Origin of the sequence: Terasakiella pusilla DSM 6293, from assembly GCF_000688235.1 — a bacterium.
GTDB classification, from domain to species: Bacteria; Pseudomonadota; Alphaproteobacteria; order Rhodospirillales; family Terasakiellaceae; genus Terasakiella; species Terasakiella pusilla.
Genome location: NZ_JHYO01000025.1, coordinates 1 through 56,397, shown reverse-complemented (window position 1 = coordinate 56,397; position 56,397 = coordinate 1). Strand labels below are relative to the sequence as shown.

The window sequence follows — 56,397 nt, the reverse complement described above, 5'->3', positions numbered from 1 at the left end:
CTGACCGGAAAGTCAACATAGAAGGTACTGCCTTGACCTTCCACACTTTCGAAGCTGACTTTGCCGCCCATTGCCTCCGCCAGATGGGCGACAAGGGCAAGGCCAACACCCGTGCCTTCGGTGTGGGTATGGTGCTTTTCACTCCTAAAAAAGGGCTCAAAGATTTTATTCTGTTCAGACTCGGGGATGCCAAAGCCGTTATCGCAGACATAAAGCCGCACATGATTATCCCCGCGATTTTTGCAGCCGAAAGTCACTTCGCCACCGGGGTGGTTATACTTGATGGCATTATGCAGCAGGTTGAGCAGAATTTGTTGCAATCGACGTGCATCGACGGTGATGAAACGCTGGCTCGCAGGGGTGCCGCGCAGGGTGATGTTGTGGCGTGCGGCAAGGGGTTGAGTCATTTCGTAGCACTGTTGGAACACGGTTGCGGGTTGCAGACGTTCTTTTTGCAACGAGATCCGGCCGCTTTCCACATGGGCCATATCAAGGACGTCATTGACCAAGGACAGCAAGAGTTCACCGGCAAGGCGGATTTGTTCTACCCAGCCTTTCTCTTTTTTACTGAGCGTACTGTCTTTATTGATGGCGAGTAGCTGATTGAACCCTAAAATGCCGTTCAAGGGGGTGCGTAATTCGTGGCTCATAGAGGACAGGAAGGTGCTTTTCGCCACATTGGCTTCTTCTGCCGCTTCCAGGGCGAGGGCAAGGTCGTCCGTTCGTTCCTTCACCAGATCGTCCATATGTCGGTTTAATTCCATGACCTCGCGGTGGGCCTTTTGCAGGTCAAAAGAACGTTTGATGGCAAAAAGGGCAAAGCCGATGAGAATTAGCGCAATGCCAATGACCGCGACACCGTAGCGTTTGAAAATGGTGCTGAGAACATCTTTGTGCCCGTGGATGACAAGGTGGGAGACCTGTTTGTCCTGACTGTCATTGATGGGAACGACAAGGCCGGTTTCTGGCGCGCTTTCGAATCCGAGATAGGGTAAAGAAAACTTTTTGGAAAGTGTGTCCCAATGGGTTTGATCGGCACGGGTAAAGGTCATCAGAACATGTTTTTCAATGTCCATCCGTTCGGTTTTTCCCGCTGAAAAAGAGGTTTCATAGGTAAACGCGCTGGCCCCAACCAGAAAAAGCTGCCCATCGATCTTGATCCAATGCCCGGACCCATGGGTGTCTTTAGGGCTTTTTTTGCGGGCGATGTCGGCAACGCTGAGAACTTCTTCGTTTGCTGCGAGGTTGGCGGGGATGGGAGGGCTGTCTTTTGCGCTGGCGTCAAATCGCATCCATGTTTTATTGTCGGGGGTCAATACCAGTGTGGTGCAGTAGTCATAGGTTTTTAGAAGATAGCTGCCGATGTTGAGGTCGGCAAAGGTCTGGTCCTTTTCAATGAGTACCTTCTGAATCGCTTGGTCCCAAAGGGTAAATTCATGGGCGACAACGCTGACATCCTCGATCTGGTTTTGAAGAATGGCGTTGAGAAAATGGCTTCTTTCTTCCTCAAGCTGGTTATCCTGTACCTTTACGATTTCCAGCACAAAATATCCGATAATGAGCAGTGCGATTAACGGTGTAGAGATTAAAAGAGCCGTATTTTTAAGCGTATGGTTAACCATGTTTCTCGTCACCTTTCTTTTTTAAGGCTCTTTTCTTATTTTTACACAAGAAGTGGCGGTTTAAACACCGCGTTCATTCCCCCAGATTAGAACGTGGAGTTGAGGCAAGACTTTTGCCTCATACCATTCATCTTGCGCGACTTTTTCTGCCAGCCATTTTAATCGGTCCAATACGCCTTCGATGTCGGCAGCATCTTCTGCGTTGGGTCGATGGTTACCTGGTTGAAGATAAACCGGAACGTCCGGTAACGCAAGCGCAGCTTGGCGTGCGTAATCATAATCAGTCTCATCGAAGACCACGACCTTGAGGGAGGTTTGAGTATTCTCACCCGCAAAATTACGACACTCTTTTAACTTCTGCCAGTCGGTTTTCATCAGCGAGGAAGGCCCTTTTGGGCTGAGTGTCAGATAGTCAATCTTGGCAAACCATGGGCGGGCTAAACTACCCTGAGTTTCCATAGCGAAGCGATAGCCTTTGGCGTGACCGAGGTCGAGCAATTCTTCCAGGTCCGGCATGGCGGGGTTGCCGCCGGACAGGGTCACGACCAGGGGCGTGTTGTTACTGAGCCTTTCAACTTCCGTCATAATCTCGGCAGCGGTGGCTTTGTACCATTGGTCCGCGTGGATGGTATCGACGGCGTACAGGGTGTCGCACCAGTCACAACGGTAGTCACATCCGGCGGTGCGCACAAAGATAGTGGGTAGACCAATCAGGGCACCTTCTCCCTGAATGGTCGGGCCAAAAATCTCGCTCAGTTGGATTTTTTTACTCATGGACGGTATTCTGCCCATGTTTTTGGGGTTTCGCTGATCCGCACGGCGACCACTTCAGACCACCGAGCATGCGCCCACTCATAGAGGTGCTGGGCCATTTTTTCAGCCGTTGTGTTATTTTCCCCCAATACGTCATTGAGGTGGCGGTGATCTAGCTCATCGTCGATATAGTTTTTTAAATCGGACAATTCGCGGTAATCACGCACGAACCCCACACTGTTGAGCGTGGTTGATTGCAGGACGACCTCGGCAATATAGTTGTGTCCGTGTAGACGCGAACAGGGATGATCTTCTGCGAGGCCATGGAGTTGGTGAGACGCAGAAAAGTGAAATTGTTTGGAGATGGTAAACATAGGTTTAGGCCTGTTTGTTTTTGTAGTCTTCGCGTGCCTTGATCCAGAAGTCGGGATCATCATAAACGGTCGGGTCTTCTTCCCCGGCCAGATAAAACGCCTCGCGCCGCTCAACGCAGGTGCCGCAGCGCCCGCAGTGGTTTTCCCCGCCTTTGTAGCAGGACCATGTTTCCGCATAGGGCACGTTGAGGGCAGTGCCTACGCGCACGATCTCGTCTTTGGGGATGTGCACGAACGGAGCGTAGAGTTCCACCTTGGCATACCCATCTAGGGCGTGGGCCTGCATGGTGTTGAACGCGTTGATAAAGTCGGGACGGCAATCGGGATAGATAAAGTGATCCCCGCCATGAACGGCCGTTGCTACACAGTCACAGTTTTGGGCTGCGGCTGCGCCAAAGGCGATGGTCAGCATGATGGCATTGCGGTTGGGCACCACGGTAGACTTCATGGTGTCTTCGGCATAGTGACCATCGGGGACGTCCACATCATCCGTCAGGGCCGAGCCGGTGAGCAGGGCGCCGATGGTGGTGATGTCGACAACTTTGTGCGGCACTTTCAAGCGATCTGCGCACAATTGTGCAAAGCCGGTCTCCTTTTTGTGGCGTTGGCCGTAATCAAAGGAAATCAGACCCTTCAGGTCGTGTTCATGTGCCATTTTGTAGGCAAGCGTGACGGAATCAAGACCGCCAGAGCATATAACTATAGCTTTCATCATTTATCCTTGTTTTTTCCGGGTAGGCTGCGACCGGGCAGCGATAAAGGTCCGCTGGCGCTTAATGTGCGCGCGGCTTATGTCACGTCCTTGTCGGAAAAGCAAGGATTTTCGGGGGGAATTGCGTGGGTGACCGGGCAAAGAAGACGGGTTATTTCTTCTTTTTCTTCTTCTTATCTTTGTTTTTCTTCTCTTTTTCGAACGACTCACTAAAATCGATCAAAAGGTCAACATCGCTGATGAGCCAGAGGTTAAACAGGGTTTTGTTCTGCTTCGCCCACTCCGGTGCGCTGGCCTCGACAGCAATTTCTACTGCGGTAATATAATGAGGGTCCAGCTTGCGGGTATCTTCGTTTGCCTGTTGGGCAAGTTTTTTCAGGCTTTCCTTGGCGTCACCCGGGACCCATGTTGCCAGCCATTCTTTGCCTTCTGCGCGCTTGCGTTCCATATAGCTGGCTTGTGCGGATGCATGTTTGGCGCGCTTCTCTTTTACCGTTGGTTTTGACGTCTTGTTTGTATCAGTCATGATTGTAAACCTCCCCTTCGTTTCATAAGGGTAACAATTTGTGACCTCTGCGTCAAAAAAAAGGGGTGGAGATTTTGGGAAAAATCCCTATTGTCTCGGAAATTTTAATGGGCTTTTGATCATGGCAGATTTACAAACTGAGATTTACAAGCGAAGAACGTTTGCAATCATCTCCCACCCTGATGCGGGTAAAACCACTCTGACGGAAAAACTTCTGTTGTTCGGGGGTGCGATTCAGCTTGCCGGTGCGGTAAAGGCAAAGGGCGATCGTCGTCGCGCCCGTTCTGACTGGATGAAGGTGGAACAGGAACGCGGGATCTCGGTTGCATCCTCGGTCATGACCTTCGATTATCTGGGCAAGACCTTCAACCTGCTGGATACGCCGGGCCACGAAGATTTCTCTGAAGATACGTACCGTACACTGACCGCGGTTGATTCTGCCGTCATGGTCCTTGATGCGGCAAAAGGTATCGAGAACCAGACCCGAAAACTGTTTGAAGTCTGTCGCCTGCGCGATGTGCCGATCACGACCTTTGTCAACAAGCTTGACCGGGAAGGACGCGATCCGTTTGAAATTATTGACGAAGTTGAACAAGAACTCGCGTTGGATGTTGTGCCTGCCAGCTGGCCCATCGGTATGGGGCGCAACTTCCTTGGGTGTTATGACCTGTTTAATGACACGCTGATCCTTGTTGCAAAAGGCAAGAATGATCAATTGAGCGAAGGCATTGAATGTAAAGGTCTGGATGATCCGAAGCTGGATGAAATCCTGCCGGAAGATGCGGTTGCGAAATTGCGGGAAGATGTGGAAATGGTCCGCGGCCTGTGTCCGGAATTTGATCTGGAAAGCTATCTTGCGGGGCATATGACACCGGTTTACTTTGGGTCTGCCGTCAATAACTTTGGTGTACGCGAATTGTTGCAGGGGCTTGCCAAAATGGCGCCAAGCCCACGTGCCCAAGCAACGACCGAGCGTGAGGTGGAACCGACAGAGAAGAAAGTGACTGGTTTCGTCTTTAAAATTCAGGCCAACATGGACCCGAAACACCGTGACCGTATCGCGTTTGTGCGGCTTTGTTCCGGTCATTTTAAGCGTGGCATGAAGATGAAACATGTCCGCACGGATAAAATGATTAACGTTCATAACCCGACGCTGTTTTTAGCGCAGGATCGTGAACTCGCAGAAGAAGCCTTTGCAGGTGATATCATCGGATTGCCCAATCATGGCAACTTGCGGATCGGGGATGCGTTGACTGAAGGTGAGATGCTTCGCTTTACCGGCATTCCAAGTTTCGCACCGGAAATTTTGCAAAAAGCCCGCCCCGATGACCCCATGAAGGCGAAACATCTGGGACGTGCCTTGCAACAGATTGCAGAAGAAGGTGCCGCACGGGTCTTTAAGCCGCTGATCGGGTCTGACTGGATCGTCGGTGTTGTGGGTGTGCTGCAGTTTGAAGTTTTGGCGGATCGTATCCGTACGGAATATAACATTCCGGTCCATTTTGAGCCGACATCACTGTACACCGCGCGTTGGGTAACCTGTAGCGATTCGTTGAAACTGAAAAAGTTTTTGGATGAAAACCGGGGCGCGACCGGGGATGACCATGATCAGGAGCCGGTCTTCCTTGCGCGTAATGCATGGCATTTGGATAAGGCGATGGAAGATTACCCGGATTTGGAGTTTCATAAGACGAAAGAACAGGTGACTTAAAGTTACGCTCTGATAAACTATTTCAATGTCCTTAAGTATTTGAATACTTGATGTGAACGCAATCGTTGCGTCTTGAGTTGAAAAGGCGTAGCTTAGGTTTAATGGAACGTTGAATGGGATGACTTTAGTGTCTGTTTTTTCAGGTAGTAGCAATTCTATCGGGGGGAAGCTCCGACTGGCATTGATGCCGCCCTTTGTTCTTGCCGCTGTCTTTATGGCGGGCTTGTTTTCTTTTTTGACCTATACGGATCTGGAAGACGAGCTGGAGAATAAACAGAAAACACTGGCTGACATTTACGCAACGGCCCTGTCTGATGCGGTCTGGAATTTGGACCAATCGGGGGCCGAGGCGATTTTGGCAGCTCTAAGCCTCGACCCTGACGTCTCCGGCGCGGTGGTGAAGGAGCAATTTTCCGGTATCTTGGCAACGGTAGGCAATACTCTGCCGGAAGATGTGGAAACACCATTGCTGGTCCGCCGTGCGATCCGCAGCGATGCGGATGTGGGCGGGGAAACCATTGGTGAAGTCGCGATCCTGTTTCACAAAGAACGTTTGGAAGTTCTGCTTCAAGACTCGGTTATTCAGATTTCCGGTCTTTTGTTGCTGTTGATGCTGGTTTTGAGTGTCTCTGTAACAGGGGCGATCCGGCGTTTTGTCTCTGATCCGTTGGAGACCCTGTTGCGCGGTATCCAAAAGACCGAGGAAAAACATAGCCGCGAACCCATCGACTGGCAAACCGATGACGAGTTCGGCATTGTGATTGATGCCTACAATGGCATGATCAAGCGCCTGAGTGATGAAGAAGAGGCCTTGATCCAAGCCAAGAACGCGGCGGAAAAAGCCAACAAAGCCAAATCCTCTTTCCTTGCCACCATGTCCCATGAATTGCGAACACCGCTGAACGGGATCACCGGTATGGCTCAGTTGATGGAAGATACCGGACTGGATGATCGTCAGCGCAACTACCTGCACAGCTTGCGTAGTTCTGGCGATGTGTTGCTGTCTTTGGTCAACGATATCCTTGATTTCTCCAAGATCGAAGCGGGCGCGTTGGAGATCGACCATCACGCCTTCTGTCTCTATAACGCGGTGAAAACGGTTGAAGAATTGATCCGCCCGCAAGCGCGCGGCAAAGGGATCAAGACCATCTTGAAGATCGAAGTGAAACCGGAAGACTATTTCTGGGGGGACGGATCCAAGATTACACAGGTTCTAACCAACCTTGCCGGCAATGCGGTTAAGTTTACCGATCTGGGCGAAGTGACCATTTGTGTCGACGTTTTGGAAAAATCAACCGATGATGCCTTGCTGCGTTTTTCTGTCCATGACACGGGCATCGGCATCCCGAAAGAACAGTTGGAAAACCTCTTTACCGCCTTTACGCAGGTCGATACCTCTATTTCACGGCGCTTCGGCGGGACGGGGCTTGGCCTCGCGATTTCGTCCGGTTTGGTGGAAAGCATGGGCGGTGATCGCATCTTTGTCGATAGTGAGGTCGGTGTCGGCACGCACTTCTACTTTGAACTGCGTCTGCCAAAAGCGGAAGTCCCTGCCCATATCTGCGCGCCAAGCCGTCAAGGGGCTGTGGTCGGGCGTGAGCTGAGCATTTTGGTGGTGGAAGATAACAAGATCAACCGCACGGTTGCCAAAGGTCTGCTGGAAAAAATGGGACATATTGTCTCATTGGCAAACGATGGGCAGGAAGGTGTGGATGCAATGATTGAATCGGATTTCGATCTGGTTTTGATGGATATTCACATGCCGCGCCTGAACGGTCTGGAAGCCACGACCAAAATCCGCAATCTGGACGACAAGAATAAAGCCAACGTGCCGATCCTTGCGCTGACAGCGGATGTCATGCAGGACAGTATTGAAAAATATTCCAGCTATGGGATGCAGGGCTATGTGGCAAAACCGGTACGCCGTGAAGCGCTGATGGATGCACTTGCACCCTACACCATGAACAGTCATATCGGCGCATATATTTAAGCGATAAGTTTAGGTGAAAAGGGGCTGTGCTGTCACGGCCTACCCGAAGGTATTTAGCACACGTCTTTCTGTTTCATCAATGGAGGCGAGGGCTTTAGCCACTGCTTTATAATTGATTTCGGCCTGCTTTAAGTTAACGATTTCTTCTGACAGGTTCACACCTTCATTAACTTCCTGAGCTTTAAAAGCGATACTGCCGCCTAGGTTATTTGAAACAAAAGAGCCTTGAGTCTTTTTAAAGCCTTCAGTTTCAACATTCACAATATTATGCGCAGTATTGGCTGTATAAGCGCTTATGGCTGGTAAGGCCGACGCTAGAGTGTTTAATGCTGAAATCATAACAAACCTCACTTCGCTTTCGCCAGTATATACCACATTTGAGCGAAATTTCAATTTTTACCCAATAAGCGGCAAACAATTAATCTCTAAACGGTGGCGGGATGTGACGTTTTTTCTTGTCCTTGAGTTTGTCTTTAAACCGTTCTTTTTGGTTAAAAAACTTGGAGGGCGGCGGTGGTTTACCATATTGGCTGGTGGTTTCGTACGGGCGCGGTGGCTGCGGGCAGATATCATAGAGCTGTTTGGCAAGGGCTATAAACTGGCGACGGTCCTGTTTGTCGCGAAAACCATAGGGCCCGTATTGATAAAGTGTTATCCCGGTTTCGCCGTCGCTGTCGGCTGTCGGGCGGCGCAGGACAAGCCTGTCGCGTTCCTGATTTTGCCAATAGTGGGCTTCGACTTGACGGTCAACGATATCAATCGTTTTGTCCCGGGACATGGGATGGCTTAACGATAAAGATGCCGAAATACGACAGCGATTAGCATCGATTTTGATCCAGTTGTAGGTAAAGCGGGTCGGTTCATCCGCATCAGGGGCTTGTTCAATAAAGCTCTGGCGGGCAAGCAGCGCGCCCATGGACTTGAGCGTTCTTTCAATTGTATCGTAGGGATCATCGTCTGTTCGGGGCGCGCGCTCATTTAACACCATGGCCTCATCCAGGTCTTGTTCCGGTGTGTGCACCTGTTCTGGCGGGGCAGGGAGCGTCTGGCTGGTCGACAGGCGGGTGCGTTCTTCCAGTTTTTCCAGACGGGCTTTCAGTTCGCGAATGGCGCGGTTTTCTTCTTCCGTGGCGATCTCTTTTTCTTCGCCCAATAAATCGGAGAAAACATAGCCGATGATCTTGCTGCCTTTTTCCACCGCATACCACGGTCGATCTGTCACCTTGGCGGCAACATGGATGGGTTCGCCTTTTTCCAGCATATCGACCCTTGGGGCACGCACAGTGGGCCGCGCACGTACATTTGCGTTTTTAACGGCAAACATATTTTCTTCTACCGGCGTTAAGGGATAGGCCTCTGTTTCAATGGCTGGGGCTTCTTTTTCAATGACGGGGCGGGTAGGGTAGGTGCCGTCTGTGGCTTTGACCAGCACGCGGGTGTCGTCGCCGATCATGACGGGCACTTGATCGCGATTATAGGTGCGGCGGGCTTTGTAGCGCATCTCATCTTGCAGGTAGGCGTTGACCTCTGCCAGTTGGACCTGTCCGTCGGCATCTTGATCGGCCTGTCCATAAAGGGCGCGCAGCAGATATTCTGTAAACAGGCCGTGCTGGTTCTCTTCATCCCAACTGGCAAGCTGATCTTTGGACGCGGCGGTCAGGACACTGAGGTTGCCTTGTGTGGGAATGTTTGCTGTGGGGGGCACAATCTGCGCGCCGGAGGCTCGTTTGATCAAGGTGCCAGCGTGACTTTGTCCGCTAAAACAGGCATCCAAAAAGACGGTGACCGATTTGGCCTCGACCTGAGAGAGGTTTTTGTACAGCGTGTCGATGGGATAGCCATTGATGTCGGCGGTTTCAATGTCCGCATCGACGGGTAGCAGATAGCTTTTGTCATCATAACGCCCCGGCACGCCATGACCGGAATAGAAAACATAAAGGTTGGACACATTAGGCTTTACGTATTGAAACGCCTTGCCGCGATGGTTGCCGCTGCGGCCAAAGGCGGATTGCATTTTGGCTTGGGTGGCGTTTTCCAGATAGATGATATTTTCTTCGCGGATGTTGAGCACGGTCCGGGCGAGTTTTTTCATCGCTTTGGCATCATTTAAGGCAAAGCTGACGTCAGGGATATCCTGATCCTCATAGATTTTGTTGCCGATGATGATGGCAACATCGTCGTTGGATGGCATCTGGCTCTGGGCAGGGTTTGTGCTGACTGCCCAGAACAGTGATGCGGAGAGGAGAAGGGAAATAGCCTTCATGATGGCTCCAAACCTGTGTGTCTTCTTTAGTTAAAATATAGGTTTAGTCTACCCATTGGCAACGTTTACCTTTTTTATTGCAGACGATGACGTCGCCTTTGTAAACGCCAGCTTGTTTCCATTTGCGTTTTTTATGGGGGCGTTCTTTAACGATGATGATTTTTTCACGCGGGCGTGCTTCACGGTAAATGATGCGTTCGCGTTCCACCACACGGCGGCGCGGGCGCTCATAATAGTCATCATCTTCGTAGCGCGTGGTGCTGGACCCGACCTCATGACCAAGGACAGCACCGATCATGGTGCCCGCGGCTGTGGCAACGATACGCCCGTTGCCTTTACCAATGGTGGACCCGATCACGCCCCCGCCAATGGCCCCGATAATTGTTCCAATGGTGCCATCATCGACAGCTTTTGCGCTGTTGGGCGTTGTAGTTGCCATCAGCAAAGCAGCGGTAAAACTTAATGCGATTGTCATGCGTTTCATCGAAGTCATCCTTTTTCAGTTATCGACTTTCAAAGGCTATGCAGACCCTAGAGGATGTTTTTTTGCACTTCCCAAAAAAGGGGGGCAGAAAAAAGCGGCTCTCGTCCCTCCATAGTGTCAGGCAAATGCAAGAACACGGTCGAAAGGGTTGAACGATGTTACTTAAAAAAGTGATAATTTTTCTGGCAGTCGCCTGCCTGTCCACACAGGCACTGGCAGCGCCAAAAACACGGATCCTTTATATGGAAGTCGATCAGGGGCAAGATATGCTGAGTCGCCATGATCCGGCTTTTCGGCGGATTTTTGATCATACGGGCAATTTTCTTCATCATGAAAAGGTCCGTTTATTTGAAGATCAGAGCGATGGTGCAGGGTCGCTTTCTTTTGCAGACGCAATGGATATCGCGCGCCTGAGTAAGCGTGAAAAACTGGATGCCATCGTGCTTGTTTCTCTAAAACATAAAAAACACGCCAAAAAAGGGGAGCTGAATGATCAATTGATCGTCCTTGCCAAGATCATTGACGCCAAGACATTGGACGTGGTGGAGACCGTGCGTGTTAAAAGTCCGCGCGCTGTTTTGTCTGGCAAACGGTGCGGGCCTTCCTGTCAGGAGATGATTGTTAGACGCCATGTGCGCGAAATTCTCCCGGAATTTAAGGATCAATTGGCTGAGAAGCTGGTGGATTACCGCCCCCGTTATGCAAAATCCGTCAAGCCCGCTGGGCAAGTGACCCTGACGCTTAAAGGCTTTAAACCGCGCGAGGTGTATTATCTGGAAGATCGCCTTCAGGCCTCAGCCGGGACGCGGGACTTAAGCACGCTGACATCTAGTGCGGATAAGCCCGCTTATTGGCTGGAACGGCGCAAAGATGCTGGCGACTTGCAGGATGAACTTGCAGAGGTGCTGGCGGGATTAAATTTGCAAGCCCGGATCATTCAGACGGAAAATCAGGTCGTGCTGGTCAAGATTGATCAGGATATGGCGGCGTTGGATTAAGGGGACCGGTCATGAGCGATACGACACAAACAAACGCGATGGCGGAGATTGCATTGGCACTTGCCATGGGCTTTTTCTCCATCATGGTGCTGACCATGGTGTCTATGGGCAGCGGTATGGTGAGTTCGGCACAAGCGACCAAAAGTGCGATTGAGGAAAACCCGATCCAGATCGCCAAAACCGCCCCGAAAGACAGCCAGACAACAGAGGAAACAGGCAAACAGATCCAAGTGAAATCAGAAGAATTGATCGTTTTTTATAACGGGCAATATCTCGACCATAGTTTAAAGGCAGTTTCCCCAACAACCTTGCAGGGTCGTGACAAAGTGGTCCTGGCTGTTTCTCCAGATCTTTCCATGTCACAGACGATGACGGCACGCAATGAGCTGTCGGTCGGGGATATAACCGTGGTGATGCTGGATCAAAACTGGCTCATCCGATTGCAGGAGATGGGACGATGAAACGTGTTTTTCCCTTACTCTGGCTGACAGGTTTGTTTTTAGCCGCGGCTTTTGTGGCAACGGCGCAGGCGAAAAGCCGATTTGAGATCAAACAAATGGTGATGAGCGAGGCGCAGCAGTCTACTGTCCCGGTGTCACTTGCGTTGGCCGTGGCAAAAGTTGAATCGGACTTTAACGAAAAGGCGCTGAGTTCTGCTGGCGCGCGCGGCGTAATGCAGATCATGCCGGCAACCGCCCAGCTGGAATTTGGCGTTCATCCTGACGAGCTTTGGACGGCGGAAGAAAATATCCGGCTTGGCATCCGTTTTCTGGAAAAGCTGTACGCGCAGTATGATGAAAACTGGGAACTGGCCTTGTCCCATTATAATGGCGGGACGCTTAAGAATAAGCGGGCGCATACCTTCAATCAGGGCTATGTGCGTAAGGTGCAAAAATGGCAGCAGGTCTATTTTGAACAAGCCAGCCTGTGGGATGCCATTGAAGAGGAAAAGGAGACGCCTAACCTTAAAGAATGGACGCTACGAGACACCGGCGAGGGCAGTGCAAACCTGATCGAAGAGGTTGTTTATCTGGAGAATGAGGAAGGCGTAGATTGGTCGCGCCCCGAGATCATCGTTGTGGAACGCGCGCCGGACTTTCGGCGCTGGCATCGCCCACCACCCCCACGGGGAAGACCGTTTGGTCATCGTGGCGGGCACCCACGTCATTTGCGTTGATTAGACAGATGCTTGTCTATATCCTTTTTGATGAAGGGGAGGATAAAGACGTGGAGACTGCACACTCATCCATTTTGCGCGCAGGCGGCAAAGATCAGCTGCTCGCCGATTTTGGGGCGATGCGTGAAGCGATCACGCCTGAGGGGGAACCCAAATATCTTGAACGCCCGACCCTTGAGACCTTAGCCAAATTTATCTGTGCCCAAACCACAGGCGCGCATAAAGACCTTGCCTTGTTTGAGCTGGCCCATCTGGTCTTTGCCGTCGCCGCCCTCAAAGGGCAGGGGGAACGAACCACCTTTTTTCTAAGTCCTGAACGACCTAGTCGGGGACGTCTGCGTGCGTTCTTTACGGACTGTAAAACCGATCCGACGGTGGGGATTGGGGTGGATGGCGTCCAGTTGCGCTATGACGGGCAGGTGTTTCTCATCCGGTTTGGCCGGATGCCTTTTCTCATCGCGCTTTATGAGTTCCTCTGTTCTATGGAGGGATTTGCGCATTATGTAGTCATTACTGATATATTTGATCAGGCAGTCTCAGACGGGCTTTCCCTCAAAAGCCTGAAGGCCTGCGCGAATGGTTTGTCATCGCTGATGCGCAAATACCGGATTGCCAATCTGTCCACAGCACAGGCCGATGGTAAGTTTGTGCAGGTCTATAAATTTTTGCAGGATCAAAGCGGCGGGGCGCAGATAATTTTAACGGATCAGTCGGTTTTTGACTTCTGGTGCCTCCATAACACGGGCAAGGATTACAGAGGATACAGAACCGTGTTTGATTTGTTTTGCGACTTCGCCCATGCGTTTGAGGCAGCACGCGTCCATGAAAATGCCCACCATGCCGCCCGCCTTGGCCTGTCGGTTGAAGACGGCGAGGTCGATCTGGCGGGCGAGGATGTGGATGCGTCCGTGGAGGATGACTGGGTTAGCCCGTTTGACATCTTTGATCAGGATGAATTTGCCCCCGTGCGGTTTTTCAAAAAATCCAGTGAACGTGGCCCGATTGAAAGCTTGATGGCTTATGGCCCGGATGCCTTGCGTCTGCCCATCGCCTTTGTGCGCCATGAAATTTTTGGTCAAGTGCAGGCAGGTATCACAAATGACCTGCAGGTGGGGCGGGGGGCTGCCTCCGTCCAAACCCGTGTGAACTGTGAAGATGTGCCAAGCTATCCGCAACGGTTGGCGGAATGTCTGCGTATTCGGGATCATATCAAAGCCCTGCAAGGGGCAAGCTTGCATGTTTTACTGATGGATAGCGAGTGCGCAGAAGGTGAGAGTGAGGCACGCGATCAGGCCCAAAAGGCGTTTGGTAAAATGAACCGTAAAGGCTTTGACGGGGATGCCATTGATCAAAAAATGATCTTTGAACAAGCGGCAGATGCGCTGGTTAAGATGGAGGCGCAGTTGGATCACTATATCAAAAAGCTGGAAAACCAAAACCTGCCCCCTTTGTTTGAAGCGGACAAGGTGGCTTTTCAACAGCAGTTTAAACATCTCTATGCAGAGGTACTGACATGACAGAAATTGTCATCTCACCGGACTTAAAAGACGCCGCACAGACCGAGTTTGGCGCGCTTGACCAACAGCGTGACTTGATGCAGGCCCGTGGGGGCGCGGGTTTGGCACTCAGTCGGGTTTATGGTTATGTGGAGGGCGGCACGGATGAGGTGGTTGCCCACGCGCTACAGTCCGATTTGGCGGTGCGCAGGGTCTATCAAAACCTGTTGCGCAGGCAAGCCCTGTTCCACATCCCCCAAGCGATCGCCGCCAGCAGTGAAGAGTATCCGATGCGTCATTGTACGGGATGCCGCGTGCGCTTGCAGGCTTCACGCGCGCAAGAAGATCAGGTTTATTTAATCATTGAACTTGCGGATCAACGCAGTGACAGCCCAACCCGCCTTAATCTGTTTGGCGTGGACGAGGTTTTTGCATCCGTTGATTTGCCAGCTCAGCGAAACGGTGTTATTCAGACCCTCCTTGATAAAGACAGCTCACAAGCCAGATTATTGGCTGACCCGAAGACGGAGATTATTCTCAGGTGAAGCGTATCGCCATTCTCATTGCCACAACGGGTGGACCTGTATTGGTGGACCGTATCACACCGGAGCCTGCACCGCAGTCCATGGTGTGTTTGCGCCGTCAATCCGATGTGTTGCCCATCAGTGCGGACTACGATGATTTTGTGCGCGCAGGCTCCGGCGTGATCATGCGCGAATTTGGGCCGTATGAGGAAGGCGCGTTCCGGCTGGATGTCAGTGGGCCGATTGGCACGGGGCAAAGTTGGCAATTAGGCGTTTTTGCTGCACATGCGATTTTTAAATCGGAGACAGCGGTTTTGTCAGATCTGGAAACGGCTGATCTGATCGTGTGGCTGACCGGCACGGTGGATTATGACCTGAATGTCGCAGATGTGGACCATATGGCGCAGAAGGTGGAAAGCTCCGCCTTTGTGCTGGCTGATTATATCGCGAAAGGCACACCGATCCTGTTTGGCGCGGGCCTTGAAAATGCACAATTCTTGGCAGACCACCGCCCGCCGGAAGGAATAACGGTTTGCCCCCTAAACACCACGCATGATTTATTGGAGATCTTGGGGCTGGTAGCCAATGTGCCGGAAACGGTGGCAGAGGAGAGCGAAAGGTCCTCTAAAAGCTTTATCCTCATGGCAGTGCTGACGCTTGCTGCTTTAGTCGCGCTCTATCTTTTTCTGGTTAAGGATCATGCGGAAGAAGAGGTGCTGCAGGTGCAAACCCCGCTGGAGATTAACCTGACCTCTGATCGCGGGAAAAACCCCATCTTCTTTTTCGGCGATTACCTGAATTTGATGGTGGAAGTCAGCGAAGCGGCTTGGGTGCAGTGTTTTTATGCGCAGGCCGATGGCAAGACGTTCCGCATCTATCCCAACGATCAGGTCAAAGAGGTGACGCGTTTTGAGCCCAATCGCCTGCATATCTTAAGCGGGGGTGAAAATTCTTCCTTCGCCATCAAGCTCGGCCCCCCAGAGGGACGCGAGGAAGTGGCCTGTTATGCGTCTTTGCAAAATATCGACATTGATCCCGCCCGTCCGCCCAAGGACAGTGTGGTTGATGTTTTGCACTTTGATCTCAAGCCTTAAAAAAATATTTCTCCAAAGCCGATAAAAAAAGCCTCTGTCCTCTCCATAGTTGGTCTAACAGGATTAACTTGATGGAGTGAGGAGCATGTTTCCTTTTTCTAAGCAGACGAAAAAACGCCTTTTAAGCGGTGTCGGGATGGGGCTGGTCGGCTTGACGCTGAGCGCCTGCGTCACCCAACCGCCGTCTTTTGGCGAAGGTATCGATTTTCGTGAAAGCCGCTATAACGAAATTTCTGCGATGAAGGACTATCGCGACTGTCGTGACCATGCCCTTGAACTGGACCGTGAAGCCCAGTCTCAACACGACCCGGCAAAATATCTCGCCAGTGCCCGCATGATTGAAAAATGTGAGGCTAAGCTGGGACCAGATGTTGCCGATATTGCAGTCGATGAACGTATGCGCGCTTATGCCCTGACCATTCAAAACCACTTTAAAGGCGGGGATGTGGAACGTGCGCGGGAAAACCTCGATAAATTCACCAGCAATTTTGATGGACGCGATCTGTATTTCGCCGATGGCTCCTCCTTCATCCAGACGATGGAAGTTTTGTTGGGCAAACGCGGTGCCGGATCCATCGGGCGCTATAGCGATGCCAACGTTAATAAAGACCTGAAAAGTGATCTGCGTCGCGTGCGCTATTGGGCCAGAAACTAAAGCGCAAGGAGGATACCATGTCTGATTTTCCACTTATGATCCAATCGGCTGACCCCAAAAAACTGGCCCGTCTTTTAACATGCGTGTTTGTGGGTGGTATTGTGCTTGTGGGCACCATGTCATTGGCCCAAGGCGCGCCCAAATGGACGCCGCAAAGTTCTGAACGGTTGGTGAAGTTGCCGCCCAGCTATCTGCAAAAATCCATCGATCATGATTTTGCACGCTCCGAACTCGGCACCGCCATTCAGGAGAAGGAGGAAAACCTGTCCCTGAAAGGCAATACCCTAGGTGATTTGCAAAACGCGATTGAAACAGCGGATGGGGAGGTGCGCAGCGATTTACGCCATCAGTTTTTGTCAGAAAAACGCAACTACCTCGCCATGATGTCGGAACGCAACGAGCTGCGTCGCAAGCATCTGCTGACCAAACGCCGCTTGTTTGACGATATGCTTGACCGCTTGTCAGCCGAAGAAGGCGCGATGACGCCGGAAAAGGAAGAACTGCTGGCTTTGCAGGATGCCGCGGCTGAACGGTTTGAAAGCTCCCTTGCCAAAGTGGATCAACGCCTGTTTGAAGCCCCGGAACTGGAAGAAAGCAAATATTCCCAACAGTACGCCCAGAACAAAACGGCGATTGAACAACTGGTGGCCCGCATCGACGGTCATAAAATGAATGAAATGCCCGTCTCGGAAAATGGTGTGATTTTAACGCGCGAAGAACATGTCCGGCGCATGGTTGCCGATGTGCAGACCGAACTTGCCGTACTGGATCAGGAAGAAACCATCCTTGGCTATATGGCAAAGTTGGTGGCACTGGATGCCATGGCTTTGGCGGAAGAGGGACTGGATGAAGAGTTGCTTGACAGTGATGTGGCGCAAAACTCCCTGACCCCAGCGAAAAATGTTTCGTTCTTTCTGAACAATTGAAATTTGAAGGAGTAAGACCGATGAAAGCGACTTATTTGATTGCGGGTGGACTGGCCCTGATGGCCCTTGCGACTGCCGCCAATGCCGGTACCCTTGAAAATCTGGAACGTGAACGTTCCATGACCATCAACACGTTTTTAGATGCTGACCTGTCGGTAGATGAACGTCAAGCCAAGCTGGACAGCCAACGCCGTCGCTTGATCGACCTAGAACGCATTGTCATGCGCGATAAATCCTTGCGCGGCGAAAATACCAAGACGGTGCGTATTGCCTTTCAAAATTACGATGTGACCTTTTTGGGTCATGCCTCGGCTGAAAAGGGGCATACCATGGTGGATCATTGGCTGCGTCAATTTGGCGTCTCCACAGATGATCTGATGTCCACCCGTGTCGGGAGACGATAAAATGAAAAACGCCCTTCATCTGGCCGACAGCGGGTCACGCGCCTTAAGTTATTTGTTGGGCGCCCTTTGTCTTACATTGGCAGCCGCCGTTTTTGCAACGTCCCTTGCCCCTGCTGCGATTGCTGAATGGACACTAGAAGTGTTCGGTCTATCTTTTATCGGTCTGTTTTCTGCCCTTGTCTTTATCAGTCTTTTTGCGTGGGTTCGCCTAGGCCAACGCCCGCAGCAGACGGATTTCTGGTTAGAAGTCGGATTGCATGGGGCAAACGGTGTCTCGACACTGGCGCTCACCTTCACCTTGTTGGGGATCAGCTTGGGCATCGGCACGTTGGCAGAACAAGATCTGACGCCGGATACCGTGCAAGCCATCATAGGGGATTTGACCAAACATTTTTCGCTGGCGTTTTTAACGACCGTGGTGGGCTTGCCGACAGCCGCGGTGTTGCGGGCCTTGCTTTCCATTTCTGTTGAAGCGCGTAAAATCGGAGGACGGTTATGAGATATCTTGTCTTTAATGTGGCGGTGTTTTTAGCGCTGGCTTATCTGATCGTGGGGAAAGATCAAACGGAACCGCGCCTGTCCACCCTTCCGGCGACACAAGAGATTGCGCCCCTGCAGGCTGTTGAAAAAGAAACCCCGCCGCCCACACCGCGCCCCATTGCGAAGGTCACCCCGAAACCGATGGCGCCTGACCCTCAGGTCCAAAAAGTTGAGCCTGTGGTGGAGAAGGTGCAAGCCCCACCGCCACTGCCCAAAGCGATTGAGGTTGTAAAGGTGGAACCCAAAGCCGCACCGTCTCGCGCAACGGGCAAAGTGCAAGAACGAGACGAGGTGGTCGCTGAGCCTGTTGCCCCTGTCCCGAGCCAAGAAACCGTGCTTGTCGATGCCAAAGAACGCTCCAAGCAGTTGCGCGAAATGGTCGCGGATATGGAACGGATGTTCGCGGAAAAAATGACCCGATAGGGGATATCAGATGAAACCTGTGCCCTCACATACTCTGTCTTGTGCTGTTGCCGTCTTGTTTGCCTGCTGGATCATCTGGTTGTGGGTCACCCCTGAACAGGTGGAAGAAAGGGTGCAAGAGGATCAAGCTACCGAGCAGGTGCAGGTAAAACCCGCTGATGCCGCGCCCTCGGTGCCAACGCCAGAGCAGGTTTCTTTTGTTCTCCCCGCCCCACCTGCTGTTCAAGTGGTGGCCCCAGCTCCTCAACCTCAACCAACCCCAGAGCCGGAGGTGGTGAAAGCGGCGCCTGTACAACAGCCCGCGGCGCAGTCTGTTGCCCCCAAAGTCGCGGCTAGGGTTGAACCTGTGAAGCTGGAAAAAACGCTGCCGCCTCAACCGACCCCGACCAATGTAAAACCGCAGCCGACCAAGGAAAAGCCGATTGAGGTTCCCCCTGCATTGGAAGTGACGGTGGCCCAAACCGCAGGGGGGCGGGCCTTGTTGCGGGTGTTGGAACATGGCAAAGGTCCGTTGATCGAGATCGCATGGCCCAAAGAGGAACGGGCGCGCGAGGCGTTACATCAAATCTTTAAGGCCTGTTTTGGGATGGAGAATGCGGTGATGGATGCCAAAGGGGATTTATATCGCACATCCGAGGCACGCGGTCAGCGCTGGGAAATTAATCTGGATCGCTACAGTGGCTTTCTGCGCGAGGCAAGCGGGAGCCTGCCGCGTTCAGAACAAGGGATTAGACAGGTGGTGAAACGTCATCATGGCGGTTTGGGGGCGGCAGGCTTGGTCCGCATCTTCCCGCGCAAGGTGGATGCGTCTTTGCTGGGGGGATTACAGGCGATGGTCGGACCGCAGTATATGCAGGCGAGGTCCATTCAGGCGCGCTATGTGCAGGTAAATGGTCAGGTGCTGGTGCGTGATATTTTCGTCGATGGGGTGGCGCGCGAAGGGGTAATTGCGCTCTCACCAACGAGACGATGTCGCGGGAGGGCGTGATGAGAGTGGCTTTGTTCATGAGTGTGATTGTCCTGTTGCTGACCGGTTGCGTGACAGCCCCATCCTATAAAAAAGCGGGGGCGACAACCGAGCCGATGCAGGCGGGGGACGTAAACTATAAACTTTCCGGCCTTTATCACCGTGATCCCCCCGATTGCGTCAGTGTGTTTGAAAGTGATGCCCCGGATCAGCCTGTAATGGGCAAGGCGCTGTCAGTTGCGCTGGCGCGTCATCTGGGGGAGAAAGTAGATCGCGTCATTTTCCCGCGTGTGCGCGCCCGTATTGCCCAGCAGCAAGGCTATGATTTAAATGATGCGACAGATCGGGCACGCTATGCCAGCCATACCCGTTGCCGTTTTTATGCCCGTGCAGTTTTATATGATTTAGGCGATGATTATGTCGGGGTATTTGCCAAAAAACAGGTAGGGGTGATGGTCCAGATGATGCGCATTCAGGATGAGGAACCTGTCTGGCAGGCTGCCCATACGGTTTGGCGCGCGGATGGCGGGGTGCCAACTTCGCCGCTGGCGCTGGTTGGCGGTGTTGCCCAAGCCGCGATGTTTAGCGCGGATGAGGAAATTATCCCGTCCTTGATTGATGATGCGATGCGCCGGATGATGCGCACCTTACCCCTTGCGTCTTAGCCAGTCTTCCATGCCAAGGGCAGCGCGTTTCCCCGTGGCAAAACAGGCGGTTAGCAGGTAGCCGCCGGTCGGGGCGTCCCAGTTGAGCATCTCCCCAGCAAGGAAAAGGCCGGGGTGATCTTTTAACATCAGTCCTTCATCCAGACCGTCAAAGTCCACCCCACCGGCGCAGCTGATGGCTTCGTCAATGGGGCGCATTCCGTTTAATGGGAGGGGCAGGTCTTTGATGGATCGGGCCAGTTTGGATAGATCGGTGAAACTGTCTTTATCCAGTACTTCTCGTAAAAGCGCGATTTTGACAGGCGGCAAGTTGGTGGCGCGCTTGAGATGGGTTGAAAGCGACTTTGACCCTTTCGGGCGTGTTAAGGCTTGGTGTAACTGCTCTGCGCTCCGATCAGGGCTGAGATCAACATAAAGGGTCGCGGTGTTGTGTGCTTCCAGCTCAAGCCGTAAGGCGCGGCTATGGGTATAGATAGCGGAGCCTTCAACACCAGACTGGGTGATGACAAAGTCGCCTTTTGTCTGGTTTTCCCCCACCCGTAAGGACACGGATTTGATGGGGCTGCCTGCAAACTTCTCGAGAAAATGCGGGCTCCAGTCTCTCAGGAAGCCACAGTTTGACGGCTTAAACGGCGTGATCTGAATGTCTTTGGTCGCAAACGGTGCCCGCCACGCGCCATCAGATCCCAGTTTCGGCCAACTGATGGCGCCCATCGCAAAAAGGACCGCATCAAAACTATCGCTGCGTGGGCCATTTTGGGTGTCAAAACTTAAGGCCTCGCCATCCCATCCGGTCCAGCGGTGACGGACATGGGTGGTGAGCCCATGGGCTTTTAGGTGGCGCAACCAGCTTCTTAGCAGCGGTGCGGCTTTAAAATCGGTGGGGAAAATGCGACCAGAGCTGCCGACGAAGGTTTCAACGCCTAAAGCGGTTGCCCAATTACGGATATCTGCTGGCGTAAAACCATTGACGGCTTTGGTGATTTCGTTATTGTCATCGTGATATCTGCTCAGGAAATGTTCCAGCGGCTCATTGTGGGTCAAATTCATACCGCTTTTGCCAGCCATAAGAAATTTGCGACCCAGTGACGGCATGGATTCGAAAAGATGAAGATCGAAACCTTTGCCGACAAGATGATGCGCTGCCATTAACCCGGCAGGACCGCCGCCTATAATTGCAATTTTTTGCTTCATTGATCGCACAAACTAAAAGAGAGGATGGCTCGGGGGGACCATCCTCTCTATAGGGTCAAATTCCGTCGATGTCTAGGGGTCGAACCGACGGAATGGGAGGCTTCTCTTAAGGGCAATAGAGAAGTTGCTATTATATTTACATGGCGGTTCTGGATTATCTGTGAGCTGGTTCACAAAGATGATATTTTTATTAAAAAGATTTAAAGAAGGCGATTAACATGGTGTTTCACGACAAAAAAGCATTGCTGGCAAACAGTGATTTGTTAGGGAGTCTGGACGATGACATGCTGGATAAGCTGTTGTCCATGATCGTCACGCGCAAGCTTGATAAAAATGAAACCCTGTTTGTCAAAGGCGATCCGGGGGATAGTTTTTTTGGGGTGCAGCAAGGAAATATCAAGATTGTCACCACCTCCCCGAACGGGAAGGAAGTGACGCTCAATATCATCGAGGAAGGCCAGTTTTTTGGGGAAATTGCCATGCTGGACGGTTTGGACCGCACGGCTGACGCAATTGCCATGTCAAAAACAGAACTGCTGGTGATTCAGCGGCGGGACTTTATCCCATTTCTGGAAAAGCATCCTAAGTTGTGTATTCAGGTGATGCAATTGTTGTGTCATCGCGTGCGCCTCACCAGTGAAATGGTCGAGGATGCCGCCTTTTTGCCATTGGACGGGCGATTGGCAAAACGTCTGCTTAATCTGGCGGATCTGTATGGGGAAGATCAGCCGGGCGGTGGTGTCTTGATCGGATTAAACCTGCCACAACAGGAACTTGCCCGTATGATGGGCACATCGCGCGAAAGCGTGAATAAGCAGCTGCAGGTCTGGCGAAATAACGGCTGGATTGAATTGGCGCGCGGAAAAGTCACGATTAAAGATCATGATGCCCTGCAAGGGGTGTTGGATGATGCAGAACTGGAATAAAATTTTAGGTTATTCTTGCGTCGCCTGTTGTATTCTTTAGAGTGATTTTATCAGTGACTGAAAGTTGAAATGATAAAAAATGTTGGCGGCACAAAAAACAAAAAATGAAAAAGCGCGTTTAGCAGCTTTATGTGAATTGAATGTCTTAGATACCCCGAAAGAAGACCGGTTTGATCGGATCACCCGGATTGCACAACAATATTTTAAGGTGGATATTGTTCTGGTCAGTCTGATTGACGTCAATCGCCAGTGGTTTAAATCCTCACAAGGGTTGGATGTTGCGCAAACACCAAGGGATGTTTCTTTTTGTGGGCATGCTATTCAGTCCACTGATCTTTTTATCATCCCTGATGCCCATAAAGATGAGCGTTTTGCGGATAATCCGTTTGTCACCGGTGCCCCCTATGTGCGCTCTTATGCCGGATATCCCGTCAAAGCACCGGGTGGGGAAGTGGTCGGGACTTTATGTTTGATCCATCGAGAACCCCGGGTGTTGTCGGATGTGGAAATGCAGACATTATTTGATTTGGGCAAGTGCGTAGAAGTCGAATTGAAACGTACGCACTTGCTTAAATTGGAAGCGGACGCACGCCATCTGGCAGAAATGGCACGCGAGGCCAGTGCGGCAAAATCGGAATTTCTGTCCAACATGTCGCATGAACTGCGCACCCCCCTCAATAGCATTTTAGGCTTTGCCCAGTTGTTATTGATGAGCCAACGCAATCCACTGGATGACCGTCAAAGCAAGCATGTTGCCCAAATTGCAGAAGGTGGGCAGTATTTGTTGAACTTGATCGACGGCTTATTGGATTTGGAGAAGGTGGAAACCGGAAAAATCCATTTTAATGTCGTGAACGTTATGGTGCAGGATGTGCTGGATGATTGCGTGTCCCTGATCGAGACGAACGCCGAGAAGTCCAACATTCAGGTCTTTGCGCCGGGTCAGGAAACTGATTTGATGATTCAGACCGATCCGATCCGTTTAAAACAGATGCTGTTAAACCTGTTGTCGAACGCCGTGAAATATAACCGCGAAGGCGGGGAGGTTCACCTTGAGTTGGAACGGGGGGAACAAGACGGTTATTTGCGGTTTAAAATCAGCGATACCGGACAAGGGATTGAAATCGATAAGCAACAGAATGTCTTTGTCCCCTTCAACCGCTTGGGGGCAGAGCGCAGTTCTGTGGAAGGCAGCGGGATCGGCCTTGCTTTGACCAAACGGATTGCAGAGGCCTTGGGTGGGCAGGTTGGTTTTACCAGCGTGCAGGGTACGGGCAGTAGTTTCTGGATTGATTTACCCGTGGATAATCTGGATGGATTGGCGCAGGCGGCTGTCTGTGTGGCAGGCGGGCAACCCGCAAAGACATCTAGGAGCGAACGCAACCGCCAAATCTTATATGTGGAAGATAACTCTCAAAATGTCTTCCTCATGCAGGGGATTTTGGAGGAGGTTGAGGGGATAGAGCTGAAAGTCGCCTCCAGTGCGGAGCAGGGGATGTTGATGATTGATCAGATGAAGCCCGATTTGCTGTTAATGGATATCAACTTGCCGGGCATGAACGGTTTTGATGCCCTTAAGCAGTTAAAGGATAATCCGAAGACGAAAGACGTGCCGGTGATCGCCATTAGTGCGCACGCTATGGATTTATCTATACAAAAAAGTCTCGAAGCCGGCTTTTCTGATTATGTGTCAAAACCCATAGACGTTCGCAATTTGTTAAGTGTGATTACCAAGCACATCCCGTCCCAACACTAGGTTAAGGGGCGGTGGCTTGGCTTCGGGCCATTTCTGTCAGGGCGTGTTTTTCAAGTTCGGTGGTGATGTAGGTGTAAGCTTCATCCACACTATCGGTAAATATGAAGAGATCGAGGTCTTCTGGACTGATGGTGCCGTATTTGACCATGGCGTCCAAGTTCATCACCTCGTTCCAGAAGTCTTTGCCAAAAAGAACCATCGGCAGTTTTTTGCTGACCTTGCCCGTCTGGATCAGAGTCAGGCTTTCAAAAAATTCGTCCATAGTGCCAAACCCGCCGGGAAAGGTCACAATCGCTTTTGCCAGATACATGAACCAGAACTTCCGCATGAAGAAGTAACGAAATTCAAAGGAAAGCTGACGAGTGATGTAGGGGTTCTGGCTTTGCTCAAAGGGAAGGGTGATGTTGAACCCCATGTTCAGCCCCTTGGCTTCTGAGGCACCTCTGTTACCTGCTTCCATAATACCGGGACCGCCGCCCGTACACATGACAAAGCGTTTTTCATGACCTTCAAGGTTTTTAGACCATTCTGTCAGGCGACGCGCAAGGCAACGGGCATCTTCGTAATAGCGCGACATTTCAAGGTCGATTTCGGCGCGGCGTACATCACCATTGTCTTTTCGGGCTTCCTGCAATTTCGCCTCGGCGACGTCCTTGGGGAGCAGGCGTGCGGACCCCAGAAAAACGATTGTATCTTCTACGTTGTGTTTTTCGAAACGGGCATCGGGTTCCAGATATTCGGACAGGATGCGCAACGGGCGGCCTTCTCTTTCTTCGATGAAGTGGGAGTTGAGATAGGCCTGAACCGGGGGATAAGGAGAGTCTACCATTTTTACCTCTTTGAATGATTTTAACTAATATATTGTATTTATTGATAAAATTACAAGGTTGAAACATATGACAGAATGATTAAATATAGGTGTGAATTGATAGGTAGAATAAATTTATGGTTTTACGTCTGGGGATTTTGATCGTTTGTTTTTGTGCAGCTGTGGCGGCACAAGCTAAAGACGTAGTGACGTGGCATGTCAGCCATTTTCCACCGGTCAATATTATGTCTGGGCCATTTGAGAATGAAGGCTTTGCGGATAAAACCCGTAGCTTTTTTCAACGGAACTTGATGGAGTATTCCCATCAGGACGTGACCCAGGGCTATGCGCAGAGTATGGAAAGCGCAAAGGCGGGAACCGCTTTTTGCCGTGCTGATATGTTAAAGACGCCGGAGAGAGAGAAAGTTTTTTATTTTTCCCAACCGGTCTATTTCACAAGTGGGCGGCGGCTGTTGGTATCAAATGACATTTTCTTGCAGACCCGTGGCTTCGCCAACAAAAACGGGGATGTGCGCTTTTCCGATCTGTTGGGACAGCCTTGGGCCAAATACAGTTACGTAAAAGGGCGCGTTTATTTCCCGACGGAGCAAGAGGCGCTGAAGATCTATCGTGACAAGCATCCAGAACTTGCCAGTGAAAATAGCTACGAGGCCTTTAATTTGCTGAAGCGCGAAGAGGCGAATATGATGATCCTCTACCCTTTTGAATATGGCTATTACTTGCGTTTGGATGATTTGGCGCCGAGCCATCGGTCGTTGCAGTTGGCGGAGATGGAGCCGTTCTCCTACGCGTATTTTGCCTGTTCTAAAACGCCGAAGGGCAAGCGGGTGATAGAGGCCGTCAATAGTATCGTAAAGAAGGAAGAGGACATTTATTCCTGGCTTTATTACTATAAGGAATGGGTGTCCCATGAAGAATGGCAGCGGATTAAACGGTTCTTCTATAAAGTGACAACGAATTATAACGAGAATTAAGACCCGGCTGACGGATCCCACTTCTGGGCGGCGGCATCATCCGCCTCGCGGGCGTCAACCCAACTCCCTTCGCCTTTCTCATCCTCTTCTAGTTTCCAGAAAGGGGCTTTGGTTTTAAGGTAATCCATCAAAAATTCGCACGCTTCAAAGGCGGCTTTGCGATGCGCGGAAGCCGTGACAACCAGCACAATATTTTCCCCCGGCTCCATGCGTCCATAGCGGTGGATGATCAGCACATCTTCCAAAGGCCAGCGGTTGCGCGCGATCTCTTCAATCTCTTGCAGCTTTTTTTCTGTCATGCCCGGATAATGTTCAAGGGTCATGGCACTGACGCGGGTTGCATCGTCCTTGGTATGTTGAAAATCACGCACAAGTCCGACAAAGGAACAGATGCCGCCAATGGCCGTGTTCCCGTTGGATAGGGCATTGATCTCAGCCCCCACATCAAAGTTTTCTGCTTGCACGCGGATCATGTCTTATCCTCCGGTCACGGGCGGGAAGATGGCAAATTCATCGCCCTGTTTTACAGGGTCATCCATGTTGGCGTAATCTTGATTAACGGCGATGCGGATGACTTTATCTTCCCCCAACGCAGCAGCGTAGGCACCGCCTTTTTCGCGTAGCAGATCAAGGACATCGGCAACGGTTACGACGTCGTCCGGCAGGGTAATCTCTTCTTCTGCGCAGCCGATTGTGGTGCGTAACCACGCGAAATACAAAATCTTCATTATTGGCTAACCTCGCTGTAAGGGATGAACGTGACCAGATCACCGGGTTTAATCTCACGCGGGCTATCCGATATTTCCACCAGCCCGTCGGTTTTAACCATGGAGGTGAGAATGCCGGATCCCGTGGTATGGAACAGGTCGACCACTGGCCCTTGATCGGTGTCTTTCAGATAAGCGCGCTGCCACTCATAGCGCCCGCCCTTGTGGGACATTTCAAAAGCCGCGGGCACTTGATAGGATCGTGTCGAGATGTCTGTCCGACCAGAAAACCCCAGCAGCATGGGACGCGCGATGGTCATAAAGGTCACAAGGGTTGCCACGGGATTGCCGGGCAGGCCGATAAAGGGCTTGTTCTTGATCTCCCCCAACGCAATCGGGCGACCGGGCTTGATGGCAATGCGCCAGAAGTTCACTTTCCCTAACGCGTTGACCGCTGATTTAACATGATCTTCTTCCCCCAAGGAGACGCCGCCGGAGGTAAAGAGCATATCATGGCTGTCTGCTGCCTGATCCAAGGCCGTTGTGATGGTCGCAAGGTTATCGGGCAGGATGCCAAGGTCCGTGACCTCACAGCCGAGATTTTCCAGCATGGAAAGGACGGTGTAGCGGTTGATGTCATAGACGCAGCCGATGGGGAGAGGCTGGCCTGCATCGCGGATTTCATCACCCGTTGAAAAGACGGCAACTTTCAGAGGGCGATAGATACACAGATCTGTCAAGCCAACGGAGGCGCAAATCCCGATATCAGCAGCGCGTAATTTATGACCTTTTTTCAAGATCACATCGCCGTCTTTGATATCTTCTCCCTTATGACGAAAGTTGGCCCCCTTCTTGTGGGCTGCGCCTTGGGGAAAGGTGACGAAACCATCTGCTTCCACTGCATTTTCCTGCATCACAATAGTGTCAATGCCGTCTGGGATGGGGGCGCCTGTAAAAATACGCAAGGCTTCCCCACGTTGGGCTGCGCGTTCTAGCGGATGACCTGCGGCGATGCGGGCGGTGACGGGTAAGCGGGTTTCACCATCCGTTGCGAGGTCATCGAAAAAGATCGCATAGCCATCCATGGCAGAATTATTGTGCGGCGGGACATCTTGGCGCGCGATGACACCTTCGCCTAATATTTTGCCGCAGCAGTGGCGCAAAGGCAGAGTTGTGGTGCCGACCCGTGGGGTGATGGTGTCGCGGATTTTGGCGCGGGCTTCCTCCAACGGGATCATTTTACCCGGCGTGGCAAAGCAACTGTCAAACACACCTGTCATGATTTTGTCTCCAGTTTCAGGTGAGACAATATAAAGCGCGCAATGGCGTCAATGTCATTGAGGTCGATCAAGTGCTTGGGTGCACAATCGATTTTCTCGTCACTGGCAACCGCCAGGATGGTGTCATCATCGGGCCAAAGCGGCGCGCGTCCGTATGATGGGCGATGGATCTCGATCTTAGGGTGGTTATGGAACTTAAACCCTTCTACAAGGATCAGGTCCACAGGCGTCATATGCCGGAGCAGGTCTTCGATCTCAGGCTCTTTTGAATCGCGCAGTTCATGTAACAACGCCCAGCGGTGGGAAGACGCCAACATGACTTCTTCGGCACCGGCTTCGCGCTGGCGATAGGAATCTTTGCCCGGTTTATCCACATCAAACTGATGGTGGGTGTGCTTGATGGTAGAAATGCTCAGACCATGCGCGCGAAGCGCTGGAATGAGCTGTTCCAGAAGGGTTGTTTTACCGCTGCCGCTTTTACCGACAATACCAAAAATATTTCTCATGATGGATAGTTTAATCCACCATATGTTTTAGTCCAGTGCGTAAATAGTCATAGCCCGTCAACAGGGTCAAAAGCGCCGCAAGCCACAGGCCGACATAGCCAACCGTGATGGTTTCCGCGACCCAAAGATACGGGCCAGCGTTGCCGACGATCAAAAAGCCCAAGGCCAGCATCTGAATGGTGGTTTTCCATTTGGCAAGCAGGGTCACAGGTACGCTGATTTTGGTTTCGGCCAAAAATTCGCGCAAACCGGAGACAAGCAGTTCACGGACCAGAATGATCCCGGCTGCCAACACGTGGACACCTTCAATAGGACCAAAGCCGATCAGCATGACAATCAGGGTCGAGATCAACAACTTGTCCGCAATCGGGTCCATGAATTTGCCAAGGGCGGACTGCAGGTTCATGCGCCGTGCGAGCCAGCCGTCAAAGAAGTCGGTAATACAGGCATAGACGTACAGCGAAAAGGCCATCCAGTTGCCCGCTGGTTCGCCGACCATATAAAGTCCAACAAGGACAGGAATGATGAGAATCCGCGAGACGGTCAGGATATTAGGTACATTCCAAAGCATGGGAAGGTCTTATTGCTCCTGCTCGGTTAGGGCCAGTAGAGTGGCGAAAATCAGGAACATTGCCCCTGTCGCATGATTGATTTTTTGTTGCAGCGCCGCGCCAAAATTGCGTGTGCCGACAAAGTGGCCTGCCGTCCCATAAATCCACGCGGATAATATTTCTGTGCAGAGGAACGTCACACCGATAATGGTGAACTGTTGCAGATAATCCCCTTCGGTGGAGATAAACTGCGGCAGAACTGCTGTCATGATCAAGATGGCTTTCGGGTTGGCGGCTGCCAAGACCAGTTCTTTTTTCACTAAGGGGCGCAGTCCGGTATAGGCGGGCTTTTCACCTGCATTGGACAATAGCGAGTCATCGCCTTTGTTGAAAAAGAGTTTAATACCAAGATAGGCGAGGTAGGCAACACCGCACCATTTAATGATCTGAAAAGCCGTTGCCGAGGTTGCCAGCAAAATACCCAAGCCGCCTGCAGTCACGATGATCATGACGGTAAAGACCATGACACGACCGATACTTGCTTTTGCAGCGACCATGGGGCCAAAACGCATCCCGTAGACCACGCTCATAAAGTTGTTGGGGCCGAAGGTCAGGGATAGCAAGATTGATGCAGGGACGAAGAATAACCAGTCCATAAAAGTTAGCATGGGCTTACTCGATTGCTTGAATGACGCTCTCGACGTCTAAATCATTTAGACTGTCTTTGCGTACTATCGTTACATTCGGCCCTCTTTGTCCACATAATTCTGGGTCAGAGGCTTTGGAATACAACACCACGCTGCGACATCCGGCCAGTGAAATGATGTGCATGGGGCCGGTGTCATTGCCAATGGCCACATGGGCTTTTTTGGCAAGGGCAGCAATCTCTAAAAAGTCTGTCTGGCTGGACAGGTCATAAACGTCGGGACAGCGATCCAAAATCTCGTCCAGCACTTCACCTTCTTTGGCGGTGCCAAGCATGACAGGCTGGATATTGCGTTCCAGCAGGGCGTGGGCGAGTTCGGCATATTTTTGCGCAGGCCAGCGTTTATCCGGGCGGTGCGGTGCGCCACCGGGGACCAATAAGGCAAAATGAGTGTCGAGATCAAAGCGCGATAGGTCGGCATCGGCCCAGCTTAAGTCGGGCAGGGGTGTCTTGAAGATGCCCGCCATTTCCAGCTGTTCAGCTTGACGATCAATGGTGTGCATAAAATCGCGTTTCAGGTTGGCATGGGGGTGTGAGCAGCCACGCGCAATGCCCGACCATTTGACATTGCTGCCCATGAGCTTGAAATAGCCGGACGAGCGATCAGAGGTTTGCAGATCGTAAACGCGATCAAAGTTGCCGCTTTTGAGCTGTTGGCGCAGTTTCAGGGTCCGGCGCACTTGCCACGCTTTCGGGCGGATATCCTGCCAGACGGCGTCAAAATAGCCGCAGGCTTTCCCAAGGGGGGCATAAGGTTTCGTTGTCAGCAACGTGATGTGGGCAGTGGGGTGATGATCCCGAATGGCTTTCATCGGACCCAAAGCTTGCACAAAATCGCCAAGCGCACTGAGCTTGATGACAAGAATACGTTCTTGCTTGTCTTGAGAATTGGACATTATGACCCGAGTGTTAGGACTTCATTATAGACTTCGAGGGTTTTTGCGCACATGGCTTCTTTGGAGAAATCCTTGCGGATATGCTCTTTGGCGCGTGCCGCCATTTTTTCGCGCTTTTCACCACTGAGGGCCAAGCCCTTGGCAATGGCTTGTGCCATGGAGTCCGCATCACCGGGGATGCAGAGCCACCCGGTTTCGTCTTCGATGACAGTTTCGCGCGCACCGCCATGGTTGGTGGCGACGACAGGGCGGCCCATGGCTTGGGCTTCACAGACCACGCGACCAAAAGCTTCTGGATCGGTGGAGGCGGAAACGACAAGATCGGTCAGCATGTAGGCGGTTGGCATGTCGGTACATTCATCAACAATGGTGATCACGCCTTCAAGACCGTTTTCACGGATCTTGCGTTCCAGCAGTTTGCGATACTCCACACGGCCCTGATCCGACCCGATCAGCAGGCAGCAGATATCTTTGCGCCCCAGTTTGGCAATGGCGTCAATAAAGACCAATTGACCTTTCCAGCGGGTCAAGCGACCGGGCAAGGCGATGACGGGCACGCCGTCGGGGATATTCCATTGTGTTGAGAGCTTCACCAGACGTTCTGCGGTCACTTTTTCCGGATCGAAGCGGAACATGTCCACGCCCCGATGGATCAAGCGAATGAGCTCACGGCGCACGCCATAAATTTTACGCATATGTCCGGCAATAAAGCTGGAGATGGCGATCACGCGGTCACCTTTGGTCATCACGGAATTGTACCAGCGTTTAAACGGGTTGCCGTGGCTGTAAGTGCCGTGGAAGGTTGTGATGAACGGTGTATTGGTGCGTTTGGATGCCCAATAGGCACTCCATGCCGGGGCACGCGAGCGTGCATGGACAAGGTCTATACTTTCCTTGCGGATAAGCTCAGCCAGACGCGTTGCGTTTTTGCGCATCACAAAAAAATTTTTAGACTCAACCGGCAGGGTGATATGTTCTGCCCCGACGCGGGTCAGTTCATGGACCATGGGGCCACCAGAAGAGGCCACAAGCGCACGACCGCCTGCGTTGACAATGGCTTCCGCCATTTCGATGGTGCCACGTTCCACACCACCCGTGACCATCGCAGGCAAGACCTGCAAGACGGTTGCGCGGCGACTAACGGGATCTGGGGTTTGCTGTGTCCTAGAATTGATGGTATCACTCATGCGTTCAAATCTTATTTTATAATTAGTTATTTTATGGTTTTAACTGATGACAACAGAAATTCCTACTGGAAAAAACGCCCCCTCTTTTTTGACGCAGCAAAACGGGGATAAAATCGCCTACCATTATACAGAAGGTCGCACGCCCGGCGTGATCTTCCTGCATGGGCTCATGTCCGATATGGATGGGGGAAAAGCACTGGCCGTCGAAGAGTTTTGTAAAAAACGCGGCAATGCTTTTTTGCGCTTTGACTGTCAGGGCCATGGTTTGTCCGATGGCGCGTTCAAAGATGGGACGATTGAACGCTGGTCGAATGATACGGTGGATATGCTGGATCAGGTTGCCAAGGGGCCGCAAATCCTGATCGGGTCGAGTATGGGCGGCTGGAACATGATCTTGTCTGCCCTAAAACGCCCCGATCGCATCGCAGGTTTGATCGGGATCGCGGCAGCACCGGATTTTACCGAAGACTTGATGATGGAAGATTTGACAGCGGACCAGCATAAATTGGTGCAGGAACAGGGCTATGTGGAAATCCCATGTGATTATGGGGATGAGCCTTATGTCATTTCTAAAGTTTTGTTGGAGAACGGGCGGGAAAATCTTGTCTTGCGAAAACCGATCCCTCTCGATGTCCCCGTGCGTTTGTTGCATGGTAAAAAAGACGACGATGTGCCGTGGCAGACGGCGCTGCGTCTCGAGCAGATGCTGACTTCCGACGATGTGGAAATCACCTTTATTAAAAACGGCGATCACCGCCTCAGTGAAGAGCATGATCTCGATCGTTTGACCCGCACGCTGGATGCGCTGTTGAAACAGATTGAAAACTAACCTTCATCCCTTATTTGTATAAGTCTGGTCAGGTCGGGGTGTCACGTCGCAGCTGTTGAATGTAGATCAAGGTGCCGAGCCATTGGTTTTCATAGCATTCGCGGATGGCATCCTCGTACCCGATGGCGTTGACGAGGCGCTGGGCAAACTCGGCTTGATAGTTGACGTTGCGATAGGTGCGTCTGTGGTGCTGTGTCATGGCCTTATCCTCCTTGGCTCTTAGAAGGATATCAAATTGGTATTACCAATTTCTTAAGTGATCTGGATAAGAAAATGCAACGTATGAGAAAATACTACTTGATAAACATATAAAGATTTCTTTATATTGCGATCAACGTTATGAGAGGCATGCTGGCAAATCTGTCGGTAGGCTTGAATTTTGAACATGCTGTCAGACGCAGCAAAAAAAGTGGAGAAACTCATTATGGGTGAATTTACAGACTATCAGGTTGCCGACATCAGTCTCGCTGAGTGGGGCCGTAAGGAACTGAACCTCGCAGAAGCTGAAATGCCGGGCCTGATGGCGCTGCGCGAAGAGTTTGGTGCTTCCCAGCCGCTGAAAGGCGCAAAAATCGCAGGTTCCCTGCACATGACCATTCAGACAGCTGTTCTGATCGAAACATTGATCGCGCTGGGTGCAGAAGTGCGTTGGGTGTCTTGTAACATCTTCTCGACACAGGATCATGCAGCGGCTGCAATCGCGGCGGCTGGTATCCCTGTTTTCGCACACAAAGGCGAAACACTGGAAGAATACTGGGACTTCACACACCGCCTGTTCGCATGGCACGATGGGTCTGCACCGAACATGATCTTGGATGACGGTGGCGATGCGACTTTGTTGCTGCACCTTGGCCAAGATGCAGAAAAAGACCTGTCCGTTTTGGACAACCCAAGCTCTGAAGAAGAAGAAGTTCTGTTTGCAGCGATCAAAAAACACATCGCGATTGACCCGCAGTGGTACACAAAAGCGGCTGCTGACATCATGGGCGTGACAGAAGAAACAACAACAGGCGTTCACCGTCTGATCGAAATGGCGCGTAAAGAAACTCTGTTGTTCCCGGCGATCAACGTGAACGATTCTGTCACCAAATCCAAATTCGACAACAAATACGGTTGTCGTGAGTCTCTGGTTGACGGCATCCGTCGTGCAACGGACGTGATGATGGCAGGTAAAGTTGCTGTTGTATGTGGCTACGGTGACGTGGGTAAAGGGTCTGCTGAATCTCTGCGTTCTTGCGGTTGTCGTGTACTGGTGACAGAGATCGATCCGATCTGTGCCCTGCAAGCGGCGATGGAAGGTTTTGAAGTTGTGACGGTTGAAGATGCCCTGCCGGAAGGCGACATCTATGTCACCACAACAGGTAACTTCGATATCATCCGTAAAGAACATATGGAAGGCATGAAGGACGGCGCGATTGTTTGTAACATCGGTCACTTCGATAACGAAATCCAGATCGCTGCCCTGAAAAACTTCAAATGGACCAACATCAAGCCGCAGGTTGACCAAATCGAATTCCCGGATGGTCACAAGATCATCATGTTGGCTGAAGGTCGTCTGGTTAACTTGGGTTGTGCAACAGGTCACCCATCTTTCGTGATGTCTGCCTCTTTCACCAACCAGGTTTTGGCGCAGATCGAACTGTACAAGAACAATGCTGATGGCAAATACAAAAAAGACGTTTATGTCTTGCCGAAGCACTTGGACGAGAAAGTTGCTGCCCTGCACCTTGAAAAGCTGGGCGTTAAACTGACGAAACTGTCACAAGCACAAGCTGATTACATCGGCGTGCCGGTGAACGGTCCGTTCAAGCCGGATGCATACCGTTACTAAGATTCGGTTTGTCCGTTGAATAGAAAAGCCCCGCAGGTGACTGCGGGGCTTTTTTCGTTTTTACGGGGGCGCGTTAGTCTTTGCCAACCACGCCGCGTTCCACTTGGTCGCGCTCAATCGATTCAAACAGGGCTTTAAAGTTGCCTTCGCCAAAGCCTTCATCTTTTTTGCGTTGAATAAATTCAAAGAAGACCGGCCCCATCAGGGTGTTGGAGAAAATTTGTAAAAGTAATCTCGGGTCACCTTCTTGGGTGGAGCCATCCAACAGGATGCCGCGTGTTTTGAGTTCTTCCACAGGTTCCCCGTGACCGGGTAAGCGTTCTTCCAACATGTCGTAATAGGTTTCGGGTGGCGCAGTCATAAAGGGCACGCCGCGTGCTTTTAATTTATCCCAGCAGGCGATCAAATCGTCACACAACAGGGCGATATGCTGGATGCCTTCCCCGTTAAAAGCCATGAGATATTCTTCAATCTGACCACTGCCGCCAGCGGCTTCTTCATTCAGCGGGATGCGGATTTTACCGTCCGGGGCGGTCATGGCCTTGGACTTGAGGCCGGTATATTCACCTTTGATGTCGAAGTAGCGAATTTCTTTAAAGTTAAACAGCTTCTCATAATAGTTCGCCCAAAAATCCATGCGACCGCGATAGACGTTGTGCGTTAAATGATCGATGACATAGAAGCTACATCCTTCGGGGTTTCTGTCCACACCGTCGATAAATTCAAAATCAATATCGTAGATGGAGCTGCCGTCTTCGTAGCGATCGATCAGGTAAACAGGTGCCCCGCCGATGCCTTTAATGGCGGGCAGTTTGAGTTCCATCGGCCCTGCGGGGATATCGAGGGGCTGGGCGCCAAGTTCGAGCGCGCGATTATAGGCTTTGTGGGAATCTTTCACCCGAAAGGCGAGGCCGCACGGGGCGGGGCCATGTTCTTCGGCAAAATAGGCCGCGAGGCTGTGTGGTTCTTTGTTCAGGATAAAGTTGATCCCGCCTTGACGGTACAGGTCCACATTCTTGGATCGGTGGGTAGCGACTTTGGTAAAGCCCATCATTTCAAAGACGGGTTCAATCACGTTGCTTTCTGGGCTTGCAAATTCCACGAACTCGAAGCCATCCAATCCCATTGGATTGTCGAATAAATCAGTCATTTTGTGTACTCCACATAGAGAATCAGTATTTGTTTGAGGCAAAACGGATCACTGTGGGGGCGCGTTCGACACCCCTCTGTGGCTTTTGGATAGACGTTGTGCAATGGTTAGATACACGCCTTTAAATCCCTAAATGACAACTTCCTGTCTTTTTACTTTAGAGAAATTCTAGCCCTCTGCAAGTAAATAGTTTCAAAAGAAATTAAATTAGCACTTTCTCTTTCAATGATTTGCTCTAAATAGAAATTATTGTATCCTCCTTTCAATTTCGCGTAGACTCGTGGTGTTTTCTCTTTTTCTTATTGGTTTTTAATGGATTCTTTGGGCGCATTTCTGTTGGGGCCGGCTGCCGTGGCCGGATTGGCTGTGCCGTTTGGTGTCTTGCAGTGGCGGAAAAATAAATCCCTGCTGGCAGAACGCGAGCAATTGGGCCAGCAGATCATTCAGTTGCAGGAAGTCTTGGTCGGTATGCCGGACGGTTTGTATCGCTGGAATGTGGTCAATGGCGTGGAAAACTGTTCTGCGCGCATGGCGGTGATGCTGGATCTGGCCAAAGGGACGCAATCCAGATATGGCGATATTCTCAACTGCTTTGATGATGATGCAGCCCGTACCCTTGACGGGTCGGTTAGTCAATTGCACCGCGAAGGCCTCAGTTTTGATTTGATCCTGCCGTTGCAAGGCGGTGACGACCGCGTGGTGCAGGCCGTTGGTCAACGGGTTTTAAGCGAAGATGGCACGCCTTTGGTGGACCTGCTGTGGATGCGCCTTGCCAATGAAGCGGTCGTGGCAAATGGCCCGATGGCAAAGTCTCTGCATACCATGACGAATGAGCGCAACCGTCTGATCTCGGTACTGGATGCATTACCCTTGCCGATCTGGATGCGTGATGCGGGTGGACATATCATCTATAAAAACGCCGCCGCCCCGGATGGTGACCATACTCAATTGATCGCGCAACGGGCTATGGAAGCAGGCCGACAGGTGCGTGAACGGATGAGTCTGCCTGTGGGGCAGGACGCGCGGTTGTTTGAAGTGTCGGAAATTCCGTTGCCGGGGGGCGAGGGCTTTATTGGTCTGGCGGATGATGTCAGTAGCATGGATGCTGTTGTTAAAACAGCACAGCGTGGTGAAAGTCTGTTGCGCGCTGCCCTCGAAAATTTGGTCACGGCGATTGCGATCTTTAACGGCGATACCCGACTGGGCTTTTACAATACGGCTTATGCTCGTTTGTGGGGGTTGGACAAAAGCTGGCTGGATACCGGCCCGTCTTATGGAGAAATTCTGGATCGTTTGCGTGAAACCCGTAAACTGCCGGAATATGCCAACTTTAAGGCCTTTCGTCAGGAACAGTTGGCCCAGTTTGTGGAGCTGGAAAGACCAAGGGAAAACAGCCTGCATCTGCCGGATAACTCCACTTTACGTGAAATTGTCAGTCCTCATCCCGTCAGCGGTCTGGTCATGACCTTTGAGGATGTGAGCGATACGCTTGCCCTTGAAAGTTCCAACAAAGCCTTGGCAGCGGTGCAGCGCGAGACCTTGGATAACCTGTTTGAAGGGGTGGTGGTGTTTGGACCGGACGGACGCGTGCGTCTGTTTAACCCGGCCTTTGCCAATATCTGGCACTTGTCACCGGAGATGTTGGCGACAGGCCCGCACATCACGGCGGTGGTGGAAGAATGCCGCGATTTCTATGAAGGGGTCGAAAACTGGCCGAACTTTAAGGAACAGTTGGTCGCCCGCATTATGATGCGTGAACCGGGCTCGCAACGTCTGGTGCGCAGTGATGATAGTATTCTGGAATATGCCTCTGTTCCGTTGCCGGACGGAGGATCGCTGATTTCGTATCTGGATGTGACGGATAGCGCGGTTGTGGAACAAGCCTTGCGCGAACGATCAGATGCCCAGCATGAAGCGGATCGCTTGAAGTCGGAGTTTATCGCAAATGTCTCTTACGAAATCCGCACGCCGCTGACCACGCTGGTGGGCTTTGCAGACCTGTTGTGCGAACAGTATTTCGGGGAGCTCAACAAGCGCCAGATGGAATATGCCCAAGGCATCCATAAAAGTGCGCAACAGCTCAGTACCCTGGTTGCCGACATTCTGGACCTTGCCACGATCGAAGCCGGACAGGTCACGTTGGAGCTGGATAATATCGACGTGCAGGCCATGATGGTCAGTGTCCTTGCTTTGGTGAAGGAAGGCGCGAAACGCCGCCGCCTACATCTGGAATTTAATTGCCCGCAGGACATCGGTTGGATCACGGCGGATGAAAAACGCTTGAAACAAGTGATTTTTAATTTGTTGACCAATGCCATCCGGTATACACCCGCAGGCGGTGAAGTGACCTTGAGTGTCACTAAGGAAAATGAGCAATTGGTCATGAGTGTGGGGGATACCGGTGCGGGGATTGATCGGGCGGATCAGGATCGTATTTTCGGCAGTTTTGAACGGGGCGATACCCACGGCACGGGGGATGCTGGTGCCGGATTGGGTTTGACCCTTGTAAAACGATTTATCGAATTGCACGCAGGCACCGTGACGCTGGATTCAATACCGCAAAAAGGCACGGTTGTGACGTGCCGCATCCCATTAAAGGGCTAGGATTATGAGTGAAGATCAAATGGCAGAGATTGCCGAAAAATTGGCTGAGATCAGAAATATCATTATTGATCGGGAAGGCGAGGACGTTCAGGACCAGTTTGTGGTCGGGCCTTACATCCTGACTGTTAATATCGAAGGCAGCGGCTATAGCGAAGATGAAGAGGTTTTTACTCTCATTCAGGTCGAAAAAGGCCCGATGGGGATGGAAAGCCTGTTGGCCTGCGCGGTTGAAAGCGAAGATGGCGACAGCTATATCCTGTGTGGCGAAGAAGATAACCTGCTGGATCAGTTAACGCTGGCTTGCGATAAAGTGTATCGCCACTGGCACTGGCTGGATTTGCCGAACATGCTGCCGGGTTCTGAATTTGAAGAAGAAGAAGACGATTTTGACTATGACGAAGACTAACGTTTCTGACGATTATAAGTTTTATGCGGGATTTCTGCGTTTTGTGGCGGCAAAGACGGACAAAGCCGATGTCGGTGTTCATGCGATGATGGCAGAACTGTCCCAAGCGGCAAATCAGCTGGATGAATCGAGCCATTTTACGCTTCTCGCCAGCCGGGCGCAGGTGGCGTCGCGCGGTTTTGCAGGCGTTGCGCAGTTTTTGCAGCACCGTATCTTGCCGGAAGCCCAAGCCCATGGGGACCAAAAAGTTGTGAGCCAATTGGAATGGGCGATTGCAGCGTCTTTACAAATCGGGCGGGCGATCATTTTACATCTGGATGATGTGGAGCCGGATCAGATGGCAACCGCTTTTATCGATATTAAAATGCCGGCCTTGGACCGAATTGCGGGTGTGCAGGAAGATTCAGGCAAAGCAACATTGCATTAGAATACTGAATAGGCCATAGTATCAGAAGGTTATTCAGAAACAGGGAAGCAGATGTCAGATATCCTTTGTGAAGATACGCTCAACGAACTTGTCGAACAGGTTGGTGGGGAGCTGGTGGCAACGTTGCTGGTCGATCTGGCAGAAGATGCGGGCACGCGCGTTCAACGTATGCAGGATTTGCTACGGGATAACGAAATGGATGAACTGCGCAAAGAAGCTCATACCCTGAAATCTTCAACAGGGACGTTGGGGTTGAAAGTTGTTTCTGAGCAGGCGGCTTTGATTGAACGTAAGCTGGTGACGGGCGAAGGTCCGGGTGTGGAGCCTGTTGTACCGGAACTGCCGGGACTGTTGGAAGAAGGCTTGCAAGCCGCCACGAGTTGGATTGCTGATAAACAGTAATCAGCGCTGCACGTTGGAATGTGAAAAGGGAGGCTGATAGCCCCCCTTTTTTTACCTCTATTTCATCAGTAATGATGAGAAGTTAGAACATTTCAGCCAGTGCTTTCTCGAAGCGGTTGAACATTTCTTCCAGTTCCGGCTGCTCAATTATCAGCGGCGGGCAGAAGGCAATGCAATCACCTGGCATGGCGCGCAGGATCACGCCGTGCTGTTCGCCTTTTTTCACCAAGGTTGGGGCCATGGCGAGGGAAGGGTCAAACGGTGTTTTGTTGGCTTTGTCGGCTGTCAGTTCAATCGCGCCGATCAAACCTGTGCCGCGCACTTCGCCGACCAACGGATGGTCCGCATAGCTGTTTAGACGTTCCAGGAAGTAGGGGCTAACCGCATTCACGTGGGACAGGATATCCATCTCTTCGTACATATCCAGCACCTCCAACGCAACCGCGCACGGCACCGGATGCCCGCCATAGGTCAGGCCGTGACCAAAGACGCCAAGTTGGGCGCTATGTTCTTTAATGGTTTGATAGATATGGTCAGAAACCATCATGGCTGAGATCGGCAGATACCCGGAGGACAACTGTTTCGCCATGGTCATCATATCCGGTTTGATGTCCAGATGCTGGGAGCCGAACATTTTACCTGTACGACCAAAGCCGCAGATCACTTCGTCTGCAACCAGCAGAATGTCGTATTTGGTCAGGACAGCCTGAATTTTCGGGAAATAGTCTTTCGGTGGTAAGATCACACCGCCTGCACCCTGAATAGGTTCTGCAAACATCGCCGCGATGGTGTCCGGCCCTTCCTCAAGAATCATGGCTTCCAGTTCGTTCGCCATGCGGGTTGAAAATTCTTCTTCGCTTTCGCCCTCATGGCCGTAGCGGTAATAATGCGGACAGCCAGCACGCAGGATGCGTTCGCTTGCCGGCAGGTCAAAGCCGTTTTGGGCATAGGCCAGACCTGTCAGGCTACCGGCAGCAATCGTCACGCCATGATAGGCTTTATCACGGGCGATGATTTTCTTTTTCTGTGGTTTGCCGCGCGCGTTGTTATAGTACCAGATGGTTTTGATGGCCGTGTCATTGGCTTCGGAACCGGAGTTACAGAACAGCGCACGATCCAGACCGTCCGGTGTAATTTCGACAAGTCGGTGCGCCAGTTTTGCTGTGACGTCCGGCACTTTGCTGGAGAAGCTATGGTAAAAAGGCAGGGTTTCCATCTGCTTTTTTGCGGCTTCCACAAGGCGGGGCTGGTTGAAGCCGAGGGAGGCGCACCATAGACCCGCGAGTCCTTCAATATAGTCCTTACCATCTTCATCGAAGACGCGCACGCCTTCCCCACGGGTAATGACCAGCGGGCCATGTTCTTCGTGGGCTTTTAAGTTGGTGTAGGGATGGAGGTGATGGGTGGTATCGAGCGCCGATATGGAGTTTGGTTTGAAGGACATATTGTTGTTTCCTCATATTAAGGCATTATTGTTTGTGGGCAAACGGTACGGTGCCTGCCAATGGATTGCAATCAAAATTGTTACCAGTTTAAAATCGGCAAATCAATCAACTGAACGGGTCCGGCAAAGAAAGCACGATTTTGGATAGTTAGCGGTAGACTAATGGTCGCAGGTCCACCGTTCTGTGGTTGTTTTGGCAGAATTCCCAGAACGACTTTTGCCATGCTTGCATCCGGTCCGCGCACAACACCGGCGCGCTGAAGGCTGTTGACAGTTTCAAAAAAACCTTGGATGCGCGCGCTAAAGGCACCAACGGGTTGCAGGTCGCCATCTAGCGCCATGGTCCCGTTGCCTTGCAGCAATAACGGACCGTATTGGATGTGCATGCGCTGGGCTTCCATGATGCCACCGGCGTCGCGCCATTTTATCAGTGATGAGGGGCTTATGCCATCATGGGCAAAATTTTCGTTCAGGTGTCCCCGTAGGATAATGTCGTCCAAACGTTGGCCTAATCCCCTCAGGCCGACCGGCAGAGTCGCCCGTTCCCCCGTCAGGTCAAAGGCGTAATTTCCATCGGATTGACGCGCTGATGTAAAACTGAGTTTCTGGATATCGACGCCTTGAGGCAAGGTCTTGTGGGCGAGGGCGAGTTTTTGGATCGACAGGTTGATCTCGTCTGGCAGCCCTTTGCTCATCCAATCAAGGGACAGGAGGGCGGTTTCGGCTGTGCCGCTATAGCTTTGATTGTTGATGCTAAAGGTTTGGCGTGCGCTCAGATCAATGTTTAAGGTGCGGATCGTCCAAGGGAGTGGGGTAATGGAAAACGTCAGTTCTGACGGGGACCAGACCCACGGGTGTTGAGCAAACTCGTTTTTGGGCGGGGCGAAAACGACATCTTGTAGAGTTGCCTTGACGCTGAAAGGAAAGCCGCTGATTCGCGCTGACTTTTCCGCGTAGTGGGCGAGATAGCCGTTGGCTTGGCGCGCGGCGAACCAGTCTTGCAAACCGCTGCGCAATTGCATCGACGTCAAAAACCACGCCCCGACATAGAGAAGGGAGAGAACCATCAGCACTAAAAATGTCGTCAGGGAATAGCGACCGACTTTGACCAAAGTAGGTTCCTGATAGGTGAGGGCGGGGTGTTTTTTTGTCGGGTGGGGTACGCGCGCCATGTCCGCAGTTTCTCTTTCTTGAGGGAATTTTGCCCCAGTTATAACGGAGATTTCCCGCTTCGCCAACGAACATTGGTTGACGAAACGAATCAGATGTTCCAAATCTTCACCATGAATGAGAGACGTCACGAACAGCAAAGCGGCCTAGAAGTCCCGACCAGTGCCCCGAAAGGGTCATTGACCCGTGGTGTCGAGGTCATCAAAGGATATCTAAAGACACTGGAAAGCAAACCCGGTGTCTATCGGATGCTGAATGATAAGGGTGATGTGCTTTATGTCGGTAAAGCAAAGTATCTCAATAAACGGGTGGCAAACTATACCCAGCCGCAACGCCTGACGATCCGTATTCAGCGCATGGTGTCGGAAACCCACACCATGGAATTTATCACCACTCACACCGAAGCCGAAGCTCTGCTGCTTGAATCAAACCTGATCAAGAAGCTGAAGCCGCGCTACAATATTTTGCTGCGCGATGATAAATCCTTCCCGATGATTTTGGTCACGGGGGATCATGACTATCCTCAAGTCTTGAAACACCGAGGCGCGAAGAATCGTAAAGGCAAATATTTCGGCCCCTTTGCTTCGGCTTGGGCGGTGAATGAAACGCTGAATACCTTGCAACGCGCCTTTTTGCTGCGGCCTTGTTCGGATAGTATTTTTTCAGCCCGCACGCGCCCCTGTCTGCAATATCAGATCAAACGATGCAGCGCGCCTTGTGTCGGTCGGATCTCCCATCAGGCCTATGGCCGCTTGGTGAAGGAGGCAGAACGTTTCCTGCGCGGCGATAGCAAAGGGTTGCAGGCGGAACTCGCCGAGAAAATGGCAGCCGCCAGCGACAATTTGGAATTTGAGGAAGCGGCGGTCTATCGCGACCGGATTAATGCCATGTCGCGTATCCAGCAAAAGCAGGACATTAATATCGATGGGCTGGAAGAAGCTGACGTGATCGCCGGTTTTCAGGAAGGCGGGCAGACCTGCGTGCAGGTCTTCTTCTTTCGCGCTGGGGCCAACTTTGGCAACCGTGCCTACTATCCCAGTCATGCAGCAACGCAGGAACTGCCGGAGGTCATCGAGGCCTTTATGGGCCAGTTTTATGCGGATAAACATCCGCCGAAACATATTCTGGTCAGTCATGATTTGCCGGGTCAGGCGATTTTGCAAGAAGCCCTGAGTGTAAAAGCCGAGCGCAAGGTGGAGATCTCAGTGCCTAAGCGCGGTGAAAAAACAAAAGTGATCACCCATGCCCTGAATAATGCGCGTGAAGCCTTGGGCCGTCGCATGGCGGAAAGTGCCTCGCAGCGTAAATTGTTAAAAGAGCTGGCGCGCGTCCTGAAGATGGAGGCCATGCCGGAGCGAGTGGAAGTTTATGATAACTCTCATACGCAGGGGACAAACTCTGTGGGCGCGATGATCGCGGCGGGACCGGAAGGGTTTATCAAAAACGCCTATCGCAAATTCAATATCAAGACCGCGCAAAGTGATGATGATTACGCCATGATGCGCGAAGTTCTGACCCGTCGTTTCACCCGCGCCATGAAGGAAGACCCGGACAAGGAAAAAGGCCAATGGCCCGACCTGATCATTGTCGATGGGGGTATGGGGCAGTTGAATATCGCCATTGAGGTTTTTGCGGAGCTGGGGATCGATGATGTGACCCTTGCCGGTATCTCCAAAGGGCCGGATCGCAATGCCGGGTTTGATAAAATCGTCATGCCGGGGCAAGAGCCGTTCCAGTTAGGACATACCGACCCCGTCAACCATTTTATCCAGCGTTTGCGCGATGAAGCCCACCGTTTTGCCATCGGCACGCACCGGGCAAAACGGGGCAAGGCGGTGAAACAGTCTATTCTGGATACGATTGACGGGATTGGCGCAAAGCGTAAAAAAGCCCTGCTACATCACTTCGGGTCCGCAAAGGCTGTTGCGCAGGCGGGGCTGATTGACCTTGAAGGGGTGGAAGGCATCAGTAAATCGATTGCGAAGAAGATTTACGATCACTTTCACGATTAATCAGAGCTGTTGTTATTTTGTTCCACGTAATCTTTGAGCAGGCTTAAGGAATCTTTGCTAAGCAGATTGTCCGGTGTATCGTGCCTAATGCGCCGAACGTGCTTAAAGTCCAGGTCCGATTTCCACGACCAGTAGAGCCAGAGTTCACGATCTTCGACACTTAGGGGAGGGGCGATGTCTTCAGGGCTGAGGTTTAAATTATCAAAGGCATCAATGACCCGAAAGTCTGCGGTCAACAGGGCATCCACCCGACGGGCCAATAATAGGCGCGCCCCTTCTGCGTGGGATTTGAAGGGGTAATAGGTCAGGTCTTCAATGCCCGCGAGGCTTTTAATCTCGGTGCCGCCAAGGATGCGGGCAACGGTTTTGCCCTTGAGCTGGGAGAGATGGGTAATAGGGGCATCTTTAAGGCTGATGATGACAAAAGTCGCATTCCCCAGTTTATGAATGGGCAGGGCGGTCTTGTTTCTGATCGGGCTTTCCATAAAAATACCGAAATCCGCAGCGCCCTCATTGGTCATGATCACAGCCCGCTTAAAGGGGACCACATGCACATCCATCTGATAGCCGGAGGTTCGCGACATTTCATTCAAAAGGTCGATGAGGGGGCCGCTCCATTGATTGTCAGCGTTTTTTTGCACAAGTTGAGAAAGGTGAGGGACGGCAATTTTAATCGGGCGCGGTTCCGCAGACGCCTGAAAAGGCGCTGTCAAAAATAAACAAAAGAGACCAAGGAGAAGTCCCCGATAGTGTGACTTGACCATATTTATACCCATGAAACCGCTTCTACCTCCTCTATACATAGGAAAGAATGCTAGGAATTGTATAGAGCGTGTCGGGAAAATATTTATGCGGGTTTGAGTTTTACTTGTCTATACGCATAAATACGGTGGTGGCTGATGTGGGGGCGAGGTGTCAGTTCTCGCTTAGCAGCATGGCAATGCGGCGGCTGTCTGTTTCCTGCATGATCTGGTTGACGCGTCTTTTCTCCGTTTCTTCATCCATGTGCAAAATACGGTCTTTGATCCACGGGATATTGGATGCCCCCATGGATAAATCACGCAGTCCCATGCCGATCAGCAGGCCGGTATAAATCGGATTCCCCGCAATTTCTCCGCAGATACTGATGGGAATATTATATTTGGCGGCTGCCTGTGTCGTAAACTGGATCAGGCGCAAGACAGCCGGGTGCAGAGGCTGGTAGAGGTGTGCGACCTTTTCATCGGCGCGGTCCGTTGCCAAGGTATACATGGTCAGATCATTGGACCCGATGGCAAAAAAATCACAGACCTGTGCCAGACTGTCCGCGGCCAAAGCCGCCCCCGGAACCTCAATCATCGCGCCGAGTGGCGGGAGTGTCTCTGGAACCGTTTGACCTTCTGCGCGCATGCGGGTGGCGACATCCTTAAGGATACGTCTTGCTTTGGTAACATCATCGGTGGTGGTCACCATGGGCAACAGGATACGGATGGGGCCATGGGCAGCCGCACGCAAGATCGCACGGTACTGGGTTTCCAAGATGTCGGGGCGATGTAAGGACAAGCGAATGCCGCGCATACCCAGCGGGGAACAAATGCTATCACCAAAATCTTCGATCAGGGAACGGGCGGTTTTTTCCCCGCCAATATCAAGGGTGCGGATGGTGACGGGTTGTCCGTCCATCGCTTGAAGCAAAACCTTAAAGCTTTCATACTGGTCGTGTTCGTCGGGTAGGGTGTCGCGGTTCATATACATGAACTCGCTGCGCAACAGGCCAATTCCCTCGCCACCGTTTTGCTGAACCAGCGCAACTTCGATGGGGAGTTCCACATTCGCCATCAAGCCGATCTTTACGCCGTCACGGGTAATCGCCTGACGTTCATGCAGTTGATGCAAGCGTAACAGCTTTTGTTTTATTTTTAGGGATTTTTGTTGGTAGATCAGTGTGGTCGCATCGGTCGGATTGACGATAATTTTGCCATGGGTGCCGTCAATAATAATCTTATCGCCATTGCTGACGTGGCGTAAAATATGGGGGACACCCAAGACAGCAGGGATCCCAAGGGCACGAGCCATAATCGCGGTATGACTTTCTGGGCCCCCAAGGGCGGTACAAAAACCGGAGACACTTTCCGGGTGCATCAGGGCTGTATCTGCGGGCGTCAATTCGTCGGCAATGAGGACAGAGTTTTGTTGAAGCTCTTGCTGCGCGGTCAGGGCGCTGTTCCCCAGATTGCGCAAGACCCGTTCGGCAACCTGATGAATATCGGACTGACGCGAGGCGATATAGGCATCATCAAGGGATTGGAAGCCTTTGACGATCTGATTGAGCGCATACTGAATGGAGGCTTCTGCATTAATCGCATGATCTTGAATATAGGCTTCGATCCCGCGCACAAGGCGGGAGCCTTTGAGCATATGGATATTGGCGTCCAACATGAAGCCCAGTTCTTCCGCCGCGGCTTCAGGCAGGGTGCGTGATTTATGCTTTAGGTCTTCCAGCTGGCTGAGGGAGAGGTCAAGCGCCTCGCGGAAACGGCTTATCTCGTTCGGGATGTCATCAGCGGAGATGGGATATTCCGCAATCTCCAGCGAACCGGCATCGCGCACGTGCACGACCCCAAAACCGATCCCGGGGGAAACGCCCAGGCCGTCATAGATTTTTTCAGGCTTAGTCTTCACCGAACTTATCATTCACCAAGGTTGCGATGGCGCTCATGGCTTCGTCGGCGCGTGGTCCATCTGTTTTAACGTCGATCGTTGTCCCGATGGAGGCAGCCAGCATCAGCAAACCCATGATGGAGTTGCCAGACACTTCCTGCCCGCCTTTAGAGACAAGGATGGTCGTATCTTCATATTCGGCAGCGGTTTTGACAAATTTTGCTGCGGCACGCGCATGTAATCCGCGTTGGTTTTTGATTTCGAGTGTTTGTGCCAGTGTTTGTGTTTGTGCGTCGCTCATCTGTGTTCTTAATCTTGGCCCAACAGGTGTGAGGCGATGTTAATATATTTGCGTCCAGCGTCTTGCCCCTGTGCCGCTGTTTCGGCAAGGCCTTCATTTTTGCGCACGCTAGCCAGTTTGACCAGCATCGGCAGGTTGACCCCGGCGATTACCTCGACATTGGCTTTGTCCATAATGGAAATGGCGAGGTTTGACGGGGTGCCGCCAAACATGTCAGTCAACAGAATGACGCCGTTGCCACTGTCGCAATGGGAAACCTGTTCCAGAATGTCGCTGCGCCGTTGTTCCATGTCGTCGTCCGGCCCAATACAGACTGAAGATACATTTTCCTGCGGTCCGACTACATGCTCGAGTGCGGCAATGAGTTCATCAGCAAGTCGTCCGTGCGTAACAAGCACCATACCGATCATTCGTTCTCTTCCCCTAGGTGATTTTGATTTGTGAGCTGGCTATCTTGGTTCAGCCGAAGCGGTTCGTCAACTCACGATGTTGCAATTGTGCGTTTTCTCCGGCTTTAACCAGCCATTCATGCAGCTTTCGCGCGATATAAACCGAACGATGCTGCCCACCTGTGCAGCCAATGGCAATGGTCAGATAGCTTTTCCCTTCGGCGCTATAGCGCGGCAACAGGGGGTGAATGAGTGTTTTTAAGTTATTGAAAAAGCGTTCGAACTCTTCATCCTGACGGACATAGGCCCCGACGGCCTCATCTTCGCCAGTCAGGGGGCGCAGATTTTGATCATAGTGCGGGTTGCGCAGAAAACGCACATCAAACACCAGATCGGCTTCACGCGGGATACCTTTTTTGTAGGAAAAAGACGTAACGAAGATGCTGAGGTGTTTTTTGTCACTTAGCGTAAAGTTCCCCTGCAAAATCCGTTTACAGTCCTTAATCGCCATTTCTGTTGTGTCGATGACCAGATCAGCGCGGTCTTGTAAGGAAGCCAGCAATTGGCGTTCGTGGCGAATGCCGTCGGCAACGGGGCGGTCTTCTGCCAAAGGATGGCGGTGGCGGGTTTCCACATAGCGCCGTTCGATAACTTCATCCGCGCAATCCAGAAAAACGAGCGACAGATCAAGGTCGGTTGCCGCCTTCATCTGGTCCAATTCTTCCAACAGCGGAGAAACGCCAAATCCACGGGTGCGGATATCAACACCGATCGCCAGGGGGTCGCTGCGCCCCGTCAGTTGTGGCAACAGGGAGAGAGGTACGCCGTCGATGGTTTCATAGCCCATGTCTTCAAGTATTTTCAGGCTGGTTGTCATACCTGCACCAGACATGCCGGTGACGATCAGGATTTTTTGCATCATTCCACCCGTTCGATATGTCCGAGTTTGAGCGCAAGTCCGAGCGAGAGTTTCGCCGGGGCGCTGGCTTCAAAAGGATTGAGCCGTAAAAGCGGCAGCTCTACACCTTCCAATGTAACGGTTTGATCTTCTGGCATCCGTTCCAGTTCTTCCGGGGAGGTTAGATCAACCACCAATTTGAGGGGAGTTGCCCCCAGATTTTGCAGTTTAAGGATACCAAGGTGGCGCACTTCCAGCAACCCTTGGAGCGGGACGGGGGCGTCAGCAAATACGTCGTTGCCTTTTAAGGTCAGATCGACGCGGTCGTCACTGATCAGTTGGGCACCTTGTTCGATCAGCCGTAGGGCGAGATCGGATTTTCCCGCACCGCTTGCGCCGCGCAGTAAAATTCCTTGTTCGTCAATGGCGATGGCTGTGGCGTGTATTTGGCTCATGATTTTGGTAACGCAACGCGAAAGCGTGCTCCTTTTATGGTTCCGTCAGGGGCGGTGATATTTTCTGCGACAATGGTGCCGCCGTGGGCTTCAACAATCTGTTTGGAAATGGCAAGGCCAAGGCCGGAGTGATTGCCAAACTCGTCACTTTCGGGCCGTTCCGTGTAAAAGCGCTTGAAGATTTTTTCCTCATTGCCGGGCGGGATGCCGGGGCCGTCATCTTCTACGGTGATGGTCACAACGCCGTTGTCGCTCATTGCCGATAAGCGCACGGTGCTGTCGTTGGGGGAGAAGGTGAGGGCATTGCCAATCAGGTTTTGGAACACTTGCACAAGGCGGCTTTCCATCCCCGTGATCGTGTAATCGCCATCCGACTGGCCTTCAAAGGAGAGCGACGGAGCGGACGGGGTGTTTTTGTCGGCATCAAACGGGGCTTGATGAATATCGACAAGGGTTGTGAGCATGGCGCGTAAATCGACCGTCTCTGTTTTTGCGCGCGACATTTCTGCATCCACGCGAGAGGCTTCGGAGATATCGCTGATCAGGCGATCAAGGCGCGACACATCATGTTGAATGATATCCATCAGCTTCTTCTGTGCCACCGGATTATCAATGCGTGCGGCTGTTTCAACCGCGCTGCGCAGAGATGTTAGCGGGTTTTTAAGCTCATGAGAGACATCGGCGGCAAAGCTTTCAATGGCATCCATCCGGTGCCAAAGCGCATTCGTCATTTGCCGCAAGGCGAGCGAGAGGTCCCCGATTTCATCGTTACGACGGGTCAGGTCGGGGATCTCGTCGCGCTGGTTCATGCCTTTGCGCAAGATATGGGCGGCGCGCGCAAGTTTGCGTAAAGGCCGCGCAATGGTACCGGCAAAATAAAGCGACAGCAGGCTTGTGATGGCAAGGGCGATCAAAAAGACCTTGAAGATATGGATACGGACTTCAAACAGCGCCGCTTCGATATCTTCTGACCCTTTGGAGAGCAGGAGGGCGCCAAGGACGTTATCTTCCCGGGTGACGGGGACGGCAACGCTGATCATAATCCCGCCGTTGACGGTTTCGCGGATCATCCCGCCATAGTCGCCTTTCAAGGCCAGCAGAGCTTCGGGGAAGTGATTTGCACGCTGGAAAGGCGGTTCAATATAAAGCGGGAGAACCTGTTCCCCAAAAATAACGCGGGAGCTGAATTCCTGAGCGAGGCGCAGGCCTTTTTCAATGATGCTTTCATCGCCATGGAGGGAGGTATCTGTCCCGGTTTTGATAATGTGTCCGCTGTCGGCCATCAGGGAGCCGTCAAGGGCAAAAAGTCGCGCGCGCGTCCCTTTTTGGACCAGTCGCTTGACCATTTGGCGCGCGGCACTAAAGACCAGGGTGCGGTTTTCATCGGCTTGATCGGCTGAGGCACCTTCACCAAGGGCCGCTGCAAACATCTCCCCCTGAATTTCCAGGCCGGAAACTTCAGACAGGATCAGGCCGCGGCGATATTCCCCGAGATAGAGAATACCGACAACCAGCATCCCAAGAGCCAACATATTGACCGCGAGAATACGCAAGGTGATTGGTGAAAAAAGGCGTGTCGAGCGCGAGGCGTGCGGAAGGTTCATCACACATATACGATGACAGGTCCCCTAGGACTCCACCGTCTCCTTGTAGCGATAGCCGACACCATAGAGCGTTTCAATCTGGTTGAAGTCCTGATCGACAACCTTGAATTTTTTGCGCACCCGCTTGATGTGGCTGTCGATGGTGCGATCATCCACATAGATATGTTCCCCGTAAGCCGCATCAATGAGCTGATCGCGGCTTTTAACGTGACCGGGATGGCGCGCCAACGATTCGACGATCAAAAATTCGGTGACTGTCAGGTTAACATGTTCTTTTTTCCAGGCGCAGAGATGACGTCCCGCATCCAGTAAAAGGGGGCCGCGTTGCATCACATCGTCACTGTTGCCGGAAGAGCTGGATTGTTGGCGCATGGCGTCTTGGCGGCGGATCAGTACACGGATGCGTTCCAGCAAAAGGCGTTGTGAAAACGGTTTGCGGATGAAATCGTCAGCGCCCATGCGCAGGCCTAATAATTCGTCGATCTCATCATCTTTTGAGGTCAGAAAGATCACCGGCACCTGACTGTCCTTGCGGAGCTGGCCCAACATCTCCATTCCATCCATGCGGGGCATCTTGATGTCGAGGACCACAAGGTCTGGTGGGTTGTTCATGATACCGTTGAGACCGTCTTCCCCGTCGCGATAGGTGCGTACGGTGTAACCTTCTGCTTCTAAAAGAATGGAAACAGAGGTGATGATGTTGCGATCATCATCGACAAGGGCAATCGTATGGGCCACGAGTACAATCCAGTTAATCAGTTAATGAAACCATCTGTTCAAGCGATAGCACTCCCGCAAACATGGTTCAAGCAGACTCATGTGTCTTTTTGGAAATGACGCCAGAAGCTGTGCTTATTTTTTAGGCAGAGAGGTCTATTGCAATTTGGATGTGCAAATATGGTGAATAGAATGAAATTCTGGCGAAAAAAAGGCTTTGCAACGGCGAATGACACTTGTTCTCATTGGGCGACTCGGCAGGAACTCTGATTTTTTCTTCCGTAAAGTTCGCTCATATGCCGTTTTTGGCCTCGAAATGCCGGATTTCGCTTTCGCATAGAGTAATAAAGTTACCGGAAATAGGGGGTCGGTATTACCATCTGTTGCGTGAGGGAGGTGCTTGGCTGGGGCTGTCATGAGGAAAGTCGAATTGATCTATCCTCTTGAAATTGTGATTAAAAAAACATTTCCAGATGGGGGTGATTTCAAATGAAATGAATGGCAACCTCATTGTTGCAAAAAAAACGAAATAAAAATGCAACGAGGCGGTTGTTTCAAATGGCTCCAAGCGTTATTCTCCGCCCCACTTTAGGGCAGGTTTGCTTGCTTTTTGAGCAGATGACTGTCGTAAGGTATTTATTAGCCGGATCATAAATCAGCTTGCCTACGGTAGAGTATGTGCAAGCACCACTAGGAGAACGACGGTGCAAAACGCTGGAGCTGTTCAAAGTAGCCCTACCCAAACGACGATCGACCTGTCCAAATACGGTATCGAAAACGCCCAAGAAATTGTCTACAACCCTTCTTACGATTTGCTGTTCGAAGAAGAAACCAAAGCCGGTCTCGAAGGCTTTGAAAAAGGAATTGTCACCGAGCTGGGTGCGGTTTCTGTGGACACGGGTATTTTTACTGGTCGCTCCCCTAAAGACAAATACATCGTTAAAGACGACACAACCCGTGACACTGTCTGGTGGGCAGATCAGGGTAAAAACGATAACAAAGCCATCTCACAGGACGTATGGACCGACCTTAAAGGTCTGGTGACAACGCAACTGTCCGGCAAGCGTCTGTTCGTTGTTGATACGTTTTGTGGTGCAAACGAAGATACGCGCCTGAAAGTCCGCTTCATCACGGAAGTTGCGTGGCAGGCTCACTTCGTTAAAAACATGTTTATCCGCCCGTCCGACGAAGAATTGGCAAGTTACGAGCCAGACTTTGTTGTCATGAACGGTGCGAAGACCACCAACCCGAACTGGGAAAAGCAGGGTCTGAACTCTGAAAACTTTGTCGCGTTCAACCTGACAGAAAAAATGCAGCTCATCGGCGGTACATGGTACGGCGGCGAGATGAAAAAAGGTATGTTCTCCATGATGAACTACCTGTTGCCGTTGAAAGGCATCGCGTCCATGCATTGCTCCGCAAACGTGGGCAAAGATGGCGATACAGCGATCTTCTTCGGCCTGTCCGGTACAGGTAAAACAACCCTGTCTGCTGATCCGAAGCGCGAGCTGATCGGTGATGATGAGCACGGTTGGGACGACAATGGCGTCTTTAACTTTGAAGGCGGTTGTTATGCGAAAACAATCAACCTGTCTAAAGAGAACGAGCCAGACATCTTTAATGCGATCCGTCGCGACGCTCTGTTGGAGAACGTGACTGTTACTGAAGATGGCAAAATCGATTTCGATGATAATTCCAAGACAGAAAACACACGTGTTTCCTATCCGATCTATCACATCGAAAACATCGTTAAGCCGGTTTCCAAAGCAGGTCACGCCAAGAAAGTGATCTTCCTGACGGCTGATGCGTTTGGCGTACTGCCTCCGGTTTCTAAACTGACACCAGAACAAACTCAGTATTACTTCCTGTCCGGCTTTACAGCAAAACTTGCTGGTACAGAACGCGGTATCACTGAACCGACACCGACATTCAGCTCTTGCTTCGGTGCGGCGTTCCTGTCCCTTCACCCGACAACATATGCCAAGGTTCTTAACGACCGTATGAACGCCTCCGGCGCGCAGGCATATTTGGTCAACACAGGTTGGAACGGTACAGGCAAGCGTATCTCTATTAAAGATACGCGCGCGATCATCGATGCGATCCTCGACGGGTCTATTGAAGATGCAGAATTCAAAACACTGCCGTTCTTCAATCTGTCTGTTCCGCAGGCGTTGAATGCGTGTAACCCGGATGTTCTTAACCCGCAAGACACATATGCAGATGTGGCTGAGTGGGAAGAAAAAGCCAAGAAACTTGCGTCCATGTTTGTTGAAAACTTCGAGCGTTTCACAGACAACGACGAAGGGAAAGCTTTGGTTGCAGCTGGTCCGGCACTTTAAGCCAGCATCCAAACTTTTTTGAGAAGCGCCCTGCAAGCAGTTGCAGGGCGCTTTTTATTTGATAGGTCTTGAAGCCAAGTCTGCTTGCCAAGGCAGGAGAAATCTGCGACTATTTCTTGAAATTGAGAAGCGGTAGAAACAAATAAATGTTAAGCAGAGTCAAGACGTTAGCCGTCACGAAAGAATATATTGACGCTTTTAACCGCCGCGACCTGCGCGCGATTGAAAATTTGTTGGCTCCAACAGATGTTTCTTTTGTCCGACAGTCCCAACCCACAATTGTTGGTGTCAGTCAGATTATACGACGTACCCAAAAGACATTTGATCGCTTGGACCGCCAAGGCCACCAGCTCCATATGATCAGTGGCATCATTGATTTTAAAAATATTATGGCGCATCCCTGTATGATCGGGATTTTGGACGGGGAACGCGCCTCGGTGGTGATTTTGGATGTGAAGAATAACAGCAAAATCTCCAACATTTCGATCGTTATGACCAAGGATATGTTGGCGAAAGCCCGTCCAACCGAACCGATGGCGCAAGAGAAAATTGAAACCTTGCACCGTATGAAGCCGGTCATTAGTGATGCCGAACTGCGAGAACGTCGCGAAGGGCTACAAGATAAAGCCAAAAAGCTGAAAGAGCGTTTTGAGAAAGAAGGCCCGACACAAGCCTTGTTAGGTAAGCTGGAACGTTTGAAAGAGGCGCAGCGTAAACTGAAGAAGCTGGAAGAAGACCTGAAGCTTGCAAAAAGTGTGAAAGGCGATAACTTATAGGGCGATTAAGGATATTTCTAAACTAGGATCTGCCCATGTTTTGCGTTGTCTCGCCTGCTAAAAAACTCGACTATGACACACCAGCCCCTAACCTGAACCACACAGAGTCGGTTTTTCTGGAGGATACGGTGGAGCTGTCGAAGACAACCCGTAAACTCAGCCGCGCTGATTTGTCTCGTTTGATGAAGATCAGCGACAGTCTGGCAGATCTGAATTATGCCCGTTTTCAGGGATTTTCCGTTCCGTTCAATACGGATAATGCCAAGCCAGCGGCGCTGGCCTTTAGCGGTGACACTTATGTTGGTCTCGACGCCCAAACGCTCTCAGAAGAAGATTTCGCCTATGCGCAGGATCATTTTGGTATCCTGTCCGGTTTTTACGGGCTGTTGCGTCCGCTTGATTTGATGCAGCCGTATCGCTTGGAAATGGGTACGCGTTTGGAGAACCCACGCGGCAACAACCTCTATGAGTTTTGGGGCAGCCAAATTGCCGAACGGATTAATGAGTTGAATGGCGAGGCGGCATTGATCAACTGCGCGTCCAACGAATATTTTAAGGCAGTGGATAAAAAGGCGCTAAAAGGCACGGTGATTACGCCGGTGTTTAAAGAGATTAAATCCGGCGTAGCAAAAACCATTGGCCTGATGGCAAAACGGGCGCGGGGGGCCATGGCGCGATATATCATTCAAAACCGCATCGACCAGCCGGAAGGGATTAAAGACTTTGCCGAAAATGGGTACGTCTATCGCGAGGATCTCTCCAAAGGAAACGATTGGGTGTTTACGGCTGAACGCGAATAGGTGTGAATCTCAGGACCTTGCCTGACATTTTGTAAATTATTACATAATGTATTTTGAGGCCCATCATGACACCTACAGACGAAACTATTGTTAAACACAAAATCAAGGTTCTGAGTTACGCTGTTGAAATCGGCAATGCATCCAAGACTTGCCGTTATTTTGGGATTTCACGAGATACTTTTCATCGCTGGAAACGGGAGTATGCCAAGCACGGTGAAAAGGGATTGATCAATAGCAAACCATGCCCTGAAAATCCATCTGTCCGAGTTGCACCTATTATTGAAGAAAAGATACTTTATCTGCGGAAAAACTATCATTTTGGGCAAGCAAAAATCAGTTGGTATCTGGAACACTATCATGGCCTGAAAGTTTCCAGTTCTGGGGTCTATAGCGTATTCTGTCATCACGGCTTAAATCGCCTGCCAAAAAACCTTCGTAAACGTCAAGTTAAATCTATAAAGCGGTATGAGAAACAGGTGCCGGGGCACCATGTCCAGGTTGATGTCAAGTTTTTGAACTTCAAAGATGAATCCGGTAAAAAAGTCCGCCGCTATCAATACACGGCAATTGATGATGCTACTCGCATCAGAACTCTAAAAATCTACGAGCGAAATAATCAAAAATTCCATCAATTTTGTCAACCATGTTGTAGAAAAATTCCCATTCCGCATCAAAATGATTCGAACCGATAACGGCAGCGAATTTCAGGCCAAATTCCACTGGCATCTTGAAGACCTTGGAATGCAACATGTTTACATCAAACCTGCGAGTCCAAATTTAAACGGAAAAGTCGAGCGATCCCATTTAACGGATAAGCAGGAGTTTTACCAATTTATCGAATATACGGATGATGTCGATCTGGGCAAGAAACTGGCTGAATGGGAAGACTATTACGACCTTCATCATCCTCATGCAGGCTTGCACGGAAAGACCCTATATGAGAGATTGAGAGAGCGAATGGCGAAGTAATATTCGTCAGTCAGGCAAGGTCCTGAGATTCACATATTTGTTATATTTTTCCACCCAGTGATCTATTTTCAGATGAGCATTCTTGCCACCTTCAAATCCGTAAAGATAGACGCATTCATATTTCAAGCTCCTCCACAACCGTTCAATAAAGACGTTATCCATCCAACGGCCTTTGCCATCCATAGATATTTTGATGTTGTGATCCTTGAGTTTTCAATCCAGTCAAAGCCCTTAAACTGGCTGCCTTGGTCGGTATTGAAAATTTCTGGCTTGGGATATTTGCTCAAGGCCTTTTCCAATGCCTCCATAGAATTTGACAATCGCCATGCTAAGACCTTGCGGCTATACCAATCCATAATCGCCACCAGATAGAGAAAGCCCCGCTTAACTGGAATATAGGTGATATCGGCACACCAGA

At 51.4% G+C, this 56,397-nt stretch carries 58 protein-coding genes and 2 pseudogenes (1 of these 60 only partly in view); 29 read left to right on the top strand and 31 right to left on the bottom strand.

The features are described 5' to 3' along the window. The 5 genes from Q397_RS24350 to Q397_RS0115515 form a co-directional block, all read right to left on the bottom strand. A protein-coding gene (locus Q397_RS24350) for a sensor histidine kinase (protein WP_028880210.1) crosses the window boundary here: on the bottom strand, positions 1-1,622 show its 5' portion. It extends 40 nt beyond the left edge of the window; the window shows 1,622 of its 1,662 coding nt (coding positions 1-1,622); its start codon is at positions 1,620-1,622; the stop codon falls past the left edge of the window. 60 nt (positions 1,623-1,682) lie between these two features. Beyond that, positions 1,683-2,396 (bottom strand): 7-carboxy-7-deazaguanine synthase QueE, encoded by a 714-nt coding sequence (queE, locus tag Q397_RS0115530; RefSeq protein WP_028880209.1) that lies wholly within the window; start codon positions 2,394-2,396, stop codon positions 1,683-1,685. Beyond that, a complete protein-coding gene (locus Q397_RS0115525; RefSeq protein ID WP_028880208.1) occupies positions 2,393-2,749 on the bottom strand; it encodes a 6-pyruvoyl trahydropterin synthase family protein in 357 nt (118 codons plus the stop codon). Before Q397_RS0115525 ends, queE begins: the two co-directional genes overlap by 4 nt. Positions 2,750-2,753: 4 nt before the next feature. Beyond that, the gene (gene queC / locus Q397_RS0115520) at positions 2,754-3,464 is read right to left on the bottom strand and encodes a 7-cyano-7-deazaguanine synthase QueC (protein ID WP_240475087.1); all 711 of its coding nucleotides are present in this window, start codon (positions 3,462-3,464) and stop codon (positions 2,754-2,756) included. Positions 3,465-3,612: 148 nt separating this feature from the next. Next, positions 3,613-3,987: a hypothetical protein gene (locus Q397_RS0115515; RefSeq protein WP_028880206.1), complete on the bottom strand. Its 375-nt coding sequence runs from the start codon at positions 3,985-3,987 to the stop codon at positions 3,613-3,615. A gap of 121 nt (positions 3,988-4,108) precedes the next feature. Between Q397_RS0115515 and Q397_RS0115510 the strand changes: the two genes are divergently transcribed. Further along, a complete protein-coding gene (locus Q397_RS0115510) occupies positions 4,109-5,698 on the top strand; it encodes a peptide chain release factor 3 (RefSeq protein ID WP_028880205.1) in 1,590 nt (529 codons plus the stop codon). 127 nt (positions 5,699-5,825) lie between these two features. Next, a complete protein-coding gene (locus Q397_RS22855) occupies positions 5,826-7,688 on the top strand; it encodes an ATP-binding protein (protein WP_169738005.1) in 1,863 nt (620 codons plus the stop codon). A gap of 39 nt (positions 7,689-7,727) precedes the next feature. On the opposite strand, the gene Q397_RS0115500 is transcribed toward Q397_RS22855, so the two are convergent. From Q397_RS0115500 to Q397_RS24345, 3 genes are all read right to left on the bottom strand, one after another. Then, positions 7,728-8,027 carry a hypothetical protein gene (locus tag Q397_RS0115500; protein WP_028880204.1) on the bottom strand — a complete coding sequence of 100 codons (300 nt, stop codon included), beginning with the start codon at positions 8,025-8,027 and terminating at the stop codon, positions 7,728-7,730. Positions 8,028-8,106: 79 nt separating this feature from the next. Next, a complete protein-coding gene (locus Q397_RS0115495) occupies positions 8,107-9,951 on the bottom strand; it encodes a caspase family protein (RefSeq protein WP_028880203.1) in 1,845 nt (614 codons plus the stop codon). A gap of 43 nt (positions 9,952-9,994) precedes the next feature. Then, complete coding sequence (locus tag Q397_RS24345; protein WP_051610125.1) at positions 9,995-10,435, bottom strand: glycine zipper 2TM domain-containing protein; 441 nt, start codon at positions 10,433-10,435, stop codon at positions 9,995-9,997. A 155-nt stretch (positions 10,436-10,590) separates the two neighbouring features. Here Q397_RS24345 and Q397_RS0115485 point away from each other — a divergent pair, with 155 nt between their 5' ends. The 13 genes from Q397_RS0115485 (at position 10,591) to Q397_RS0115425 (ending at position 20,304) form a co-directional block, all read left to right on the top strand. Then, the gene (locus Q397_RS0115485) at positions 10,591-11,433 is read left to right on the top strand and encodes a hypothetical protein (RefSeq protein WP_028880202.1); all 843 of its coding nucleotides are present in this window, start codon (positions 10,591-10,593) and stop codon (positions 11,431-11,433) included. Between the two features lie 11 nt (positions 11,434-11,444). Next, positions 11,445-11,894, top strand: coding sequence for a hypothetical protein (locus tag Q397_RS0115480; protein ID WP_028880201.1), 450 nt, complete (start codon positions 11,445-11,447; stop codon positions 11,892-11,894). Beyond that, entirely contained in the window at positions 11,891-12,610 is a 720-nt protein-coding gene (locus Q397_RS24340; RefSeq protein ID WP_051610124.1) for a lytic transglycosylase domain-containing protein, read from the top strand. Before Q397_RS0115480 ends, Q397_RS24340 begins: the two co-directional genes overlap by 4 nt. An 8-nt stretch (positions 12,611-12,618) precedes the next feature. Beyond that, positions 12,619-14,127, top strand: coding sequence for a hypothetical protein (locus tag Q397_RS0115470; RefSeq protein ID WP_028880200.1), 1,509 nt, complete (start codon positions 12,619-12,621; stop codon positions 14,125-14,127). Then, positions 14,124-14,651, top strand: a complete 528-nt coding sequence (locus Q397_RS0115465) for a hypothetical protein (protein ID WP_028880199.1) — start codon at positions 14,124-14,126, stop codon at positions 14,649-14,651. Before Q397_RS0115470 ends, Q397_RS0115465 begins: the two co-directional genes overlap by 4 nt. Then, on the top strand, positions 14,648-15,724 hold the full coding sequence (locus Q397_RS0115460; RefSeq protein WP_028880198.1) for a DUF4384 domain-containing protein: 1,077 nt from the start codon (positions 14,648-14,650) through the stop codon (positions 15,722-15,724). Before Q397_RS0115465 ends, Q397_RS0115460 begins: the two co-directional genes overlap by 4 nt. An 85-nt stretch (positions 15,725-15,809) precedes the next feature. Next, on the top strand, positions 15,810-16,379 hold the full coding sequence (locus tag Q397_RS0115455; protein ID WP_028880197.1) for a hypothetical protein: 570 nt from the start codon (positions 15,810-15,812) through the stop codon (positions 16,377-16,379). A gap of 17 nt (positions 16,380-16,396) precedes the next feature. Beyond that, positions 16,397-17,305 carry a hypothetical protein gene (locus Q397_RS0115450; RefSeq protein ID WP_028880196.1) on the top strand — a complete coding sequence of 303 codons (909 nt, stop codon included), beginning with the start codon at positions 16,397-16,399 and terminating at the stop codon, positions 17,303-17,305. A gap of 20 nt (positions 17,306-17,325) precedes the next feature. Further along, positions 17,326-17,709, top strand: coding sequence for a hypothetical protein (locus Q397_RS0115445; RefSeq protein WP_028880195.1), 384 nt, complete (start codon positions 17,326-17,328; stop codon positions 17,707-17,709). A 1-nt stretch (position 17,710) separates the two neighbouring features. Then, positions 17,711-18,208 carry a hypothetical protein gene (locus Q397_RS22840; RefSeq protein ID WP_051610123.1) on the top strand — a complete coding sequence of 166 codons (498 nt, stop codon included), beginning with the start codon at positions 17,711-17,713 and terminating at the stop codon, positions 18,206-18,208. Continuing rightward, the gene (locus Q397_RS0115435) at positions 18,205-18,672 is read left to right on the top strand and encodes a hypothetical protein (RefSeq protein WP_028880194.1); all 468 of its coding nucleotides are present in this window, start codon (positions 18,205-18,207) and stop codon (positions 18,670-18,672) included. The genes Q397_RS22840 and Q397_RS0115435 overlap by 4 nt, the downstream gene beginning before the upstream one ends. Positions 18,673-18,682: 10 nt before the next feature. Beyond that, the gene (locus Q397_RS0115430) at positions 18,683-19,660 is read left to right on the top strand and encodes a hypothetical protein (protein ID WP_028880193.1); all 978 of its coding nucleotides are present in this window, start codon (positions 18,683-18,685) and stop codon (positions 19,658-19,660) included. After that, positions 19,660-20,304, top strand: a complete 645-nt coding sequence (locus tag Q397_RS0115425; RefSeq protein ID WP_028880192.1) for a hypothetical protein — start codon at positions 19,660-19,662, stop codon at positions 20,302-20,304. Before Q397_RS0115430 ends, Q397_RS0115425 begins: the two co-directional genes overlap by 1 nt. On the opposite strand, the gene Q397_RS0115420 is transcribed toward Q397_RS0115425, so the two are convergent. Continuing rightward, positions 20,287-21,498 carry a TIGR03862 family flavoprotein gene (locus Q397_RS0115420; protein ID WP_028880191.1) on the bottom strand — a complete coding sequence of 404 codons (1,212 nt, stop codon included), beginning with the start codon at positions 21,496-21,498 and terminating at the stop codon, positions 20,287-20,289. The genes Q397_RS0115425 and Q397_RS0115420 overlap by 18 nt on opposite strands. A gap of 218 nt (positions 21,499-21,716) precedes the next feature. On the opposite strand from Q397_RS0115420, the gene Q397_RS0115410 reads away from it, so the two are divergent. Together Q397_RS0115410 and Q397_RS0115405 are read left to right on the top strand one after the other, a co-directional pair. After that, positions 21,717-22,424: a Crp/Fnr family transcriptional regulator gene (locus tag Q397_RS0115410; RefSeq protein ID WP_051610122.1), complete on the top strand. Its 708-nt coding sequence runs from the start codon at positions 21,717-21,719 to the stop codon at positions 22,422-22,424. Between the two features lie 79 nt (positions 22,425-22,503). Then, entirely contained in the window at positions 22,504-24,180 is a 1,677-nt protein-coding gene (locus Q397_RS0115405) for a hybrid sensor histidine kinase/response regulator (RefSeq protein WP_028880188.1), read from the top strand. Position 24,181: 1 nt separating this feature from the next. On the opposite strand, the gene Q397_RS0115400 is transcribed toward Q397_RS0115405, so the two are convergent. Continuing rightward, complete coding sequence (locus tag Q397_RS0115400) at positions 24,182-25,009, bottom strand: LOG family protein (protein ID WP_028880187.1); 828 nt, start codon at positions 25,007-25,009, stop codon at positions 24,182-24,184. A 116-nt stretch (positions 25,010-25,125) separates the two neighbouring features. Between Q397_RS0115400 and Q397_RS0115395 the strand changes: the two genes are divergently transcribed. Then, positions 25,126-25,983: a transporter substrate-binding domain-containing protein gene (locus Q397_RS0115395; RefSeq protein ID WP_028880186.1), complete on the top strand. Its 858-nt coding sequence runs from the start codon at positions 25,126-25,128 to the stop codon at positions 25,981-25,983. On the opposite strand, the gene Q397_RS0115390 is transcribed toward Q397_RS0115395, so the two are convergent. From Q397_RS0115390 to Q397_RS0115355, 8 genes are read right to left on the bottom strand one after another with little or no spacing between them, the layout of a single operon-like run. Then, positions 25,980-26,456 (bottom strand): molybdenum cofactor biosynthesis protein MoaE, encoded by a 477-nt coding sequence (locus Q397_RS0115390; RefSeq protein ID WP_028880185.1) that lies wholly within the window; start codon positions 26,454-26,456, stop codon positions 25,980-25,982. The genes Q397_RS0115395 and Q397_RS0115390 overlap by 4 nt on opposite strands. Before the next feature lie 3 nt (positions 26,457-26,459). Continuing rightward, positions 26,460-26,711 carry a molybdopterin converting factor subunit 1 gene (gene moaD, locus Q397_RS0115385; protein ID WP_028880184.1) on the bottom strand — a complete coding sequence of 84 codons (252 nt, stop codon included), beginning with the start codon at positions 26,709-26,711 and terminating at the stop codon, positions 26,460-26,462. Continuing rightward, positions 26,711-27,970 (bottom strand): molybdopterin molybdotransferase MoeA, encoded by a 1,260-nt coding sequence (gene moeA / locus Q397_RS0115380; protein ID WP_028880183.1) that lies wholly within the window; start codon positions 27,968-27,970, stop codon positions 26,711-26,713. Before moeA ends, moaD begins: the two co-directional genes overlap by 1 nt. Continuing rightward, positions 27,967-28,476 carry a molybdopterin-guanine dinucleotide biosynthesis protein B gene (gene mobB, locus Q397_RS0115375; protein WP_038014224.1) on the bottom strand — a complete coding sequence of 170 codons (510 nt, stop codon included), beginning with the start codon at positions 28,474-28,476 and terminating at the stop codon, positions 27,967-27,969. Before mobB ends, moeA begins: the two co-directional genes overlap by 4 nt. A 10-nt stretch (positions 28,477-28,486) precedes the next feature. After that, a complete protein-coding gene (gene pgsA, locus Q397_RS0115370; protein ID WP_028880181.1) occupies positions 28,487-29,047 on the bottom strand; it encodes a CDP-diacylglycerol--glycerol-3-phosphate 3-phosphatidyltransferase in 561 nt (186 codons plus the stop codon). A gap of 9 nt (positions 29,048-29,056) precedes the next feature. Then, positions 29,057-29,683, bottom strand: a complete 627-nt coding sequence (locus Q397_RS0115365) for a LysE family translocator (RefSeq protein ID WP_038014223.1) — start codon at positions 29,681-29,683, stop codon at positions 29,057-29,059. Between the two features lie 16 nt (positions 29,684-29,699). Then, complete coding sequence (locus Q397_RS0115360) at positions 29,700-30,629, bottom strand: glycosyltransferase family 9 protein (protein WP_038014221.1); 930 nt, start codon at positions 30,627-30,629, stop codon at positions 29,700-29,702. Next, positions 30,629-31,816, bottom strand: a complete 1,188-nt coding sequence (locus tag Q397_RS0115355; protein ID WP_028880178.1) for a glycosyltransferase family 4 protein — start codon at positions 31,814-31,816, stop codon at positions 30,629-30,631. The genes Q397_RS0115360 and Q397_RS0115355 overlap by 1 nt, the downstream gene beginning before the upstream one ends. Before the next feature lie 46 nt (positions 31,817-31,862). Here Q397_RS0115355 and Q397_RS0115350 point away from each other — a divergent pair, with 46 nt between their 5' ends. After that, positions 31,863-32,645: an alpha/beta hydrolase gene (locus tag Q397_RS0115350; protein ID WP_028880177.1), complete on the top strand. Its 783-nt coding sequence runs from the start codon at positions 31,863-31,865 to the stop codon at positions 32,643-32,645. A gap of 28 nt (positions 32,646-32,673) precedes the next feature. Here the strand turns inward: Q397_RS0115350 and Q397_RS25020 are convergent, their stop codons facing one another. Further along, the gene (locus Q397_RS25020) at positions 32,674-32,844 is read right to left on the bottom strand and encodes a hypothetical protein (protein WP_156950742.1); all 171 of its coding nucleotides are present in this window, start codon (positions 32,842-32,844) and stop codon (positions 32,674-32,676) included. Positions 32,845-33,069: 225 nt separating this feature from the next. Between Q397_RS25020 and ahcY the strand changes: the two genes are divergently transcribed. After that, positions 33,070-34,476, top strand: coding sequence for an adenosylhomocysteinase (ahcY, locus tag Q397_RS0115340; protein WP_028880176.1), 1,407 nt, complete (start codon positions 33,070-33,072; stop codon positions 34,474-34,476). A 73-nt stretch (positions 34,477-34,549) separates the two neighbouring features. Here the strand turns inward: ahcY and hppD are convergent, their stop codons facing one another. Beyond that, positions 34,550-35,626, bottom strand: coding sequence for a 4-hydroxyphenylpyruvate dioxygenase (gene hppD, locus Q397_RS0115335; RefSeq protein WP_028880175.1), 1,077 nt, complete (start codon positions 35,624-35,626; stop codon positions 34,550-34,552). A 312-nt stretch (positions 35,627-35,938) separates the two neighbouring features. On the opposite strand from hppD, the gene Q397_RS22835 reads away from it, so the two are divergent. From Q397_RS22835 to Q397_RS0115315, 4 genes are read left to right on the top strand one after another with little or no spacing between them, the layout of a single operon-like run. Next, entirely contained in the window at positions 35,939-38,230 is a 2,292-nt protein-coding gene (locus tag Q397_RS22835) for a sensor histidine kinase (RefSeq protein ID WP_051610120.1), read from the top strand. A gap of 4 nt (positions 38,231-38,234) precedes the next feature. Next, positions 38,235-38,636, top strand: a complete 402-nt coding sequence (locus Q397_RS0115325) for a hypothetical protein (RefSeq protein WP_028880174.1) — start codon at positions 38,235-38,237, stop codon at positions 38,634-38,636. Beyond that, positions 38,623-39,063: a hypothetical protein gene (locus Q397_RS22830; protein WP_051610118.1), complete on the top strand. Its 441-nt coding sequence runs from the start codon at positions 38,623-38,625 to the stop codon at positions 39,061-39,063. Before Q397_RS0115325 ends, Q397_RS22830 begins: the two co-directional genes overlap by 14 nt. Positions 39,064-39,114: 51 nt before the next feature. Beyond that, complete coding sequence (locus Q397_RS0115315) at positions 39,115-39,465, top strand: Hpt domain-containing protein (protein WP_028880173.1); 351 nt, start codon at positions 39,115-39,117, stop codon at positions 39,463-39,465. 82 nt (positions 39,466-39,547) lie between these two features. On the opposite strand, the gene Q397_RS0115310 is transcribed toward Q397_RS0115315, so the two are convergent. After that, positions 39,548-40,909 carry an aspartate aminotransferase family protein gene (locus tag Q397_RS0115310; protein ID WP_028880172.1) on the bottom strand — a complete coding sequence of 454 codons (1,362 nt, stop codon included), beginning with the start codon at positions 40,907-40,909 and terminating at the stop codon, positions 39,548-39,550. A gap of 80 nt (positions 40,910-40,989) precedes the next feature. Further along, positions 40,990-42,081, bottom strand: coding sequence for a DUF2125 domain-containing protein (locus tag Q397_RS0115305; RefSeq protein ID WP_028880171.1), 1,092 nt, complete (start codon positions 42,079-42,081; stop codon positions 40,990-40,992). Between the two features lie 93 nt (positions 42,082-42,174). On the opposite strand from Q397_RS0115305, the gene uvrC reads away from it, so the two are divergent. Then, positions 42,175-44,091 carry an excinuclease ABC subunit UvrC gene (gene uvrC, locus Q397_RS22825; RefSeq protein ID WP_240475086.1) on the top strand — a complete coding sequence of 639 codons (1,917 nt, stop codon included), beginning with the start codon at positions 42,175-42,177 and terminating at the stop codon, positions 44,089-44,091. Here the strand turns inward: uvrC and Q397_RS0115295 are convergent. The 8 genes from Q397_RS0115295 to Q397_RS0115260 form a co-directional block, all read right to left on the bottom strand. Next, positions 44,088-44,855 carry a substrate-binding periplasmic protein gene (locus Q397_RS0115295; RefSeq protein WP_028880170.1) on the bottom strand — a complete coding sequence of 256 codons (768 nt, stop codon included), beginning with the start codon at positions 44,853-44,855 and terminating at the stop codon, positions 44,088-44,090. The two genes, uvrC and Q397_RS0115295, sit on opposite strands and share 4 nt — an antisense overlap. A 151-nt stretch (positions 44,856-45,006) precedes the next feature. Then, complete coding sequence (ptsP, locus tag Q397_RS0115290; RefSeq protein WP_240475085.1) at positions 45,007-46,752, bottom strand: phosphoenolpyruvate--protein phosphotransferase; 1,746 nt, start codon at positions 46,750-46,752, stop codon at positions 45,007-45,009. Next, positions 46,742-47,032: an HPr family phosphocarrier protein gene (locus Q397_RS0115285; RefSeq protein WP_028880168.1), complete on the bottom strand. Its 291-nt coding sequence runs from the start codon at positions 47,030-47,032 to the stop codon at positions 46,742-46,744. Before Q397_RS0115285 ends, ptsP begins: the two co-directional genes overlap by 11 nt. Before the next feature lie 8 nt (positions 47,033-47,040). Further along, positions 47,041-47,442 carry a PTS sugar transporter subunit IIA gene (locus Q397_RS0115280; RefSeq protein ID WP_028880167.1) on the bottom strand — a complete coding sequence of 134 codons (402 nt, stop codon included), beginning with the start codon at positions 47,440-47,442 and terminating at the stop codon, positions 47,041-47,043. 49 nt (positions 47,443-47,491) lie between these two features. Next, positions 47,492-48,343 carry an RNase adapter RapZ gene (gene rapZ / locus Q397_RS22820; RefSeq protein ID WP_051610116.1) on the bottom strand — a complete coding sequence of 284 codons (852 nt, stop codon included), beginning with the start codon at positions 48,341-48,343 and terminating at the stop codon, positions 47,492-47,494. Beyond that, on the bottom strand, positions 48,340-48,774 hold the full coding sequence (locus tag Q397_RS0115270) for an HPr kinase/phosphorylase (RefSeq protein ID WP_028880166.1): 435 nt from the start codon (positions 48,772-48,774) through the stop codon (positions 48,340-48,342). The genes rapZ and Q397_RS0115270 overlap by 4 nt, the downstream gene beginning before the upstream one ends. After that, a complete protein-coding gene (locus Q397_RS0115265) occupies positions 48,771-50,378 on the bottom strand; it encodes a stimulus-sensing domain-containing protein (protein WP_051610114.1) in 1,608 nt (535 codons plus the stop codon). Before Q397_RS0115265 ends, Q397_RS0115270 begins: the two co-directional genes overlap by 4 nt. Positions 50,379-50,402: 24 nt before the next feature. After that, positions 50,403-51,116 carry a response regulator transcription factor gene (locus Q397_RS0115260; RefSeq protein WP_028880164.1) on the bottom strand — a complete coding sequence of 238 codons (714 nt, stop codon included), beginning with the start codon at positions 51,114-51,116 and terminating at the stop codon, positions 50,403-50,405. Positions 51,117-51,799: 683 nt separating this feature from the next. On the opposite strand from Q397_RS0115260, the gene pckA reads away from it, so the two are divergent. The 4 genes and pseudogenes from pckA to Q397_RS22815 all read left to right on the top strand — a co-directional run bounded on the left by pckA (position 51,800) and on the right by Q397_RS22815 (position 55,979). Next, a complete protein-coding gene (gene pckA, locus Q397_RS0115255; protein WP_051610111.1) occupies positions 51,800-53,434 on the top strand; it encodes a phosphoenolpyruvate carboxykinase (ATP) in 1,635 nt (544 codons plus the stop codon). A 146-nt stretch (positions 53,435-53,580) separates the two neighbouring features. Further along, positions 53,581-54,210: a Cif family virulence factor gene (locus Q397_RS0115250; RefSeq protein ID WP_028880162.1), complete on the top strand. Its 630-nt coding sequence runs from the start codon at positions 53,581-53,583 to the stop codon at positions 54,208-54,210. 35 nt (positions 54,211-54,245) lie between these two features. Continuing rightward, on the top strand, positions 54,246-55,010 hold the full coding sequence (yaaA, locus tag Q397_RS0115245; protein WP_028880161.1) for a peroxide stress protein YaaA: 765 nt from the start codon (positions 54,246-54,248) through the stop codon (positions 55,008-55,010). Positions 55,011-55,075: 65 nt separating this feature from the next. Then, positions 55,076-55,979, top strand: a pseudogene (locus Q397_RS22815) (IS481 family transposase). A 39-nt stretch (positions 55,980-56,018) separates the two neighbouring features. Here Q397_RS22815 and Q397_RS0115230 read toward each other — a convergent pair. Continuing rightward, positions 56,019-56,397 (bottom strand): annotated as a pseudogene (locus tag Q397_RS0115230) (transposase); the annotation flags it as partial.

Coding starts and splice junctions, on each gene's coding strand:
- queE (WP_028880209.1), bottom strand. CDS start 2,396: ATGAGTAAAAAAATCCAACTGAGCGAGATTTTTGGCCCGACCATTCAG.
- Q397_RS0115525 (WP_028880208.1), bottom strand. CDS start 2,749: ATGTTTACCATCTCCAAACAATTTCACTTTTCTGCGTCTCACCAACTC.
- queC (WP_240475087.1), bottom strand. CDS start 3,464: ATGATGAAAGCTATAGTTATATGCTCTGGCGGTCTTGATTCCGTCACG.
- Q397_RS0115515 (WP_028880206.1), bottom strand. CDS start 3,987: ATGACTGATACAAACAAGACGTCAAAACCAACGGTAAAAGAGAAGCGC.
- Q397_RS0115510 (WP_028880205.1), top strand. CDS start 4,109: ATGGCAGATTTACAAACTGAGATTTACAAGCGAAGAACGTTTGCAATC.
- Q397_RS0115500 (WP_028880204.1), bottom strand. CDS start 8,027: ATGATTTCAGCATTAAACACTCTAGCGTCGGCCTTACCAGCCATAAGC.
- Q397_RS0115495 (WP_028880203.1), bottom strand. CDS start 9,951: ATGAAGGCTATTTCCCTTCTCCTCTCCGCATCACTGTTCTGGGCAGTC.
- Q397_RS24345 (WP_051610125.1), bottom strand. CDS start 10,435: ATGAAACGCATGACAATCGCATTAAGTTTTACCGCTGCTTTGCTGATG.
- Q397_RS0115485 (WP_028880202.1), top strand. CDS start 10,591: ATGTTACTTAAAAAAGTGATAATTTTTCTGGCAGTCGCCTGCCTGTCC.
- Q397_RS0115480 (WP_028880201.1), top strand. CDS start 11,445: ATGAGCGATACGACACAAACAAACGCGATGGCGGAGATTGCATTGGCA.
- Q397_RS24340 (WP_051610124.1), top strand. CDS start 11,891: ATGAAACGTGTTTTTCCCTTACTCTGGCTGACAGGTTTGTTTTTAGCC.
- Q397_RS0115470 (WP_028880200.1), top strand. CDS start 12,619: ATGCTTGTCTATATCCTTTTTGATGAAGGGGAGGATAAAGACGTGGAG.
- Q397_RS0115465 (WP_028880199.1), top strand. CDS start 14,124: ATGACAGAAATTGTCATCTCACCGGACTTAAAAGACGCCGCACAGACC.
- Q397_RS0115455 (WP_028880197.1), top strand. CDS start 15,810: ATGTTTCCTTTTTCTAAGCAGACGAAAAAACGCCTTTTAAGCGGTGTC.
- Q397_RS0115450 (WP_028880196.1), top strand. CDS start 16,397: ATGTCTGATTTTCCACTTATGATCCAATCGGCTGACCCCAAAAAACTG.
- Q397_RS0115445 (WP_028880195.1), top strand. CDS start 17,326: ATGAAAGCGACTTATTTGATTGCGGGTGGACTGGCCCTGATGGCCCTT.
- Q397_RS22840 (WP_051610123.1), top strand. CDS start 17,711: ATGAAAAACGCCCTTCATCTGGCCGACAGCGGGTCACGCGCCTTAAGT.
- Q397_RS0115435 (WP_028880194.1), top strand. CDS start 18,205: ATGAGATATCTTGTCTTTAATGTGGCGGTGTTTTTAGCGCTGGCTTAT.
- Q397_RS0115430 (WP_028880193.1), top strand. CDS start 18,683: ATGAAACCTGTGCCCTCACATACTCTGTCTTGTGCTGTTGCCGTCTTG.
- Q397_RS0115425 (WP_028880192.1), top strand. CDS start 19,660: ATGAGAGTGGCTTTGTTCATGAGTGTGATTGTCCTGTTGCTGACCGGT.
- Q397_RS0115420 (WP_028880191.1), bottom strand. CDS start 21,498: ATGAAGCAAAAAATTGCAATTATAGGCGGCGGTCCTGCCGGGTTAATG.
- Q397_RS0115410 (WP_051610122.1), top strand. CDS start 21,717: ATGGTGTTTCACGACAAAAAAGCATTGCTGGCAAACAGTGATTTGTTA.
- Q397_RS0115405 (WP_028880188.1), top strand. CDS start 22,504: ATGTTGGCGGCACAAAAAACAAAAAATGAAAAAGCGCGTTTAGCAGCT.
- Q397_RS0115400 (WP_028880187.1), bottom strand. CDS start 25,009: ATGGTAGACTCTCCTTATCCCCCGGTTCAGGCCTATCTCAACTCCCAC.
- Q397_RS0115395 (WP_028880186.1), top strand. CDS start 25,126: ATGGTTTTACGTCTGGGGATTTTGATCGTTTGTTTTTGTGCAGCTGTG.
- Q397_RS0115390 (WP_028880185.1), bottom strand. CDS start 26,456: ATGATCCGCGTGCAAGCAGAAAACTTTGATGTGGGGGCTGAGATCAAT.
- moaD (WP_028880184.1), bottom strand. CDS start 26,711: ATGAAGATTTTGTATTTCGCGTGGTTACGCACCACAATCGGCTGCGCA.
- moeA (WP_028880183.1), bottom strand. CDS start 27,970: ATGACAGGTGTGTTTGACAGTTGCTTTGCCACGCCGGGTAAAATGATC.
- mobB (WP_038014224.1), bottom strand. CDS start 28,476: ATGAGAAATATTTTTGGTATTGTCGGTAAAAGCGGCAGCGGTAAAACA.
- pgsA (WP_028880181.1), bottom strand. CDS start 29,047: ATGCTTTGGAATGTACCTAATATCCTGACCGTCTCGCGGATTCTCATC.
- Q397_RS0115365 (WP_038014223.1), bottom strand. CDS start 29,683: ATGGACTGGTTATTCTTCGTCCCTGCATCAATCTTGCTATCCCTGACC.
- Q397_RS0115360 (WP_038014221.1), bottom strand. CDS start 30,629: ATGTCCAATTCTCAAGACAAGCAAGAACGTATTCTTGTCATCAAGCTC.
- Q397_RS0115355 (WP_028880178.1), bottom strand. CDS start 31,816: ATGAGTGATACCATCAATTCTAGGACACAGCAAACCCCAGATCCCGTT.
- Q397_RS0115350 (WP_028880177.1), top strand. CDS start 31,863: ATGACAACAGAAATTCCTACTGGAAAAAACGCCCCCTCTTTTTTGACG.
- Q397_RS25020 (WP_156950742.1), bottom strand. CDS start 32,844: ATGACACAGCACCACAGACGCACCTATCGCAACGTCAACTATCAAGCC.
- ahcY (WP_028880176.1), top strand. CDS start 33,070: ATGGGTGAATTTACAGACTATCAGGTTGCCGACATCAGTCTCGCTGAG.
- hppD (WP_028880175.1), bottom strand. CDS start 35,626: ATGACTGATTTATTCGACAATCCAATGGGATTGGATGGCTTCGAGTTC.
- Q397_RS22835 (WP_051610120.1), top strand. CDS start 35,939: ATGGATTCTTTGGGCGCATTTCTGTTGGGGCCGGCTGCCGTGGCCGGA.
- Q397_RS0115325 (WP_028880174.1), top strand. CDS start 38,235: ATGAGTGAAGATCAAATGGCAGAGATTGCCGAAAAATTGGCTGAGATC.
- Q397_RS22830 (WP_051610118.1), top strand. CDS start 38,623: ATGACGAAGACTAACGTTTCTGACGATTATAAGTTTTATGCGGGATTT.
- Q397_RS0115315 (WP_028880173.1), top strand. CDS start 39,115: ATGTCAGATATCCTTTGTGAAGATACGCTCAACGAACTTGTCGAACAG.
- Q397_RS0115310 (WP_028880172.1), bottom strand. CDS start 40,909: ATGTCCTTCAAACCAAACTCCATATCGGCGCTCGATACCACCCATCAC.
- Q397_RS0115305 (WP_028880171.1), bottom strand. CDS start 42,081: ATGGCGCGCGTACCCCACCCGACAAAAAAACACCCCGCCCTCACCTAT.
- uvrC (WP_240475086.1), top strand. CDS start 42,175: ATGTTCCAAATCTTCACCATGAATGAGAGACGTCACGAACAGCAAAGC.
- Q397_RS0115295 (WP_028880170.1), bottom strand. CDS start 44,855: ATGGTCAAGTCACACTATCGGGGACTTCTCCTTGGTCTCTTTTGTTTA.
- Q397_RS0115285 (WP_028880168.1), bottom strand. CDS start 47,032: ATGAGCGACGCACAAACACAAACACTGGCACAAACACTCGAAATCAAA.
- Q397_RS0115280 (WP_028880167.1), bottom strand. CDS start 47,442: ATGATCGGTATGGTGCTTGTTACGCACGGACGACTTGCTGATGAACTC.
- rapZ (WP_051610116.1), bottom strand. CDS start 48,343: ATGATGCAAAAAATCCTGATCGTCACCGGCATGTCTGGTGCAGGTATG.
- Q397_RS0115270 (WP_028880166.1), bottom strand. CDS start 48,774: ATGAGCCAAATACACGCCACAGCCATCGCCATTGACGAACAAGGAATT.
- Q397_RS0115265 (WP_051610114.1), bottom strand. CDS start 50,378: ATGAACCTTCCGCACGCCTCGCGCTCGACACGCCTTTTTTCACCAATC.
- Q397_RS0115250 (WP_028880162.1), top strand. CDS start 53,581: ATGTTAAGCAGAGTCAAGACGTTAGCCGTCACGAAAGAATATATTGAC.
- yaaA (WP_028880161.1), top strand. CDS start 54,246: ATGTTTTGCGTTGTCTCGCCTGCTAAAAAACTCGACTATGACACACCA.